Here is a 44,017-nt window from a genome sequence, read left to right on the forward strand (position 1 = left end):
GTAGAGATTATTGAGTTAGATAGCCACCCATTCTTTATTGGGGTACAATACCACCCTGAATATAAGAGTACGGTTGCTAACCCGCACCCTCTTTTTGTAAGTTTTGTTAAAGCAGCTGTAATTAAAAAAAGCAAATAAGATCTTCGGAACATCCGGAGTATAAAGTGAAATAATTTTTAATAATGGAAGAAAAAAAGTTAGACTTAAAAACAATTGTAGGCTTCGGTTTGGTTGCACTGCTAATGTTATGGATGATTTATAACAATAGTGCCGAGAGCGAAAAAGAGCGTCTTGAAAAAGCTAAGACCGAGCAGGTTGAAAAAGCTAAAGCGCAGCAAAAAGCAGCTGAACAAAAAACAGCTTCCATTATTAATGATTCTACAGCAACAGATTCTGTTAAGATCGCAAAGCTTAACGGTTCGTTAGGTGCATTTGCTTACAGTGCTTCACTGCCATCGGCAAAGAACAATGTGACAGAACTTAAAAGTAAACTGCTTACCTTAAAAATTGCCAACAGAGGGGGTTATATTCAGGAAGCTAAGCTTAACGAATTTTCAAGGTTATTTAAAGATAGTAACCTGCCTGTTGAACTTATCAAGAACAACAACGCAAGCTTAAACCTTCAGTTCAAGACCCAGGATAACCGTATCCTTAATACCAAAGAGCTTTATTTTGAGCCTGTAGTATCTAAAGAGGGAGAGAACGAAGTGCTTACGATGCGTCTTAAATCAGGTGCAAACCAGTTTTTAGAGTACCGCTATGTACTTAAGCCTAATGATTATATGCTTGATTTCTCTATCCGCTCACAAGGTTTAGCCCAGGTGGTTGACACTTCTAAGCCAATGGATTTAGAATGGATGATGAAAACATACAGGAACGAAAAAAGCGTTACGTATGAAAACAGGTATACAAAAGTGGTTTATGAGCATGAAGGCGGAAAAGACGGAAGCCTAAGCGAAGGTTCTAAACTTGACTCTGAAAAAGCAGAAGATGTTAGCTATATTGCTTTCAAGCAGCATTTCTTTACGTCTATCCTTCTAACGGATACTCCGTTTAAAACAGCCGACCTTACATCTGAAAATCTTGTAAAAGAAGAAAAGACAGATACAATATTCACTAAAAAGTTCCTGGCAAAAATGCCGCTTGAATTTAAAGGCGGCGAGTTGAGCTATAACATGAATATGTATTACGGCCCGTCTGACTACAAAACGCTTAACAATTATAAAGGCAAAAACCTTGATGAGGTAATGCCGTTAGGCTGGGGTATATTTGGGTGGATAAACAGGTATATATTCATTCCCGTATATGGTTTCCTTAGCGGATTCCTACCTCACGGTTTAGCTATTATTTTCTTTACGATACTTATCCGTTTGGTAATGTCTCCGGTAACGTACAAATCGTACCTTTCTCAGGCTAAGATGAAAGTACTTCGCCCTGAAATTACAGAGCTTAACGAGAAGTATAAAAAAGACCCAATGAAAAAACAGCAGGAAACCATGAAGCTGTATAACAGTGCGGGGGTTAACCCTATGGCGGGATGTCTCCCGGCACTGATGCAGATTCCGGTGTTCTATGCCCTCTTTCAGTTCTTCCCGTCGTATTTTGACCTTAGGCAGAAGAGTTTCCTTTGGGCAACCGACCTTTCTTCGTATGACTCGGTATACCATTTGCCATTCTACGTTCCGTTCTATGGCGACCACGTGAGTTTATTTCCAATCCTTGCATCGGTAGCGATTTTCTTTTACATGAAGATGACAACAGGCGACCAAAGCATGGCAGCACCTCCGCAGGAAGGCATGCCGGATATGAGCAAGCTAATGAAGATCATGATCTACATCTCTCCGCTAATGATGCTTGTGTTCTTTAACAACTATGCATCCGGATTGAGTTTATATTATTTTGTATCTAACCTTATTACAATAGGTATCATGCTTGTAATTAAAAACTACATCGTGAACGACGATAAGATTCATGCTAAGATCCAGGAGAACAAAACCAAGCCTAAAACCCAGGGACGTTTTCAGCGTAAAATGCAGGAAATGATGGAGCAGGCTCAGGAGCAGCAGAAAAACAAAAAATAAAAATACTGAAAAGCATTCGCCACAGCGGATGCTTTTTTAAATTATGGCCTGCTTTTAGATATACTAAAAAAGAATTATTTTCGATTTATATAAAAACCATAACCGCTTTATGAAAAACAGTTTAATAGCATTTGTATCGCTTTTTCTTTTAACTACAGTAGCCTTTGCTCAGAACATAAACAAAATGGATGCCGCGGGAAAACGCCACGGTGCCTGGAAAGGCACGTATGAAAAATCTAAAAGGCCGCGCTATGAGGGTACTTTTGACCACGGTAAAGAGACCGGAACGTTTAAGTTTTTTGAGGATGATAAAAATTCTACCCTTGGCGCTACCCGTATTTTTGCAGCCGATGGCTCATGCATAACTACTTTTATTGATGCTAAAGGCAAAAAGATAAGTGAGGGTAAAGAAGTAAATAAACTGAAGGAAGGGGAATGGAAGTTTTATGCCGAAGGTACAGAGAAGCTGCTTTCTACCGAACCGTATACCGGCGGAAAGATAAATGGGGTTAAGAAAGTATATTTTCCTGCAGGTAACCTTGCTGAAGAAGCTGTGTATGTAAATGGGATTAAAGAGGGTACATACAAACAATATAATGAAAAAGGTACTATACTTGAAGAGTCTACCTATAAGAACGACATACTTGATGGTCCTGTAACTTTTAGGAATGCTCATGGAGAAGTGGTTAGTAAAGGACAGTTTGTAGCCAATAAAAAAGCGGGCAAGTGGCAGTTTTTTGAAAAAGGCAAGATGGTGAAGGAAGAAGATATGACCAACAAAAAAGTACAGTTGGCACGCAAAGAGCGCAAGAATTAATTTTTATCGTACTTTTACAGTAAATTTTTAAGAAAGGATTTATAATGAAACGTGTAGTTGTAGGGCTTTCCGGTGGTGTAGATTCCAGCGTTGCAGCGTACCTGCTTCAGGAGCAGGGGTATGAGGTCATTGGCCTGTTTATGAAGAACTGGCACGATGAAGAGGTTACGATATCTAACGAATGCCCGTGGCTTGAAGACAGCAATGATGCATTGCTGGTAGCTGAAAAATTAGGCATACCGTTCCAGACGGTAGACCTTAGCGAACAATATAAGGAGCGTATAGTAAACTATATGTTTAATGAATATGAAAAGGGCAGGACGCCAAACCCTGACGTGCTTTGCAATCGTGAGATAAAGTTTGATGTCTTTATGAAGATAGCCCTTAGCCTGGGTGCTGATTATGTGGCTACAGGCCACTATTGCCGTAAAGGTATCATTGAACAGGACGGTAAGGAAACCTATCAGCTTCTTGCAGGGGTAGACGGCAATAAAGACCAGTCTTACTTTTTATGCCAGCTTTCCCAGGAGCAGTTGGCAAAATCACTTTTTCCTATTGGGGAGCTGACCAAACCACAGGTACGTGAGATTGCTGCCAAAATGGAACTTGTTACTGCAGAGAAGAAAGATTCTCAGGGGCTTTGCTTTATAGGTAAAGTGCGCCTGCCTGAATTCCTTCAACAGCAGCTTCAGCCAAAAGAAGGCCTTATTTATGAAGTAAATGCAGATGTGCCTACCTATAGTGAAGCAGCACCGCAATTCAGCTCGGTAAAAGAGCAGTTGGCGTATGAAGCTAAAAATATTGATTACAAACCTGAAATGGCTAAGGTAGTCGGTAAGCACCAGGGAGCGCATTATTTTACTATCGGCCAGCGAAAAGGACTCAATGTAGGCGGAACCAAAGAAGGGCTTTTTATTATCGCTACCAATGTAGAGACCAATTCAATCTACACAGGTCAGGGGCAAAACCACCCGGGACTTTTCCGTAAGGCATTGTTCATACAGGAGATTGAGATCCACTGGGTACGCAAAGACCTGGAGCTTAATGATGGTGAAACTATGGATGTCATGGTACGTATACGCTACCGTCAGCCATTGCAGAAAGCCACATTACACAAGTTTGATAACGGTATGTACATTTCGTTTGAAGAACCGCAATCGGCAATTACCGAAGGGCAATTTGCTGCATGGCATATAGGTGATGAGCTTATAGGTTCTGGAGTGATATCATAAGTTTTCTGTCATTCTACTAAGGAAGAATCTGATATTTAATATATTTAATACCCTATACTGAAAAGTGTAGGGTATTTTTATTTAACCACCAAGAACACTATGAAATTACACAAGTTTCACAAAGCTTTGTGCTGACTTCTTTGGGAGCTTGTGGTTAAAAGAATGTAAAATGTTATTTTTGTACAATGCTTTACAACCTCCATACCCACAAATCTTCGGATGATGCCAATGTCTTTGATATCGTAAACCGTTATCCCTACGAAGAAATAGATGTGCCGTTTTTTTCTACGGGAATCCATCCGTGGCATATTGATGAGGAGAAACTGGAAGAGCATCTCAGAATCATCGAAAGCCGGCTTTCCATGCCCAACTGCCTTGCCATTGGCGAATGCGGACTCGACAAACGCATTGAAAAGCCATTAGATTTACAGATAGATGTGTTTGAAAAGCACCTTATTTTAGCAAAGAAATACCAAAAACCCGTAATTTTGCACCTTGTTGCTGCGTTTCAGGAACTGATTGAAGTATATAACCGTACTCAACCAGGTGTACCGATGATTGTCCACGGATTTTCAAAAAATATCCAGGTGGCACAACAATTGCTAAGTAATGGATTCTATTTGTCTTTTGGTAAATACCTGTTGCGCAACCCCGAATTGTCAGGCGTGTTTGCTCAGATTCCAAATGACAGGTTTTTTATGGAGACTGACAGCATTGAAGAAGGGATTGCCGAAGTGTATGCAAAAGCGGCAGCGGCACGAAATATTGAAATTGAAGAGTTAAAAAATATTGTAAGCACTAATTTTAAAACCGTTTTTAAGAATGGCTGATTGGAGAGAGAGGGCAGAGCTCTTATTTAAGAAGGAAGGATTGGAAAGATTAAAAAACGCGCATGTAATGGTAGTTGGCCTTGGTGGCGTTGGCTCATTTGCAGCCGAATTCCTTGCAAGGGCAGGGGTAGGAGCCATGACCATTGTTGACGGGGATATCGTGGACATTACCAACATTAACCGACAGTTACCGGCACTGCATAGTACAATTGGGCAGCCAAAGGTTACTATAGTTGGCGACAGGCTTATGGACATCAACCCAGAACTGAAACTTATCAGGATAAAGGAATTTCTTTCTCCTGAACGTGCTTACGAATTGGTTACCCCTGAGTATGACTATGTGCTTGACTGCATAGACAGCATTACGCCTAAGTTAAACCTGCTTATTTCCGCGAGGCGACAAAAGGTAAAGATTATAAGTAACATGGGCGCAGGGGGCAAATATGAAGCTTCTAAAATCAAGGTAACGGATATTAGTAAGACAGAGTACTGTCCGCTTGCTAAAACGGTAAGGAAACGCCTCAAGAAGGAAGGAATTACAAAAGGCGTAAAAGTGGTTTTCTCTACAGAATACCCTGACCAGAGCAGCCTTAAAATGACCGATGGTACAAACTTCAAGAAATCATTCTTCGGTACAAATAGCTGGATGCCCGCTTTGTTTGGGCTTCACTCTGCCGAGACTGTCGTAAAATATCTGATTAAAGAGAAAGAATAAAAAAATCCCCATTTGGGGATTTTTTTATGTCAATATATGTGTTTATTAAATTTTATGGAGTTGTAGCAGGCTGTGTAGCAGGTTTATTTACCGGTGTAGCAGCGGCAGGTTTCGGTGTGGCTGGTTTAGGCATTACAGTACCTGTCGCCGGTTTTGCAGTAGCTGATCCGGCAGGTTTTATACCCAAAGTTGTGGCAGGCTTCGCTACACTTGTCGTTGGCTTTGCTGTACCTGTTGCAGTAGTTCCTGCTGGTTTTGTTCCGGTAGCCGGTACTGGCGTAGTGCGAACTCCCGATGTCGCAGGGGTTTGTACTGCAGGCTTAACAGGCAGTGCCGGAGTAGTACTCGTCTCGCTATTTATAGGAGTTATGGTAGGCTGGCCTATAGGAGTATAAATATCCGTGACCCATTCAGACGGGCGTTTTGTTTTTTGTACACCTTTTGTATACAGCTCCACATATTGGCCTGTCGTATTTTCCTGAAGTCCTCGTGCAATAATGTACTGTTCGGCCTTATCCCACGCTTTGCGTAAATGCGAATAGTCGCCCTTAAGTGTTGTCTTAAGCGCGGTAAACGATTCTGTTTTGCCTCCTTCATACTCACTGCCTGGAGATGTAAACATTTCGTCCCTTATTGGCATACAAACGACATAAGATGCTTTATCGTTAGCTTTGTCTACCGATCTGTATAATATGAAAGGAGATCCCTGCTTAACGATCTTGTTTTTTTTCATGAAGCCTAAAAGCTTTGGAAATATCTCTGCCGATTTTTTATTAATATCCTCAATTTTAGACGTTACTGCCTGCCCGAGATAGAATGTACCCGATTTTACCACAAGCCCGTCTTCTTTTACCTTAATATCAAAAATGGCAAGTTCTTTAACAAGGTAGTTGTTAAGGTTGTCAAGTCCAGTCGCAAGCTTGCTTTTTAGGTCGGTGTTCATGTTCTCACCGTTAAGTAGCGCATAAGCTTTTTCTTTAAAGCTTAAATTGCCTGTCATCCTTACGGTAACCTTTGTGCTCTTCAAAGTATCTTTAAAAGACCAGGTAACCTCTGAATTTACGTTATCAATATCCGCTTTCTGAAAGATTGAGTCGTTCTCTACAACTTTTGTAGTCTGAACCGTGTTACTATCCGTACCTTTTTTCCAAGACATCTTTGCGCCTTGTCCTGATGAATTTTCAGAATAAGAAAATACCCCGGCAGTCGTGCTGTCAGCAAGGACACCTACATATTCCCAGTTCCTGAATTCGTTTATATAGTTGTACAACACCATTTTAGGTGCCTTGATTACGCGTTCGCTCTTTATGTCATACTTCCCTTCCTGGGTGGCTATAAATACAGTTACTGCGACAACTGTAAGCAGTAGGAGAAGGAATACATATTTTACAATTTTCATAAATTGAAAATTTTTGGTTCGATTGTAAAATTAGGATAAATTCTTATAACAAACCAAATATCTTTTTAAGTAAAAATATTTAAGTTTAATTGCAAAAAAAGCCCCTTACGAGGGGCTTTTTTATGTTAATTTTCGCAGTCTTCAAAATCTTTTGGGAATGCCGAAAGGCTTAGCTTATCGACCAGCAGGAAAATATCTCCTGATTTGGTATAGACATCTATCACATCGCTAATCTGTCTTGCATTCATAGTTTTGCGGTGCGTTGTCGTATTATATTGTTCCAGTTTATCGGTAACATGGTAGTTAAACGATACCAGCTGGGGGTAGTCATTCCTAAACTGTATCTTCCAGTGAAACTGCTCGCCGTTCTTTGGTTCGCTTTTCATCCTGAATGAAATTTTAGAATAGCAGCTTGTTTTCTGCCAGTCTTCCCATTCCCTATTTTGCTGTGCATAAAGAATCATCGAAGCAAATAAAAACAATACTGGTAACAGCTTTTTCATAACTATAAGTTTTATGGTTTGTCAGCGCCTTCAGTTGCGCCGCCTTGTACCGGTGTATTAGTAGCTGCAGGTGTTCCGGGGAAAACCTGAGTGCGCCCCAGGTCAAAGTAACTTACGATCTGCAATCCTTTTTTAAATGGTATGGTAATCTTGTCTGTATCGGTAATGCCTTGCGGTCCGTATTTTTTTATGACATACTCATTCTGGCCTTCAACAAGCGGAACCCTTATATAACTGATCGTGGAAGGCAGCGACTGCCAGTTACGGGTGTCAGCTTTCTCTGTTACGGCACCGGCAACATCGCCGGCAAGCCTGAATGCATCTTTGCCATCGTCACCTAAAAGGCTTTTGCCTAACGCAGCCAGACCTTCGCTCGCTGCTTTTTTTGCGGCAAAACGTGTTACCAATTCTACAATTTCGCGAAGCATCCTGTCCTTAAGGCATTGTTTTGCGATAGAATTAAAATCCTGCCCAACTTCCAATGGATATTCTGCACCGTTATTGGAAAGCACCGCCTTATTATAAAAACTCTGCCGTACCCTGTATTTAGGTATCGCAATGGCATTTACCGTTCCGGCGTTAAAGGCAAGCGGAACGGGTAATATTATATCCTGTGTAACACCATCTTCCGTATATGATGTGTAAAACCAATGATTGGCCGCCGAGAACGTAAGTACAATCTGGTCTTTAGCAGGCGCAAGGCCGTTTTCCCAGAAAATGATTGCTTCGCCTGCAGGCACAGGAGGTGTAGGCTGAACAGTTACTCCGTCTTTACCTATCTTTTTAGGAAGGTAATCAGGCATATTGTATTTTTTGATGTAAGTATTGTACTCATTCTCAAACCCCATAAGCTTAGCCGTCCTGATAAGGTCTTTCTTCAGCTGATCCGGCATTGGTACTCCAAAAAAACTGCCATCGCTACTGTCGTAAATTTCAGCAGCATTCCTGTAGGCAATAAAAGCATTGTTGATGTCTCCGGTACTTTCGTAAATTAATCCCTGCAATATTTGCGAGAAAGCATCACGATTATACTTGTTTTTATTTTCAGAGTATTTTTCGTTGAGCTGCAACAGTTTAATATCAATCCTTTTGGCTTCAACAAGGGCTTCATTCGGCAGGCCAAGCTCAAAATAATTTAGAGCCATATAATAATGAATGGTTACTTTTTCAAAATCTTCGCCTTTGTAAGGCAGTGCCATTGGGTTGGTAAGCTTACCTGCTATGGCCTGTCCTGCATTGGTTCGTATCTTGTCATCAATCATTATGTAAGCCTTCTCAAACAGTATGTTGCTAGCCCTGAAATTGCCTCTAAGATGCTCAATCTTACCTTTTTCCATAAGGTATAAAAGCCTGTTCCTGTCTTTGTTCAGAAATTTGTTCTTATCTATGCCTTCAATAGCTTTATCGAAATTGCCATTGTAAAGATCGGGCTCAATTGTGGTTTTTGTATTGTACGTGCCACAGGAATACAGCCCGGCCAGTAAAAGCATAGCCGCAGTTTTAGAAATAGCCGAAACAGTATTTTTAAATACCATAGGTGTATGCCCTCAGATTACTTGATGTATTTTTTGATCTTTTTGTCGCCTATCCATACTTTTTCGTTAGTCTGGATGTTTGTAAGCTCAAGGTCTATCTGGTAGTATACTGTTTTATCTTTTTTGGCAGAGTCCACTATAGAATTGATCGTACCCTGAAGCATAAAGTCTGCGCCATTCTCAAGTCCGAATTTTTTCATGGTAGACTGCGAAGCAAAATTTTGCTGATCGGCTCTTTCTGCCCTGATCTCTTCACGTTTACTGCCTGCCTGAACAAGTTTCATCCTTCCTGAATTAATTATTGCTTTCTCAATGTCTTTAGAGAAAGTCTCAGCCTCAATATGCTCGTGAGATTTGTTTGTTATAAGGCCTACGATGATAACCGGTTTTTTACCTGTATTTTCAGATGCATATGTGCTGTACCATGAATGGTCCATAAGCTGTGCAGTAATATCTTCTGCCGTAATTCTTGAATCGGTTTCATTCCAGCGTCCGCTAAGGTCTGTTACGCTTGTTTCGCTTACACGTGTTACTTTAGGGCTTCCGCAGTTTGCTAAAGAAAGTCCCATTACCGCTGCTAAGATAAATTTGTAGGTATTTGTTCTCATGTCCTGTTTATTGATTTAGTTTCAAATTTATTAAAAAAAAGGTTGTTAAAATTTTTTTAAACAAAGAATATGCCAACATATTACTGTTTGTACGAATACATAAAAAAAACACTCCTGGATAAGAGTGTTTGCTGATTAATTTCTGACTGATGAATGAATGGCTTTTTCCTTACTAATTGTTTTTGGTAAAAAAATTAAAGGTGTAACGATCTAAAACAAATTATAGTCTCCTCTTAAAAGACGCCTTTGTTTTGCAAAAGCTGTTTTTCTGCGTCGGAAAATCCTGCTTAGAAACGTTTTGCGTACTAATGTTGTAATTTTTACTGAAGTGTTCATGGTTAATGCGGTTAGCATTTATGTTAGTTTGCTACAAAGTACTGTTATTTTCAAAAGCAAAAAAATACCCATAAGTGGGTATTTTTAACAATTTATGTATCCTGATTTTTAAAAATCATATTTCTTTTCCATTGAGTAGCGCAACAGTTCACTTTTGCCCTGGAGGCTAAGTTTTTTTAAAATATTTTTTCTGTGCGTGTCAACAGTTGTTTTGCCAATGAAGAGTATTTCAGATATTTCCTGCGATGTTTTTCCTTCACCTATAAGCTTTACAATTTCAAGTTCACGCTTGCTCAGAGGCACGTTGTTTTCGGCTTTAGTATTGTTTTTTAGTTGGGAGTCAAAATAAGTTTCACCTGTCATGACTGCCCTTATGGCAGCAAGCACGATTTTTAATGAAGAGTTTTTCATGATGTAGCCAGACGCACCCGCATCCTGCATCTGCTGGATGGCTTCTCCCTGTTCAAACATGCTAAAAGCGATTACCTTACAGTCAGGAAACTCTTTTTTAAGTTCTCTCGTTGCGGTAATGCCGTCCATCTTCGGCATGCGGATATCTGTAAGCACAACATCAGGTTTTTTTAGTCTTACAACTTCCAATAGTCTTTCGCCATCGTTAGCTTCGCCAACAACTTTTATGTCGTCCTCATATTCGAGGAATATTTTAATCCCGTCTATGAGCGACTGGTGATCTTCTGCTATAACTACGTTAATCATTCTTTACAGGTATGTCTATTATTATCGTTGTTCCTTTACCGGGTGTAGAGTCAATTTCAAGTGTTCCTCCCAGTTGGACTATTTTTTTCTTAATATTCTGAAGCCCCATTCCATCTGCATTTTCGGCATCTAATTTTGAGCTGTCAAACCCAACCCCGTTGTCTTCAATCATGATGTTTATATTGTCTTCATGATCGGTAAGGTGTATGGTTGCTTCGGTGGCCTGAGAGTGCTTTATTATGTTGGTTGCCATTTCCTGCACTGCCCTAAAGATAGCAATTTCGAGAGTGTTTTCCAATCGTTCATTAAACCCAAAAGGCACAACTTGTATCTGTAACTTGTTCGGGATTGATATTTTTTCTGCTAATTTTTGGATTGCCGGTATAAGCCCTTCGCTTGCCAGCACGCCTGCATTTTTTGCGTGAGCAATACCACGCACTTTTTGGTAGGCTTCTTCAATAAGTTCGTCTGTACGATCGTATAGTTTGTTTTCCTCATCCCTAAGCTCCATTTTTCTAAGCTTAAGGTTTTCGAAATTAAATTTAAGAGTGGCAAGCATGCTCCCCAGATTATCGTGAAGGTCGTTTGCCAGGCGCTGACGCTCTTTTTCCTGGCCTTCCAGCATCATATCAATACTGTTAAGCTCATATTCTTTTAATGTTTTTTCGTACTTCTGCTGTTCTATAAGCTTTTCCTGAAGCGATATTTTTTCTCTTCTCCTTGCATTTTTTATCATAAGTAAAGCTATGGCTACAATAGCAAGCAGTACAAGGATAATACCGTAAATTAAGATACGGCTGGTTTTTACTTTTCCCTGAAGAATAGTGTTTTCAAGTTCTTTCTCTTTAGTCCTGTATTTTGTCTCAATTTTATCAATGGCTATGGCCTGATCTTTAACGCTAAGGCTGTCGGTTATTTTTTTGTTGATCTTAAGATACTTGTAAGCATTAGGATAATCGGCAAGGGCATCATAATTTAAGTACAGGAATTCAGAAATATCCTGTCGTGTTGTACCTTTATATCCACTAAAAGGAAGATCATCGGCAAGTTTGAGGTATTCTATAGCTTTTTTATGATCATGCAAATAATAATACGCACCGGCCTGATTGATGTAGTTATTGCATAATTCATCTACAGTACCGTATTCTTTGATTGCTTCAAGTTCTTTTCTGTAATAATAAAGGGCCGAATCCGGTTTGTGGATTTTTTCGTTATAGATAACACCAAGATAAGAGTTTAACTGTACTGCCAGTTTGGTGTTATGTATCTTTAGTAGAATAGCAATTGCCTGCCTGATGTTTTTAAGGCTTTCTCTTGGACGGTCATTGTCATATGCAATCTCTGCTTTAAGCATAAGGCTTCTGGCTATCCTTGTAGAATCTCCCGTTTTGTGAGCATAAGCAATATATTCATCAAAATATTTCTTATACGATTTGCTGTAATTTTCCCTTGAAACAATTAGATTATAAATATTAAGATTAATATCCATTGCCCTATCTGTACTGTCAATTGCCAAGAACATCTTTTTTGACAATAAATAGTTGTTATACGCCTCAGTATAAATATCTTTACTACATAACAGTTCCGCTTTTAAATAAATATATAATGCCTTATCCGTTTTAGACAACGATGCTTCGTCAATTTTTTTGAACTGCGATTCAGCTATCTCATATTGATTTTTCTTTATAATATGTTCAATATCCAGCATATATTCATATCTGGATTGAGAATAAACAGAAACTGCCAATAATTGTATCAGCAGGCATAATAAAAGTTTCGGATAAGGCTTTATCATTAGTTAGGCTTTGTGAAAACGGCTTACACCTGTTTTTTTTGGAGTAGTACCTGATATTATATTAAGGTTTTCCTGAAAGTTTCCTACAGTAATAACACGTGTAACCAATTCTTTTACCATTTCAAACAACGCTTCGGCATAGCTTTGGATTTCGGCAGGATCAGCTGTGAAATTATACAGGCTTATCACAATTGCATCATCTTTTGTTACGCAATCAAATGCCGAATATCCGGGCATACTGCTAAGCTGCGTTAAATTGCTTAGTGCACAATCATACGAATGCTCGCCCAGTGACGCCGGTGTTTCATAAGATGTGTTAATATTTTGAACGTTGACAAAGATAGCGTTATACTGCGTACCCTTGTCATTTTGCGAAATGTCAAATGCTTTAAAGGCATAAGGATTATCAGTTGGCTCTTCGCGAAGATAAATTTTCAGGCTTATTTCCTGATTATCAAAATAACTGTTTGTTGAATTTACAGTGTATACAGCACCTGTAATTTCCGGATTCTCATTCTCCATTTTGTGTGTGTGTAAAATTTTATTGGTAGTATTATCTGCAAATATCTTAAAGTATACTTAAAAAAAAATCCCCATCAATGGGGATTTTGTATAAAAAAGTAACTAAATTTTCCTACGATTATTCCTTTAGGAATATTTTTACGATAAACAGTGCGCCGATGAACGCCAGAAAACACAATAATATTTTATAACTGCCTCTGTAATATTTCTTGTGTAGTAAAAGATCCTTGCGATACACATAGATCATAGCAATGATAAAAACTACTATAAAAAATAACGCGAAGTACATCTGGCCTGTCGTAAACATGTTGAAATCTTTTTTGCAAATGTACAATAGTATGCCTTTATTTTTAGCTATTTTTAGTGCACAAATTTTATAAAAATGAAGAAACAGTTAGACTCTGTAAAAGAATTTCACACTTCTTTTGGGGTAGGGGTAAGCGAGCTGCCTAAGGCATCGCTGGGCGAAGCCGTTAATATGCTGCGATATAACCTTATGAAAGAAGAAAATGAGGAATACCTTGAAGCCGTACAAAACGATGACCTTGTAGAAATTGCCGATGCACTTGGCGATATGCTGTACATTTTATGCGGCACGATAATAAGCCACGGGCTGCAGTATAAAATTGAAGAAGTATTTGACGAGATCCAGCGCAGCAACATGAGTAAACTGGGAGCCGATGGAAAACCCTTATACCGCGAAGACGGCAAAGTGATGAAAGGGCCAAATTACTTTAAACCAAATTTTGAGGAAATACTGAAGTAGTTTACGTAATTCTATAAATTAAAAAGTGGCCAGTATACAGCTAAACCGTTTACTAACCACTTGCTATATTAATCGCTTGGCAGACTGAGTACTAAATACTGACTACTAAACCTTTACCGTCCACCCAAAGGTGTCTTCGGCTAGTTTGTATTGTATGTTATTCAGTTTATCCTTTAGTTCTAAAGCTATGCTGTTTTCCTGTTTAGGGAGTTCATAGTATTTATCCTGGTAGCTAAAGCCAATAATAGGATTAACAACTGCGGCTGTTCCTGCCCCAAAAATTTCTTTAAGCGAACCATCATTTGCGGCTTCAATAAGTTCTGACACAAGTACCGATCGTACTTCTACCTTAACGTTTTCGCGTGCAGCAAGTTCAATAAGGCTTTTGCGGGTAACTCCGTCAAGAATCCTCTCACTTGTAGGTGCAGTATATAAGGTGTCATTTATCCTGAAGAATACATTCATTGTGCCCGCTTCTTCAAGTTTTGTATGAGTAGCATCGTCTGTCCAGATAACCTGTTGGAAACCTGCTTCATTAGCCAGTTTTGTTGGGTAAAACTGTCCGGAATAGTTTCCTGCAGCTTTTGCAGCGCCTATACCTCCATTTGCAGCACGGCTGTAATGTTCAGCAATGATAACTTTTACTTCGCCTGAATAATATGATTTAGCAGGAGAAAGTATGATCATAAAGCGGTATTGTGTAGATGGAGCAGCAATGACTCCAGACCCTATAGCAATCATGAAAGGGCGGATGTAAAGAGAATTGCCTTTTCCTTTTTTAACCCATTCTTTCTCTATCTCAAGTATTTTTTTAAGTCCGCCAATGAAAACCTCTTCGGGAACTTCGGGCATAGCAAGCCTTATCGCCGATTTGTTAAAACGGTCAAAATTCTGATCAGGCCTAAAAAGCCATACATCATCATTTTCATCTTTGTAAGCCTTCATGCCCTCAAAAATAGCCTGTCCGTAGTGGAATACTTTAGCAGAAGGGTCTATCAAAAATGGCTCATAGGGTTTAATTACGGGTGTTTCCCACGCTCCATTCCTGAAGTCGCAAATAAGCATGTGGTCTGTAAAGGTGTTGCCAAATGGCAGGTTTTCAAAATCTACAGTGCTTATTTTAGAATTTTCAGCCTTGTTGATGATAATATCGTTAGTAGCGTTATTACTCATTAAATTTTGTTTTCGTGTTTAATATGTGTAGTCGTGTTATTGCAAACTTACTAAAAAATGTGCTGTTAATCCTCTTTTAGAATAATTTTGAACGGCTATAAATTAAATCGCTGAAAGAAAGTGCAATAAAAACGCGAAATAAATCTCAAGAACTTGCGGGCTCGAAGTTTCTGCATAAATTTGTCACATAAAACCAAATTTTCGTTAAATAATGAGAAAATCAATTGTAATGGCTGCTGTCGTGATATTGCTAGCGGCATGCCAAGAAAATAAAGAATCAGAAGTTACTACTGAAGAAACGACTGTAACAGAAACTCCTGCTGATACAAGTGCAATTGTAGCCGATACCGTAGCTGTGACTGAAACAGTTAAGGAAGCTGAAGCTCCACAAGTAATAAAAACCAAAGAGAAAGCTTTTGATGTCGTAGAAGCTGCGCCTGTTAAAGATGTAAAAGTAGACTATGCTTCTTTTGGCGATAAGATACTTGCCGATAAGGCTATCTCTAAAGAAGAGATGATGAAAAAATACAAGTCGCTTAAAATAGGAGATACGCTTAATGTAAAATTCAAGTCTAAGGTAAATGCCGTATGCCAGAAAAAAGGATGCTGGATGGCATTGCAGCTGCCCGGAGGTAAAGAGTCTTTCGTGAAGTTTAAAGATTATGCCTTTTTTGTACCACTTAATGCTGCCGACCAGGAAGCTATAATCAGCGGAAAGGCTTTTGTGAGCGAAACATCAGTTGCGCAGCTAAGGCATTATGCTAAAGACGGCGGAAAATCTGAAGCTGATATCGCAAAAATAACCGAGCCTGAATTTGAGTATAAATTCATGGCCGATGGCGTTTTAATCAGCAAATAATGAAGCATTACTTAGTTATGTTCCTTGCTGCTGCCTTTATGGCTGCAGGCTGCAAAAAAGAAACGGAAGCCGTAAAGGCACTACCGGTACAAAAAGCGCCTGCAAAAAAGGAGTTTAAAATGTATAAGATGTCTGAAATGGCTGCCCTTATGGAGCAGATGTATGTAGACAACATGAGGTTAAAGGAACGTATTGCAACCGGAGATACTATAGGTAACTTTCCGCAGCATTTTTTAAAGATCCATGCTTCGGCAATGACCGATGAAAGTGAGAATGATGCTTTTTTTAAAGTGCAGGCTGCAAAGTTTCTAAAAGCTCAGGAGCTTATTTATAAAGATTCGCTTAATGCCAAAAAACATTTTAATGATGCTGTTTCTACATGTGTAAAATGCCACGAGCAAAAATGTGAGGGGCCTATACCACGTATCAAAAAACTTTATATCAAATAATTGAAAAGAGAAATTATAACCACAGGCGACGGATCGGTAACTATTTACCTTCCCGAAATGAAAGAGAGCTATCACTCTAAGTTTGGCGCCATACGTGAAGCATATCATGTATTTATACAAAGTGGGCTGGCCTTAACAAAAGGACAGCCCATTGCTGTTTTGGAGATAGGTTTTGGTACCGGGCTTAACGCTTTTATAACATATCTTGAAACTGTGAAAACGGGGCAGCAAATACATTATACCGGGGTGGAGGCTTATCCGGTGGTTAGTGAGGAAAGCCTGCAGCTAAACTATGTTACAGAGTTAAATGCTGAAAAGCAAAAAGAAGATTTTGAAAAGATGCATATTTCAGATTGGGGGGAGCCGGTTGTATTATCTCCTGACTTCACATTGACTAAAAGGCAGCAGTTTTTTCAGGATATAGATGATAATGAGGTTTTTGACCTGATCTATTTTGATGCTTTTGGCTACCACTACCAACCGGAATTATGGACTGTCGACATCTTTAAACGTATGTACGCTTCATTGAAAAAAGAAGGTATTCTTGTAACGTATGCATGCAGAACAGTTATCAAAAAAGCCATGATTGAAGCAGGTTTTACAGTAGAAAAAATTGCGGGGCCACCCGGAAAGCGAGAAATGCTAAGGGCTTTCAAGTCTTAATGATTTGTTAATAAATTATTGTATTTAATAGAAATCGTTGTTAATTTTCAAAACTATTTCGATTTCGCAATATATTTTTGTTACATTTACATATTCGTTCTTATCACCGGTAACTTAAAAAATACAACTTGCTATATCATGACCAGACCTATGTTTAGCTACACAAAAACGATTTTGGAAAGCGTTAGTTTTGACCCGAAACTATTTTGTAAGGAAGTGGAAAAAGCAATTAAAATACTTTTACCTTATGAAATTGAACAACTTATAGAATGGCTTAATAACTTTACAGTTGAAAAACCAGAATTAAAAGCCTGCCTTATGTATGTTGAGCAATAAAAAATAAATGGAGCCTTAGGGCTCCATTCTTATTTTAACTAGTTTGTCTTTTTATGCAGCGGACTCGTTATCTCTACATTCTGGAATGCGATGGCTCCTTTAACCACTCCTGATATGGTACTCCTCAATGCTTCTATAATATGCAGCTTCAGTTCTTTTTTAGAATAGATAAGGCTTACTTCGCGAGACGGTTTCGGTTCTTTAAACTGACGAAGTTTTTCTTTATGCTTGCTGTCCATGTCGAGAGTATGCAGATAGGGCAGCAGGGTCATACCCAAGCCTTCATCAGCTAATCGTACCATGGTTTCAAAACTTCCGCTTTCTATCTGGAAATGATTTTCTGTAATCAGCGATGTCGCTTTGCAGATGTTTAGCACATTGTTTCTGAAACAGTGGCCGTCCTGTAATAGCAACAAATTGTTCAGGTTAGCTTCAAGGTCTTCAACTTCAAATTCTTTCTTTTGAAAGGCAGGATTGCTCTCCGGTACATAGGCAACAAAAGGCTCGTAATATAAAACGATCTCCTTGATGGTTTCTTCGTTAAGCGGCGTAGCGGCAATAGCGGCATCCAGTTGGCCGTTCTTAATCATTTTGATGATCTCTTCTGTTGGGCGCTCTTCTATGATAAGGTTTACTTTAGGGTATTTGTTTATAAAGTTGGCTATAAACATTGGTAACAAAGTTGGCATTACGGTAGGTATAATGCCCACTTTAAAATCGCCGCCTATATATCCTTTCTGCTGGTCTACGATATCTTTAATACGACCCGACTCATTTACTATGTTTTTTGCCTGCTGAACTATCTGCTGGCCTACATCAGTAAGCTGAATCGGCTTTTTGCTTCGGTCAAATATTTGTATATCCAGTTCTTCTTCAAGCTTTTGGATCTGCATACTAAGCGTAGGCTGGGTAACAAAACATTTTTCGGCAGCAAGCGTAAAGTTTTTGTGTTCGGCAACGGCAAGTACATAGTGGAGTTGGGTAATAGTCATTATATAGATTTTTATGATAAAATTATAAAAACTATTGATATTTCCTATATCATAAATTATTAATTTTATTTAAATTTATGCTATAAAACTTACATCGACAAAAACAAAATAATATATCATGAAAACGAAAAAAGAAACAGAAGCCACGAATATACTGGGATTGCCGGTAAAAGAAACAGAAGTAATTGCAGCAGAACTTAATATACTGTTATCTAATTTCCAGGTGTATTACCAAAACTTAAGAGGTATACACTGGAACATCCGAGGAAAGCGATTTTTTGACCTTCATGTAAAGTTTGAAGAATTATACAACGACGCACAACTTAAGATAGACCTTATTGCAGAGCGTGTGCTTACCCTTGGCGGAACACCACTACATACTTTTGAAGACTATATTAAAAACAACAGGCTCGAAGTAGGTAAGAACGTATCTAAAGATACAGATGCAGTACACCTTATTATTGCCTCAATTGCCGATCTTCTTAAAATAGAAAGGGTAATACTTGATGAGACCGATAAGATAAGCGACGAAGGAACGAATTCTATGATGAGCGACTTTATAAAAGAACAGGAAAAAACCATGTGGATGATGAAAGCATGGAGTGAAGAAGAAATTTAACTGTTAGCTGTTTTAAGTGCAGATTTTGCATATATTTATATGTATATTTGCTGCATTATGAAAATTATTGTAAACATAGTATTAGTGCTATTCCTGACATTTTTAGCAGCTCCTACTATTGTGAGCCTGCTTCAGGAAGATACTGATATGTCTATGGCTTACAGGTTTACAGAAGAAGAAATACAAAAAAATATAAATGAGGTAAAGGCAGGTCCCACATACACGGAATTGCGTTTACCTTTTTTTATTCCGTTAAAGAAAACTTCTGCTGTTATCTCTTTTGATGATGCCAAGCATAACAATGTTTCGGGGGAGATACACTCACCACCACCGAATATAGTATAAATCAACTTGTCGCCCTTTTGGCAGCTGAGCAGGTGCATTGTGCACCTGACAGCATAATTGTATTTATATTTTTTTTCGGTTATGACAAAAAAGACAACTCTTTTTGGCAGCCTTAAGACCGATTTTCCATCTGGTCTTGTGGTATTTTTAGTAGCGTTACCATTGTGCCTTGGTATCGCGCTGGCTTCTAATGCACCTCCGTTATCCGGTGTCATATCGGGTATAATAGGTGGTATTGTAGTAGGCTTTCTCAGCAAATCGCATATCAGCGTTTCGGGTCCTGCTGCAGGTCTTACGGCAATTGTGCTTACTGTAATTGCAACGTTGGGCTCTTTTGAAGCCTTTCTGCTTAGTGTGTTCCTAGCAGGTGTTTTCCAGTTAATTCTTGGATTCATTAGGGCAGGAAGCATCTCAAATTACTTTCCGTCTAATGTTATTGAGGGTATGCTCGCGGGTATTGGTATCATTATTATCCTTAAGCAGCTGCCGCATGCTGTAGGCTTTGACGCCGACTTTGAAGGCGATGAGTCTTTTGTTGAGGCTGCCGGTGGTAATACATTCTCCTCAGTATTAGGAGCGCTAAACTATTTTCATTTAGGGGCTATATTCATAACGGTAGCGTCTATCACTATACTAATACTTTGGGATAAGGTTCCTGCATTAAAGAAACTGAAATTAGTGCCGGGTGCGCTGGTAGCGGTAATAGTTAGCATTATCCTGAATGAAATTTTTATAAGGACCGACAGCAGGCTGGAAATTGTGCAGACCCACTTAGTAAAGCTGCCTGTGCCGCAATCTTTTCAAGAATTTAAAGGTATTTTTGTTACTCCTGATTTTTCTGTGATCCGCAATGTAGAAGTATGGATTACTGCAGCTACCATTACGGTAGTAGCTTCTATAGAAACACTCCTATGCATTGAGGCTTCAGACAGGATGGACGTGCAAAAACGCTATACTGATACCAATAACGAGCTTAAAGCGCAGGGTATAGGCAACATGATCAGTTCGCTGCTGGGCGGCCTGCCAATGACATCTGTAGTGGTGCGCTCTTCGGCTAATGCCAATGCAGGTGCAAAGACTAAAGCATCTACAATACTGCACGGTGTACTGCTGCTTATATGTGTGCTTACCATTCCGGCACTGCTCAATAAGATTCCGTTGGCAACACTAGCTGCGGTACTTATACTTGTGGGTTATAAGCTGGCTAAACCTGCAACAGTTATGCACTTTTGGCATAAAGGCAAATACCAGTTCATACCATTTATTGCTACTTTATTGGCCGTAGTGTTTACGGACTTGCTTAAAGGCGTAGCACTAGGTATGATAATAAGCGTAATATTCATTTTGCGAGGTAATCTTAAAAGGGCATATAATTTCAGGAAAGAAGAATATGCCGAAGGCGATATAATCCATATTGACCTGGCGCAGGAAGTATCTTTTCTTAATAAAGCGGCCATAAAAACTACTTTAAACAGTATACCCGAAAACTCAAAAGTGGTTATAGATGCGTCTGACACGGTTTATATTGCCCATGATGTGCTTGATCTTATAGAAGAGTTCAGGGATGTTAAGGCAAAAGAAATGAATATAAAAGTAAAACTAAGGGGGTTCAAAGAAGCGTACGAACTTGAGAATTCCGCTTTAGGAAAGCAAAATGTGTTTGTAGAACACAAGGAAAGAAAGAATAAAATTGATAAAGAAAATACCTCTGCAGATGCAGATACCTTATAAGATATACTATGGGAGATATACACGACCACGTACATACAAGTGCTGAAGAATTTTATAAAAAGATAATTGATAATAATAAAGTATGGTCTGAAACTAAATTGAATACAGACCCTGAATACTTTGCAAAACTGGCGAAAGGGCAGTCGCCGCCATTATTATGGATAGGATGTTCAGACAGCCGCGTCCCTGCTAACGAAGTTATTGGTGCGCAGCCGGGTGAAGTGTTTGTACACAGAAACATTGCCAATATGGTTATCCATTCAGACATGAACATGCTTAGTGTTCTTGATTATGCGGTAAATGTGCTAAAGGTACAGCATGTTATAGTTTGTGGACATTATGGTTGTGGTGGTGTAAAGGCAGCAATGGGTAACCATTCAATAGGGCTGATTGATAACTGGATAAGGCACATTAAGGATGTTTACAGGCATCACCACACCTACCTGAATTCTATACTGGATGAGACTGACAGGTTTAATGCTTTTGTAGAGCTTAACGTCAAAGAACAGGTAAGCGACCTGGCTAAGACCTCTATTGTTCAGAATGCATGGAAAAACGGTCAGGAGCTATGCCTGCACGGTTGGGTTTACGGACTTGATAGCGGTATCGTAAAAGACCTTGGGGTTAATTTTTGCGATAATGGCGATCTGGACAAAGTACACCAGCTTCAATTTTAATACTCTTTATTTAATTTTTGATAAGAGAACCGCTTCCCGTAAAGGAGCGGTTTTTTATTAGTCAAATATGCTCAGGAACACGAATAATGCGCCTAAGATCATCCATACTATAAAAGGTTTCTTTTCAGGCTTACTCATTGTCAAGGTTTTCATTAAAAACCGTTGGCAGCAATTGAGGGATAAATTTAATTAGAAGCGGAAGCAATAAACTGCCGCCCGGCAATAAGAAAATAGTAAGCGAAGGAACCGTTTTGCAAATCTCAAGCAATTGCTTTTTAATTTTTTTCTTTTCTTTTTCGTCAAGGCTGCGGTGGGTAGAATGCGTAAGCAGCAGCATTAGTTCGCCGTTGTTAGACAACTCTTTTATTAACCTGTTCTTGTTTCGGTTAATGAGCAGCATAACGTTTTGCGAGGCATGGTCGTAAAAATGCTTTACAGGATTGCTATATCTGAAAAAGGGCAGCCCTTTGCGGTTCAGCTTAATAAAAACGTCAAACGAAGCGATACTTTCGGCAGCAATGTCATCATGCATCTGCATCTGTTCTGACAGTTTATAGAGAAATTCAATTTCGGTTTTCTGGGCTTTGCCATCGCTCCAAATCGCCATTCCGGCCATATCCAGAAGATAATTCTTTTCGGGTTTCGAAGCGAAGTAGTCAAGCTCCAGCTTCTCCAGGCTATCGGTATCTATTTTTGAGAATTTTGTATAGCGTACAGATGATTCAAACAGCTTGATGAGCAGTTCATCGTATGTAGATCTTTCTTCTTTCGTTTTTAACGCCAGCGACACGATACTCATTACCGTTTCCTCAAGCTTCTTAAGATACTTTTGAGGAATGTCTTCATTAATAAGATATTGGCGATACGCCAAAACATCCATAAACAATAAGGCATTAGTAAGTATGTGCGAAAAGCTTCGGCTTAAGATATTATCGTTCGTTTGGATTCGCTCATCTAATATTTCTTCCAGCTGATGGCTTTTTGATGATGCAGGCAGTACTTTCTTAAAGAAGTCGAAACCTTCGGGTGTCATTTCTTTATAGAAAGTGATTAGGCTGTCTATAAAAACCTGATGTTCATCTGTTTTGTTTACCAGCCTGTAAACGTCATAAAGGGTATTCAGCAGGGCGACTTTTGTAATTTCTTCAGTGGTCCATCCTTTGGTTTCCTTTGCATCTATATTGCTAAAAGACACCACATGGCCATATATAAACCCGCTATCCCTAACCGATCTGTAAAAATCGTGGGAGTTGGCATAAACAGGAAGCTTGTTTTTTAGTTGGGCAAAAAACTTAGCGATCCAGCCGCTTGCTGATGGGTTTATCATTTGTGGAAATTATACTGCAAAACTATGCTTTTTTAAGCATCCGGCAACAGTTAAATAAAACCTATAATTCATTTCGTTTTTAAAGGAAGATAATTGTTGTTTTAATATTTTGCTAACACTGTATTGTGATATCGCTAACAGGAGCGCGCTATTTTATGTGTTAATTTCGTAAAGAACAAATTATAACATCAAAAACTTACCCTATTATGAAAAGGACATCACTATTTAGTAAAGCGCTTCTTGGAGCAGCTGTAGTAACATTATCTTTCGGAATGCAGTCTTGTAAGCAGGAGCCAAAACAGGAGGATCCTAAAGAAGTTGCCGAAGATGAAAACGAAGCAAAATTTGACAATGTAGATGAGGATAAAGAAAAAGACTCTGATTACCTTGTTGCTGCTGCTGAAGTAGATATGAAAGAAATTGAACTTGGTAAACTGGCTCAGACAAAAAGTACTAATGCAGATGTAAAAGCACTTGGTAAAATGATGGTGGATGCCCACACAAAATCACTTGCTGACCTTAAAGCTGCAGCTGCTAAGAAAAACGTTAGCCTGCCTGCTTCGTTAACTGAAAAAGGACAGGATGCATTTAAAGAACTTAATGACAAAACAGGTCATGATTTTGATAAGGCATATACTGATAAAATGGTAGAAGGCCACGAGAAAATGATCGAAAAAATGCAGAAAGCTTCTGAAAAAGCTGAAGATGCTGACGTAAGAATGTGGGCTGCTAATATGCTTCCTGAGCTAAACAAACATCTTGAGCATGCTAAGATGGCTAAAGAAAAAGTAGATGCTATAAAAGCATAACAAACTAAAAAATTGCTATGAGAAATTTATTATATATAGTTGCCGTTATACTGGTTGTCATTTGGGCGCTGGGTAGTTTTGCCTATCACGTGGGCAGTGCATTTATTCACTTGTTACTTGTTGTGGCCATAGTGATGATAGCACTGAATTTACTAAGGCGAAAAAATCCGCCCCTGGACTAATATCCAATTAGGCAATTATGATAAAACCCCGCAATGTAATATATTGCGGGGTTTTAGTTTTTTAATATCGGTATTGAAATGTTATAGCAAATATTAATAGTCGGATTGGACTAAGGGAAGGTGCTTCGTTATTCTCAATGACTGAAACATAAATGATTTTTAATTTACTAAAAAAATAAACCCTGCCGTAAAGCAGGGTTCGAAACAAACTAAAAACTGAAATTATTAATAAGCGTAGTGTCCTTCGCTTACGATTTTAGCTGCAATGGTTTCTCTCAAAGCCACTACATTAGGCATATTATTGTATTTTGTATAACGCTTAAGTCCCATAAGCATCATGCGCTGCTCGTCACCTTCAGAGAAAGAAGCGATACCCTCCTTACCTTTACTATTTACAATGTCTACTGCTTTATATAAGTAAAGCTGCGCCATTGCGATTTGTTCTTTCACGCTGTCAGCACCTTTTTTCTTAGCCAGTTTTTCGGTACGTAACAGTACCGATTCTGCCATATAGATCTCGATAAGGATATCAGACGCCGCCATTAGCAATTGTTGGTGCTCATCAAGCGCAGGGCCATATTTTTGTACTGCCGAACCTGCAACCATAAGGAACGCTTTTTTCAGCTTGGCCACCATTTCTTTTTCTTCTGCAAAAAGTTCAGAGTAGTCAGGAGTGTCAAAAGACGGAATACCCATAAGCTCTTCGGCAACTTTCATTGCAGGGCCTAAAAGGTCAACGTGTCCTTTCATAGCTTTCTTAACAAGCATACCTACTGATAGCATACGGTTGATCTCGTTCGTACCTTCATAGATGCGCGCAATCCTTGCATCCCTCCAGGCACTTTCCATAGGAGTATCTTCAGAGAAGCCCATACCGCCAAAGATCTGGATACCCTCGTCTGCACAATTCTGCACATCTTCAGATACTGCTACTTTGAGGATAGAACATTCAATAGCAAACTCCTCAACACCTTTAAGCTCTGCATCCTGATGCGACTCCCCATTGGCAACACGCGCATGGATGCGGTCTTCAATATTTTTAGCAGCCCTGTACGATGCGCTTTCGCCTGCATAACAGTTGGTAGCCATCTCTGCAAGTTTAGCACGTATAGCGCCAAAATTAGCAATAGGGGTATTAAACTGAACACGCTCGTTAGCATATTTGGCAGCAGCCGATGTTACCCTTCTCTGGGCATCAAGGCAGGCAGCAGCCAGTTTAATACGGCCTACGTTAAGCGCATTCATAGCGATCTTAAAGCCATTGCCTCTTTCTGAAAGCATATTTTCTACCGGTACTTTAGTATCGTTAAAAAATACCTGGCGTGTAGAAGACGCTCGTATACCTAGTTTATGTTCTTCTTCACCAAGAGAGATTCCGTTAGACGGGTCATTCTCTACGATGAAACCTGTAATGTTTTTATCATCACCAATTCTTGCGAATACAATAAACACGCTGCAAAAGCCCGCATTAGATATCCACATTTTCTGGCCTGTAATCTTGTAATGTGTATCGTCTTCAGAAAGTACCGCCTTGGTTTTTCCTGAGTTTGCATCAGATCCTGCGCCCGGCTCAGTAAGGCAATACGCGCCAAACCATTCACCCGAAGCAAGCTTAGGTACATATTTAAGTTTTTGTTCTTCAGTTCCGTACAAAGTAATAGGCATTGTACCAATACCTGTATGCGCACCAAAAGCAGTTGAAAATGAACCTGTTGCCCCTGAAATATAATCGCAAACCAACATGGTAGAAACGAAGCCCATACCAAGACCGCCATATTCTTCAGGAACCGCTACGCCCAGAAAACCAAGGTTTCCCGCTTTGCGCATGGTTTCTTCGGTAAGTGCATAGTCTTTTTTCTCAAAACGTTCTTTATTAGGCCATATTTCACGGTCAACAAATTCTTTAACCGCGTCACGCATCATTATCTGTTCTTCCGAAAAATCTTCAGGCGTGAAAATGTCCTCGCTTTTAGTTTCAGTAACTAAAAACTGACCTCCACGTGCTAAATTTGCTATTTCTGCCATAATCAGCCCCTAACCCCCAAAGGGGGAACTCCTGTAGGGGTAACAGGGTTTTAGTTATTATTAGTTGTCGTATGCATATTTTGTAATTCCCCCTTTGGGGGTTAGGGGGCTAAAGTATTTCGTAAACCCCGGCAGCACCCTGTCCGGTTCCTACGCACATGGTGACCACACCATATTTGCCTTCATTGCCACGGCGTTTCATTTCGTCGAATAACTGAACTGATAGCTTAGCACCGGTACAACCCAGTGGGTGGCCTAATGCGATTGCACCTCCGTTTACGTTTACGATATCAGGGTTAATGCCCAGCTCACGAACCACAGCAAGTGACTGCGATGCAAACGCTTCATTAAGTTCGAATAGTTCAATATCGTTTAACTGAAGCCCTGCCATTTTAAGTGCTTTCGGGATGGCTTTTACCGGACCGATACCCATAATCCTTGGCTCGACACCTGCAGCTGCATAGCTTACCATACGGGCGATAGGTTCAAGCTTAAGTTCCTGCACCATTTTTTCCGACATTATCATTACAAAGGCAGCGCCATCGCTCATTTGCGATGAGGTACCTGCTGTAACGCTGCCATCGGCAGCAAATACAGGTTTAAGCTTGCCTAAAGCTTCTAAAGAAGTATCTGCCCTTGGGCCTTCATCTTTAGTTACCGTATATGTTTTGGTCGCTTTTTTACCATTTTCGTCTACATACACCTGCTCAACAGTGATAGGCACTATCTGGCGGTCAAATTTGCCTTCAGCCTGGGCTTTAAGCGCTTTTTGGTGTGAGTTATATCCAAATAAGTCCTGGTCCTCACGCGATACATTAAACTGTTTTGCAACAGCTTCTGCCGTAAGGCCCATTCCCCAGTAATAATCTTCGTGGCCTTCTTTGGCCGCTCTGTAATCCGGTACCGGTTTGTAACCACCCATTGGAATATAGCTCATGCTTTCAGCACCTCCGGCAATAATACACTCGGCCATGCCTGATTGTATTTTTGCAGTCGCCATAGCAATAGTTTCTAACCCCGATGCGCAGTAACGGTTTACGGTAACTCCGGGAACATCATCAACTTTAAGTCCCATAAGAGAGATAAGTCGTGCAAAGTTTAATCCCTGCTCAGCTTCCGGCATGGCGTTACCTACCATTACGTCGTCAATTCTTGTTTTGTCGAAATCAGGCAGTTCATTCATAATGAACTGTATGGTTTCAGCGGCCAGTTCGTCAGGCCTTTTAAAGCGAAACACACCTTTAGGCGCTTTGCCTACGGCTGTTCTGTATGCTTTTACTATATATGCTGTTTTCATATTGGCCCCCTAGCCCCCAAAGGGGGAACTCCTATTAGGGGTAAATAGGATTTATATTATTATATGCAAAAAGTTCAAGAACGGAATCTACTTCCTCTAATTCCCCATTTGGGGTTAGGAGGCTTTAATTTCTTAGCGGCTTCCCTTTAGTTAGCATAAACTGAATTCTCTCAAGAGTCTTTCTTTCACCTGTAAGCGATAAAAAAGCTTCCCTTTCAAGGTCAAGAAGATACTGCTCAGTAACCAGTGTAGGTTCAGAAAGGTCGCCACCGGCCATAACATAAGCCAGTTTGTTAGCAATTTTCTTGTCGTGCTCAGAAATGTAGTGTCCGGCTTCCATACTGTCAGTCCCTACTAAGAACATACCCAGTGCCTGTTTGCCCAGTACTTTTACATCTTTACGGAGTACCGGTTGCGTATAGCCTGCTTCGGCAAGTAACTTAGCGTGTTTTTTAGCTTCGGCAATCTGCCTGTCTTTATTTACCACTATAACATCTTTTCCTTTCTGAAGGATGCCAAGGTCGTACGCCTCGTAGGCAGAAGTTGAAACTTTGGCCGTACCAATGGTCAGGAAATACTCCTGCAGCACGTTTAGCTCAACGTCATTTTTACGGAAGGTATCAGATGCCCTTAAAGCCATCTCTTTAGATCCTCCACCACCGGGGATAACCCCAACGCCAAATTCTACAAGCCCGATGTATGTTTCTGCGGCAGCAACAACCTTATCGGCGTGCATGCTCATTTCGCATCCACCACCAAGGGTCATACCGTGCGGTGCAACTACTACAGGAATAGAAGAATAACGAACGCGCATCATTGTATCCTGGAACATTTTGATAGCCATATTAAGCTCATCATATTCCTGTTCAACTGCCATCATGAATATCATCCCGATGTTTGCACCTACAGAGAAGTTGGCTGCCTGATTGCCTATAACGAGTCCGTCATATTCTTTTTCGGCAAGGTCTATGGCTTTGTTAATGCCCTGAAGCACACCGCCGCCTATAGTATTCATTTTTGAGCGGAACTCCAGGTTGATGATACCATCGCCCAGATCCTGGATGATTGCATCGCTGTTGCTCCATATTTTTTTCGTTTCACGGATGTTATCCAGGATAATGAATGCATCCTGCCCCGGAATTTTGATCTGCGATTTTGATTTAAGGTCGTAGTAGTATTTAACACCCTCTTTAAGGGAGTAAAAGCTTTTGCTTCCGCTGGAAAGCATTTCGCTAACCCACGGTGCAACAGTAAGGCCTTCGGCCTGTATAAGCTCAAGCCCTTTTTCTACGCCTACAGCATTCCAAATTTCAAACGGGCCATTCTCCCAGCCAAAACCGGCTTTCATGGCATCGTCTATTTTATAAAGGTCGTCTGTAATTTCAGGAACGCGGTTAGAGACATAAGAGAACATACCTGCAAAGTTCTTGCGATAAAATTCTCCTGCTTTATCAGTACCTTTAATAAGCACTTTAAAGCGATCTATAGGGTTTTCTATCGTTTTGGTAAGTTCCAGTGTAGCGAATGATGCCTTTTTACCCGGACGGTATTCTAAGGTATCAAGGTCAAGGGTAAGAATGTCTTTGTCTACTTTTTTGTAGAATCCCTGTCCAGATTTACTGCCAAGCCATTTGTTGGTCATCATTGTATCGATAAAGCCGGGAAGCTTGAACAGTTCGTGTACTTCGTCGTTAGGGCAGTTCTCATAAATACCGTTGGCAACGTGTACAAGGGTATCAAGGCCAACAACATCTACGGTACGGAAGGTAGCCGACTTAGGGCGGCCAATAACCGGACCTGTAAGTTTATCTACTTCTTCTACCGTAAGGCCCATTTCCTTCACCTGGTGGAAAAGGCTCATGATTCCGTAAATACCTATACGGTTGCCTATAAAGGCAGGAGTATCTTTTGCAACAACAGTTGTTTTGCCTAAAAATTTCTCCCCGTAGTTATTTAGGAAGTCCAATACTTCAGTAGAAGTTTGCGGACCTGGTATAATTTCAAAAAGTTTTAAGTAGCGTGGCGGGTTAAAGAAGTGAGTACCACAAAAGTGTTTCTGGAAATCTTCGCTGCGGCCTTCGCTCATAAAGTTGATAGGAATACCCGAAGTGTTTGATGTGATAAGCGTTCCGGGTTTACGGTATTTTTCTACCTGTTCAAAAACTTTCTGCTTAATGTCAAGCCTTTCTACAACAACTTCGATAATCCAGTCTACGTCGGCAATTTTTGCCATATCGTCTTCGGTATTACCTGTTTTAATCCTTTCGGCAAACTTTTGGTGGTAAATAGGAGAGGGTTTGGATTTGAGGGAGTTAGCAAGGTGTTCGTTAACTATCCTGTTCCTTACAGCTTTGTTGTCCAGCGTAAGTCCTTTTTTTTGTTCAGCTTCGGTAAGTTCTCTTGGTGGGATGTCCAGCAAAAGCACTTCAACACCTATATTTGCAAAATGGCAGGCAATTGCCGATCCCATGATGCCGGAGCCTATTACGGCAGCCTTCTTAATAGTGCGTTTCATTTATTTTGTTCTTTTTTAGTTTGGCGGATGCCCTGGCTAAATCGTCAAAACCTCCGCATTTGTTTGTTATTCAGTTGGTTCGTTACTATCGTTGTTAAATATCAGCTTTTCAGATATCAGCTCATTTATTATATCGGCTACTTCCATAAAGCTCTCCAGTTTTTCCTGAGAAACATGCTGGCGTACCACTTCATTAAACTTAAGCACCCTGTCGCGCGACAGCTCTCTTTTCTCTTTGCCCAGCTTGGTAAGGTGTATCAATACGCCACGGCCGTCAACCGGGTTTTTCTTTCTTACTATTAGTCCTTTTTCTTCCATCGACTTCAATGTCCTAGTAAGGCTTGTAGGCTCCATGCCCATTTGCGGCCCAAGTGCTGTAGATGGTATTCCATTATCTTTATCAATGGACAGTAAAGCAAATCCTACCGACATGCTGGCACCGTACTTTGAGGCTTCTTCGTTATACATTCTTGAAACTGCCTGCCATGTAGCCCTCAGCGCGTAGTCTATTGTTTTCTCTTTCATAGGATATTGTTTTTCAAATATACAAAATGTTTATTATGCACGCATATTAAATTCGTAAAAAATTACCGTTAATTAAAAACCTCAGTGTTTTTAATGTGTATATAGTAAATATAATAAAATATTTTGAAGAATATGGCAACAAAAACTCCCGCCGAAGCAGGAGTTGAGGTTATTTTGTTGCATATTTAACAGTTAGGTAATCATTCTGTCTCTTTAGGAGAAATGTACCGGGTAGGGACGTGGTTTGTGAGGCATACCTTATTTTCAGAAACGTAATTTTCTCTTTCTGAAATGTACATGATGCCAACTGCCTTTTATCACTTAGGATATTATCTCTTACGCGATTTTGCCTTACCGTTCTCATCCAGAAAGCCGTACATGCCATATCTGCCATTGCTGCCCGGCACCTGGGCAAAAGCTCTGTAAAAAATATAAGGCTGGCTTCTGTCAAGGTCAGGAAAATTGTCTTGAATGTATACTTTTACATTTACATATTCTGTAGTAAGGTCAGGTACATTGTCCATAGGAATCCAGCTGCCATAATGTACTGCTGTGTATAAGCCTTTTTTATAGTAAGCCATATCAAAAGCAAGTAGCTGAGATGCAGGATTCGTGTCTTGTATATTAACGGGGAATTTTCCGTGGCGGGATTCCAATTGTTTAAACAGTTTATTTCGGTAATCCTTTTTTTCAGATTCTCCGTCGAAAACAAAGTCTTTTCCGCCGTTAATAATTAAGTTGAGCGCGCCATTAGCAAATACAAATGCATCAACAGTAAATCCCTTAGCTTCTTTTTCTTTTGCTAATTCATACATATCGTCAGCGCTATATCCAAAGAAAGAATAGCGTACAGGCACTACCTTATCTATCTTCCATTTTTTTCCGGTAAGGCCATACACTACAGCCAGCAGATAGTGCTGCTGTTCATTAGCATGTACTTTCAGGATTGAAACATAAGACTCTTTTTGTGTATTGGCAAAATGCAGCGTATAGCCATTTTTATCAGAATGCAGTTCATGATTTTTAATACCGTCCTGAGTGACATGAAACTCGTCCATAACTACTACCTCAGACTGTATCTTTGGACTCCAGTATATGTCTTTTAAGGGTTTTGTTTTCTTGCTGAGATGTGCGTAAAAATCCTCTGAACCTAAAACATAATAGGTACTATTCTCGTTTGTTCGTACCGCCATGGCAATACTGTCACTTTTTACCTGAAACGATTTTCGCAAAGCAGACTCTATTTCATTATTTGTCAGCACATCAGTAGAGCTGCAGTTAACAAATAGTGGCGCAGTAAAAAGCAGCATTAAAATTTTTTTCATGTTTGTTTGAGTTGGCGGGTACAAAAGTATATTTTTCCAGAATATAAATTTGTAGTATTTTCAGGATGATATTTATCTTAAGAAGTACCTTAAAGATTTACAAATACCGATTGATATCGATAACAAACTCACTTAATGTAACTACACACCCAATCCTGCTGTCTACAGGGAATACATTAATACCGTAATTGTTCTGCCTTACGATCGGTATAAGAATATCCTGCAAGGCATCAATGTCTAATTTAAACGGAATACAGTCTGCCCAGTCAGGAGTAAGGTTGCTTTCTATATGGGCTTCATCACACCATAATGAGATAACGGTAGTGTTGTTCACTTCAAATAAAGCAAATACGCCATCGGGATCAATTAATGTCCAAAGTTCCTGATTGTCGGCAATCTTGTTTATAAAATAGTCGTACCTGTCTTTAGGAGAAAGTTCTGATATTGTATCGTAATTATCGGTAGTCATAAGGCATTTAATGGTAGCGCGAAGATACTAAAATCAAAAACCGTATGTAATTGAATATTCGCGGTGCTGCCGGTTACTAAAAAAAATAATCAAAGAGAATAATAGTCAAAGCAGGAGTTATAATTCCAATATACAGAAACAACGATTTGACGCTGAACTTGTCTTTGTACCAAAAGAAAAGGGAAGCTAGCGGAATGCCTGCGAGCATTAAAAGCATTGGTATGCTCAGTAACTCAAAGAGGGCACCTGTTACGGGATAAGTGTAAACATCAAACGTATTAACCGTTATCCAAAATGATATTACTATGATAAATAATGCAATAAGCAGTAATGGTTTTGATATTGAAGAAGATTTCATTATTCCGGAAGTTTATTGATAAAGGTAAAGAAATTCTGTTAGTTTTTCAGTTTTGCCTTGAGTACTCTTGCGGCTTGGGTATAGCCACCATCCGAACCATCTACAAAGTGTATGTGGTCGTCTTCAAGATTTCGTACATAACACGACATTACCGATGCACTGCTAATGTGCAGGCCATATACTATATCCCCGTTATTTTCCATTTCATCTAATAGTTTTTGCATTTTTGCCCTTTGTGCCGCTGTTCCCGTAATTACGGTGTTTATCTTTCCGTCTATTACCAGCGTGTCAGACATTTCTACGATGCTTTTCAGGTAGCTTTTGCCTTTATTGGTACTAAAGTACAGATACCATGAAAAGGTTACCAGCCAGTTTTTAATCAGCTCCGGCCATTTTATGCGCCCCAGTTGTACGCGCATTTCCAAACCCAGCCTCCTGAAGGTTGTCTTTAGTTTGAGCCTCGCAATAGATATTGGCTGGCGTGCCTCTTGTGTACCATAAAGTTCGTCCAGTTTTTGGAGTATCTTCTTAAAGGCTTCAGCTTGCTTATTTACATCTCTGGCGATAACGAGCAACGTCACAATTTCCTGCTTGTTTTGCGGGGGCGGTATAGTATCCCAACGGCACTGCATACCGGTAAGGTCTAATTCTTCAACCTGTGGCTCGTGGTCTGTAACCAAGTAGTCTTCGCCTTTAATTATCTTTTCGGCATAATCCAGTCCACCGCCTAACACAATCGGGATGGAAAAATGTTCAGAACTGCTGAATTTAGCAATTCTTATTTCGTGTCCGTTGGAATAAATGTCAGCAACAGTTACAGAACCTGTGCGCAGGTTGAGGTTAAAGTTGGCAAGTGTATTCGCCCTGTAAGAGACCAGCGCCTGCATGACTTTGTCAATAAGAGAAGTGGGGACTATAAACGTGGCGCCATCACCGCCAAAGAAAAACGGAACGGTAACATTCATGCTAAAAGCAATATTAAGCACCGTAACGATACTGCCGGCCGCGATGAGGTTAACGTCCTGATGGCTTCCGCTCAGTACTGCCTGAGTTGAGCCTTTAATATCGGTAATGATAACATGCCAGTCTTCAGGGATGGCAGCAAACAATTGTGTACCTGACAGCAGTTCACACAGGGGAATCCTGTTGACTTCAAGTTCAGAATAAAATTGATCGTTGCTATCGTTGCTCATTACACTACTAAAAAAACTCTCCGCCGTGGCGGAGAGTCATTTCTTATTTTTCTTTATCGGTTGCGCCGTCCCTGTATATCTTGTCATACAGTTTCTGGTACTTTTCTTTAATCGCTTTACGTTTTAGTTTAAGAGTAGGGGTCATTTCGCCGCCGTCTACACTCCAAATGTCAGGGGTAATCTCAAATTTCTTTACCTGTTCCCAGTGGCCGAATTTTTTGTTGATTTCTTCAACTTCTTCCTGAACCCTGTCGTGTACCTCTTTGCTGTCGGCAATATCTTCGTTACTGCTCAGGCTAAGGCCTTTACGTGATGCCCATTGTTTTACAAACTCAAAGTCGGGCTGAATAAAGGCTGCAGGCATTTTCTCGCCATCGCCAATAACCATGATCTGCTCAATAAAGCGCGACTGTTTCATGGCATTCTCTATAAGCTGCGGAGCAATATATTTACCGCCAGATGTCTTGAACATTTCTTTTTTCCTGTCGGTAATTTTCAGGAAGCCTTCATCGTCAATAAGGCCTATGTCTCCAGTATGAAAATAGCCATCAGTGATAACCTCGGCAGTTTTTTCAGGATCGTTAAGGTAGCCCATCATTACGTTAGGACCTTTGCAAAGGATTTCGCCGTCTTCAGCAATCTTTACTTCGACACCTTTTAACGGTTTGCCAACGGTGCCAATCTTAAAGCCCCTGTTGCGTTCGTCATTCACAGCGATAACAGGTGACGTTTCGGTAAGTCCGTAACCTTCCATAACAGGAATTCCTGCTGCTGCAAATACCCTGGCAAGCCTTGGCTGTATAGCCGCGCTACCGGAAACCATAAGTCCAAGGTTACCGCCAAGCCCTGCCTTCCATTTAGAGAAGATAAGCTTGCGGGCAAGCCAAAGCTTAAAGCCATACCACGGACCGTTAGCACCATTAGGCTCATATTCATGGCCTACATCTACCGCCCAAAAGAAGAGTTTTCGTTTTATGCCTGTAAGGTCGGCACCTTTAGCAATTATCTTGTCATATACCTTCTCAAGAAGGCGAGGAACCGCAGTAATAACAAACGGTTTGGTTTCTTTTATGTTGTCACTTACTTTTTCTATAGATTCTGCAAAATACGTAGATACACCATAGTACTGGTATAAATATAATATCATCCTTTCATAGATGTGGCATATCGGTAAAAAGCTCAGCGCTTTACTGTTTCCGGCCTCAAACGGAACCCTGTCGCCGCTCATTAACACGTCAGAAACAATGTTTTTATGCGAAAGCATAACGCCTTTTGGCCTTCCTGTTGTACCCGATGTGTAAATAACAGTTGCGAGTTCGTCTTCTGTAATTGCATTTTTAAGCGCATCAACGTCGCTTTGGTTAGACGTGTCTTTACCAAGCTCCAATATCTCACTCCAGTTCTTGCAGCCGCTCACTTCGTTAAACGAATATATTTCCTTGAGTTTAGGAACTTTTGCCCTTACCGATTCTATTTTTTTATATAATTCCTCATCAGACACTATACAATATAGTGCTTCAGAATGATTTAGTATGTATTCAAAATCTTCTTCGCTTATGGTAGGATATACCGGTACGTTTTGTGCGCCGGTCTGTAATATGCCAATATCGCATACATGCCACTCGGTCCTGTTGTTAGACGATATAACGGCAATCCTGTCATTTTTCTTGACACCAAGGCGAAGCAGCCCACGCGAAAAAGCGTTAGACTTATCAATATATTCCTGAGTTGAGGTTTTTACCCACTCGTTTCCATATTTAGTAACCAGTGCATCAGGCAGGTTGTATTTTTCCAGCTGATGGTAAGGAAAATCAAACAGGCGTGTTATAGTTGTCATAGTTATTTGTAGTGTTTGTTCCTGCAAATTATGAAAAAAATATATATGTATGCCTAAAGTTATAAATTATTAAAAAATAAATTACTAAAATTATAATTCTGTTATCACGGAGTTTATTATAGGTTTTTGGGTATCTTATTCCTTTCATCTTAAAAAGGCTTTTAGATGGATTTTTGACCTAATCAAATTTCAATGAATTGAAAAATGCCTTCAATCAGAAGACATTTGGAATATTTATTATTTTGATTTGTTTTGACCCGGGGCATATTTTTTTGCACTCTTGTCGCCATTCATTTTTTTAGCCTGTCCAGGAGGAATTGGCTTAGATTTTACCGGGGTACCTGTTCTTACAGAAGTGCTGCAACTTGTTGCTGTCAGGGTAAGCCCAATCAGTAAGAGCAAACAAAGTGTTGTTTTTAGTTTCATGTTATGTCGTTTATGTTAACACGAAGTTACATGAAATTAGTTTACAATTGTAAAAAGCCGCTTAAAAGCGGCTTTCATCTTTATAATAAAAAATATCTATATCCTGAAGATTCCTCCAAAAGCGATAACCCTTTGTAAAAATCCAAAACGATGATCTGCCCTGTCAGGCCCCTTGTGTGTTGTGCGAACGTCATACATATCTATATATCCGCCTTTAATCTCTCCCGTAACAAAAAAGTACTTGAGAAAGGTGAGGTTGATACCCGCTTTTGCAGATACACCAAAACCTGCAACGTGAAATTCGTCGTTACGCTTCATGCCAAGTACTTTTGCATTAGTTCTTGGATAAAGAATCCCGGCACCTACGCCTTCGGTAATATTAACCTGAAAGATGTCGGTATTGGCTATGCAGAAAAGTTTAGAGATATCGTCTACACGATTAAATTCGGTGTTCAGGTAATTGAGTCCGTCGGTATGCTCAAAATCAAGAAAATCCTCGGTAAGCACTGTAGGCGTTCCCTTATATGTTCCGTTGTACACATAACCGGGATGACCTTCAGGCAGGTTGATCGTACCGTCAATATTGGCAGTCTGTCCTGTTCTCATTACATATTTCATGTGGTCGAAACCTAATGAAATATTGTAATGGTCTGAAATAAAATAGCCAATCCTGAAATTGGTCTGTGGAATCGTCAATCTTGAAGGGTTGATGTAATCTATGTTCCAGCCTTTGGGCTTATCGTCGGCTTTGGCATTTTGGACTGTAAAATCGTAGCCCTCTCCTTTAAAATGAATATCAGATCTGGTGTAAGATTCTCGGTTGCCTCCCCAATAGAAGTAGAATTTTCCTTTGTTGTGTGCGGTGTATTTTTCAGGTTCTGTTGCCACTCCCTGGGCAATGGTGTACTGTGAAAAAATACAAAAAGATAGTACAACCAGTAGTAATGGTTGTTTCACGGTAATAGGTAAAGAATTAAATTATTTATTCGGTTATTGCTAAGCAACGGACAGCTGACTTGAGGTAATTGTGTGGGAGCAAATTAAGTCAAAGGGAGTTGGAGCCGTATTTTTAGCATTGCAAAAATACCGATAAATCTTAATAGAGGTGGGTTTGATATAAGGGGTTATAGTTGCTATATTTTTTATAGGGTCTAAGAAATAAAGTCTGACCTCTGCGTTTTTGGCAATCGGGATTAGCTCGCTGAGATACCCCATAAATTCAAATGTGGTTTTTAAATCTCAATAGTGTAGGAGGCGAAAAAATACCTTAGGCTTTTCACCAGCATAGTTTTGAAAATAATGTTTTACTTTTACTATTTAATACCTAAAATATGTCAATCAGATACTTTAAAATCACTTTGTTTACAGCATTTTTTGCCTGCTCCTTTATGTCCTTTGCCCAAACCCAACGAAACTGGAACAGTAAGAAATGTGCTGTTGTACTTACTTATGACGATGCCCTAAATATACATCTCGATAAGGTCGTCCCGATGCTTGACAAGTATAACTTTAAAGGAACTTTTTACCTTATAGGCGCTTCGCCTAACGTTGGTAACAGAATTGAGGAATGGCGCAAAGCGGCAAAAAAAGGCCACGAACTGGGCAATCATACCCTGAACCATCCATGCGATGCAACCCTGCCGGACAGGGGATGGGTGGGTGCTGAAACCGACCTTTCTAAATATACCGTGGCGCGTGCCGTTAATGAAATCAGGGCAACTAATGCTTTGCTAAAAGCGATTGATGGCAAATCCGAGCGAACATTTGCTTATCCTTGCGGCGATACGAAAATAGGTAATGAGTTTTTTTACACTCAGGTAAAAAATGAATTCGTGGGAGCAAGGAATGGAGAACCTGCTTATCCGTCAATCAAAGAAGTTAATCTTGATAATATTACCGGCTTCGTTGAGATAAACAGTACGGCCGAACAAATGATCGCAAAAGTGGAGAAGGCAGAGGAAAAAGGTTCGTTTGTAGTTTTTATTTTTCACGGGGTTGGAGGGGAACATTCGCTCAATATCGAACTTGAAGAGCACAGGAAATTGCTGGACTACCTTAAGAAAAACGAAAAAGATATTTGGGTTGCCCCGATGGTAGATGTGGCTAAGTTTATCAGGGCGAAACAATAGTTTCAAAGTTTAAGATGGTAGCGTATTCTCACGTTAGCCCTTTGTGTAATTTGAGGGAATTCTTATATTTACCAACCAATTTAAACCAACTACCATGAAACCATGTACCCGATGCAGTAACACCCTTACTGCCGATGCGACCTACTGCCATGTTTGCAATAGCGAACAAACCGAAGTTAAAGGATTTGACGATTTTGATGCGTCGCCACCAGCAAACTCCACTTTTCTTAAAGTATTGTGTATCCTGACAATAGCGGGAGCAGGTATCAGCCTTATCAGCGTGGTTTTTAATTTGGTTAAAAAACCAGATCATACCTTAGGTATAATTGTTCCGGCATATACTTACGTTATAGGGGTAGTTGTAGCCTTAGGAAAAATAACGGGTGCATCACTAATGCTTAAGAAAAAGCTTAACGGGCTGTATATCTACACTGTAGCAGCTGTTATAAGCTTAGGGTCGGCAATTTATTCAACGTTTACCGTTTCAGACCAACTTGGAAGCTTATCAAACACTATGGCTTCTTCTATCGTGATAGTAAGTGCAGTCGTAAGCATGTTTTTTATCCTAACCTTCATAGTTATGTTTTGGCTGCCAATAAATAAAAAGCATTTATCGTAATGAAAAGATGACATAAATGATAAACGCCTCACAGTGATGTGGGGCGTTCCTGTTCAGCCCCGGGTTCGATTCCCGGCGATTCTAAAATGCTATTACTTTTGTTTTATATAATGTTTTACTTTACCTGCACGGATTGAAAATAGCGCTGTAAGGGTTTAGGATAAATGTTTTTATCGATATGCTAAAAATGTGATAAGCAATAAATATATACAGCAATTAAAATAATGTATGTGGCAATACGCATAGCAAATCTATATGTTTTAAATAACCGGTAAGCACTATTAAATGTATACCACCGAAGAGGGCATAAGCACCTAACCAGTATATTTTTTCGCTTTTGTATGCCATATCACCAACTGTGCCAGATCCGTAAATACTGAATTGTATAAATACAGTGACTAAAACCAGTAAATATGGCACTGCTATATTGAGGATAATGATTAGTATTTGTTTTGCTGTTTTCAGTTGTAATGTATTAAACAGAATATTTTTATAAAATATCCCCTGTATCTTTAATCTCTCTTTTTACCGCATCAATTTTATTATTGAGAATATTTACTACTGTAGAAAAAACGATTGTAAAAAACACTAATATTGAAACATCGTTCCTATTGCTGTCATTTGTCGCCTTAGTAAACAGGGTATAGCCTATAAATGCAGCTGCAATTATTACTACAAATTTTATTGATATTAATTTTTTTAAAGTCATGTTTAAAATTTGATGTAAATATATAAAAACGCCCCACATTGCTGCAGGGCGTTAGCTTTATAGTGTCGTAATTTTCAAATCATCAAATTACCATATCAACAAATTATCGTTGCTCAATCCACTTGCGTGCATTAACAAACGCTTCGTGCCATGGCGAAACCTCGTCAGTGCGGCCTTCAGGGTAGTAGGCCCAGTTCCACTGGAACATAGAGCGCTCAATGTGCGGCATCATAACCAGGTGGCGGCCATTATCGCTTGCCATCATTGCAATGTCAAAGTGAGAACCGTTAGGGTTTGCAGGATATCCTTCGTAACCATATTTAGCCACTACGTTGTAACGGTCTTCGCTGTATGGCAGGTTAAATTTACCTTCGCCGTGAGAGATCCATACACCCAGTGTGCTGCCGGCTAACGTAGAAAGCATCACCGAATTGTTCTCCTGTACCTTTACAGAAGTGAATCCGCTTTCGTGTTTGTGGCTGTCGTTATGAAGCATCTTAGGTTTTTCTTCGTGGTCAGGGTTTATAAGCTCAAGCTCTACAAACAGCTGGCATCCGTTACAGATACCTACAGATAGAGTATCTTCCCTTTTAAAGAAATTGTCAAGCGCAGCTTTAGCCTTTTCGTTATAAAGGAAAGCACCAGCCCAGCCTTTAGCCGAACCGAGAACATCTGAGTTAGAAAAACCACCTACAGCGCCTATGAACTGAATATCTTCAAGTGTTTCACGGCCTGAGATAAGGTCTGTCATGTGTACGTCTTTTACATCAAAACCGGCAAGGTACATAGCGTTTGCCATTTCACGTTCAGAGTTAGAACCCTTCTCACGGATAATAGCAGCCTTTGGCCTTGGTTTAGATGCATCAATAGCCACTTTCTTACCGTCAAAATGAGCAGGGAAAGTATACTGAAGCGGTTGGTTCTTGTAGTTGTCAAAACGCTCCTGTGCTTTTTGTTTGCCACTTTGTTTCTGATCTAAAAGGAAAGAAGTCTTAAACCAGGTATCCCTTGTTTCGGCAACATCAAAAGTAAGGTTGGCATCACCGTTTTTGATAGTAATGGTTCCACCTTCTTTTGGCTGACCTATTTTTGTGAACGCTACATTATTCTTAGTAAGTTCTGCTTCTACAGAATCATCTGCCTGTATAACGATAGCAATGTTTTCAGCGAATAAAGTTTTAACCGTATCTGCCTCGTTAAGGCCTGTAAGGTCATATTCAGCGCCAAGGTTAACCTGAGGGAAACTCATTTCAAGCAGGGTAGTAATAAGTCCGCCGCTGCCTATGTCATGGCCTGCAGCAATTTTACCCGCTTTGATAAGATCCTGGATAACGTTGAATGTATTTTTAAAAGAAGCTGCATCTTTAATAGTAGGTACATCATTACCTACTTTGTTCAGCACCTGTGCAAAAGACGATCCGCCAAGTTTGTACGCATCGCCCGAAAGATTGATGTGGTAAATGTTGCCGCCATTCTTTTTAAGTACAGGCTCAACAACTTTAGAGATGTCGTTACAGTTACCTGCAGCCGATATAATTACAGTACCCGGAGCGATTACATTTGCATCAGGGTATTTTTGTTTCATAGATAATGAATCTTTACCGGTTGGGATGTTAATGCCTAGTTCGATAGCAAATTCAGAACAAGCCTCAACAGCTTCGTAAAGCCTTGCGTCTTCACCTTCGTTTTTACAAGCCCACATCCAGTTAGCCGAAAGCGAAACACTTTTAAGTCCGTCTTTCATTGGCGCCCAGATGATGTTGCTCAACGACTCTGCAATGGCAGTACGGCTTCCCGCAGCAGGATCTACAAGTGCAGCGACAGGCGAGTGGCCTATAGTTGTTGCGATACCCTCTTTACCTGCATAGTCAAGTGCCATAACACCTACGTTGTTTAGCGGAAGCTGGATAGGTCCGGCAGTTTGCTGTTTAGCTACTTTACCACCTACACAACGGTCAACCTTATTGGTTAACCAGTCTTTACAGGCAACAGCTTCAAGCTGCAGTACCTGGTTTAAGTATGTGTGTATCTTATCCTGAGAATAGTCAGGGTTAGCATAGTTTACAGCAACGCTTTTATCTGCCATGATGGTTTTTGGCGAAGAGCCAAACATATCTTCAAGGGCAAAATCCATTGGTTTGGCACCTGTAGTAGCCGACTCAAATGTAAACCTGTGGTCACCTGTAACATCGCCTACTTCATACATTGGCGAACGCTCACGATCTGCAATGCGCTGAAGTGTATCGATGTCTTTTTGGCCAATCACAAGTCCCATACGCTCCTGCGACTCGTTGCCTATTATTTCTTTAGCCGAAAGGGTAGGGTCACCCACCGGCAGTTTGTCAAGGTCTATTTTTCCCCCTGTTTCCTCCACAAGTTCAGAAAGGCAGTTTAAGTGGCCTCCTGCACCGTGATCGTGAATAGAAACGATTGGGTTGTTTTCGCTTTCTACCAGTCCGCGAACGGCATTAGCAGCACGTTTTTGCATCTCAGGGTTAGAACGCTGAATAGCATTAAGCTCAATACCTGAACTGAAAGCACCTGTATCGGCAGATGATACTGCTGCACCACCCATACCAATACGGTAGTTTTCACCACCAAGTATAACTACTTTATCGCCAACCTGTGGTTTTAGTTTTTTAGCCTGGCTTTCTTTACCATAACCGATACCACCTGCAAGCATGATAACTTTATCGAAACCAAGTTTTCGGGCATCTTCTTCGTGCTCAAAAGTAAGTACCGAACCCGTAATAAGCGGCTGCCCGAATTTGTTACCAAAGTCAGACGCACCGTTAGATGCTTTTATAAGGATGTCCATTGGGGTTTGGTAAAGCCATTTACGCTCATCCATACCTGCTTCCCAAGGGCGGTTTTCTTCAAGTCTTGAGTACGATGTCATATAGACAGCTGTACCTGCTAATGGAAGCGAACCCTGTCCGCCTGCAAGCCTGTCACGAATCTCACCGCCACTACCTGTTGCAGCGCCATTAAAAGGCTCTACCGTAGTAGGGAAGTTGTGTGTTTCAGCTTTTATAGAGATAACCGAATCAAATTCTGTTACCTGATAGTAATCAGGCTTATCGGCTGTTTTAGGAGCAAACTGCTGTACGCGAGGGCCTTTTACAAAAGCTACGTTGTCTTTGTAAGCCGATACGATATCGTTAGGGTTTTCCTGCGATGTCTTTTTGATAAGTTTAAATAGAGAAGAAGGTTTTTCTTCGCCATCTATAACAAATGTACCGTTGAATATTTTATGACGGCAGTGCTCAGAGTTTACCTGAGAGAAACCGAATACTTCAGAGTCGGTCAATTTCCTGCCTAGTTTCGTGGCAAGGTTCTCAAGGTATTCTACCTCGTCGCTGCTAAGCGCCAGGCCTTCTTTCTCGTTAAAGGCAGCAATATCGCTAACTTCAAGGATAGGTTCAGGCTGTATGTTTATAGTGTAGATTTCCTGGTTAAGCCCGTTGTATTTCTGCGAAAGCATAGGATCAAAATCCGTTGCCTCTTCGGTAGATTTTACAAACTCCTCAATCCTGATGATACCGCTGATGCCCATGTTCTGGGTAATCTCTACAGCATTGGTACTCCAGGGAGTGATCATGGTAGCGCGTGGCCCAACAAAAAAATCCGTCAGGGCGGATTTTTCTATCTTATGTGCGTTACCAAAAAGCCAGTTAAGTTTTGAAATGTCTTCTGCTGATAGCTCGTTTTGCGATTGTACTGCAAAAACCGTATTCGTCTGGTTTCCGAAGAAATGAATCATTACAATTGTAGTTACGTGTTGAGTGTGCAAAATTAATCTAATTTTCTAAGAAACACAAACTTTACATACGGTATAATGTGATGTAAAAAATGGTGAAAGGGATGCTGGAAATTATAGTCAGAATTATATTTGGTTACTTGCAATTGGTTGTGCTTCTATAAATAATGTGCAATCGTTTTTAAATTCATAACAACGGTCATATAATATTGCCGCTCCTCCATTTTTTACAACTTCTTTTACCATTGCGTATATCTTTTGCCCTCCAGCCGGGTCAACGCCTACAAGATCAAAAACTATATTGGTTGTCCATGATAATGTTGAATATATAGAAATCATTCGCAGAGGAGTACGGGGTATTTTAATTAGTTTGGTTTTAGGCGTAAGCCAATCAAAGTCGTTATATACTTTATTAAAAACCGAGTTTTTCTGGTTAGCATTTTTTCTGAACCATTTTCCAACTGTGGTTGGAAACAAGGTCTCTAAGAAAGAATGAAGCTTTAAAAAATGACCGGCATATTTTAAAGGAATGTCGACAACTGCAACTTCGGTATTTCCTATATTAGTGAGAATAGAATTCAGTTCCCTTGTCATATCAAATAAATCCTGTCCCTCAGGAAGTTTAATGACGACAAGCTCACCCTCAGATAGCGTGAATGAAGGAACTATAAAATTACCAATTTGCTGTTCTTTGAATTGTATTAGCATGCGACAGATTTTAATCAAATATATTAATGACTAGTCCTAAAATAGGTTGACTATTTTTGATTATACAAATTTGGTAAAAGTTCAGGCATTTTCAAGATGTCTGA

The 44,017-nt window shown here is 40.0% G+C and carries 42 protein-coding genes (1 of these 42 running past the window's edge); 19 read left to right on the forward strand and 23 right to left on the reverse strand.

Annotated features, from left to right (window positions below; translation table 11 throughout):
• From R1T16_RS16830 to R1T16_RS16855, 6 genes are all read left to right on the forward strand, one after another.
• Positions 1-138: the 3' portion of a CTP synthase gene (locus tag R1T16_RS16830; protein WP_317502300.1), read on the forward strand. 1,479 nt of this gene lie to the left of the window's left edge; the window shows 138 of its 1,617 coding nt (coding positions 1,480-1,617); its start codon lies beyond the left edge, outside the window; it ends in the stop codon at positions 136-138.
• Between the two features lie 44 nt (positions 139-182).
• On the forward strand, positions 183-2,081 hold the full coding sequence (yidC, locus tag R1T16_RS16835; protein ID WP_317502301.1) for a membrane protein insertase YidC: 1,899 nt from the start codon (positions 183-185) through the stop codon (positions 2,079-2,081).
• Positions 2,082-2,190: 109 nt separating this feature from the next.
• Complete coding sequence (locus tag R1T16_RS16840) at positions 2,191-2,898, forward strand: hypothetical protein (protein ID WP_317502302.1); 708 nt, start codon at positions 2,191-2,193, stop codon at positions 2,896-2,898.
• Between the two features lie 44 nt (positions 2,899-2,942).
• Positions 2,943-4,130: a tRNA 2-thiouridine(34) synthase MnmA gene (gene mnmA, locus R1T16_RS16845; RefSeq protein ID WP_317502303.1), complete on the forward strand. Its 1,188-nt coding sequence runs from the start codon at positions 2,943-2,945 to the stop codon at positions 4,128-4,130.
• A 185-nt stretch (positions 4,131-4,315) separates the two neighbouring features.
• Positions 4,316-4,960 (forward strand): TatD family hydrolase, encoded by a 645-nt coding sequence (locus R1T16_RS16850; RefSeq protein WP_317502304.1) that lies wholly within the window; start codon positions 4,316-4,318, stop codon positions 4,958-4,960.
• Positions 4,953-5,675 carry a tRNA threonylcarbamoyladenosine dehydratase gene (locus tag R1T16_RS16855; protein ID WP_317502305.1) on the forward strand — a complete coding sequence of 241 codons (723 nt, stop codon included), beginning with the start codon at positions 4,953-4,955 and terminating at the stop codon, positions 5,673-5,675. Before R1T16_RS16850 ends, R1T16_RS16855 begins: the two co-directional genes overlap by 8 nt.
• 52 nt (positions 5,676-5,727) lie before the next feature.
• Here the strand turns inward: R1T16_RS16855 and R1T16_RS16860 are convergent, their stop codons facing one another.
• From R1T16_RS16860 to R1T16_RS16890, 7 genes are all read right to left on the reverse strand, one after another.
• Positions 5,728-7,074 (reverse strand): hypothetical protein, encoded by a 1,347-nt coding sequence (locus tag R1T16_RS16860; RefSeq protein ID WP_317502306.1) that lies wholly within the window; start codon positions 7,072-7,074, stop codon positions 5,728-5,730.
• Positions 7,075-7,199: 125 nt separating this feature from the next.
• Complete coding sequence (locus R1T16_RS16865) at positions 7,200-7,577, reverse strand: hypothetical protein (protein ID WP_317502307.1); 378 nt, start codon at positions 7,575-7,577, stop codon at positions 7,200-7,202.
• Positions 7,578-7,588: 11 nt separating this feature from the next.
• Complete coding sequence (locus R1T16_RS16870; protein ID WP_317502308.1) at positions 7,589-9,112, reverse strand: hypothetical protein; 1,524 nt, start codon at positions 9,110-9,112, stop codon at positions 7,589-7,591.
• A 17-nt stretch (positions 9,113-9,129) separates the two neighbouring features.
• A complete protein-coding gene (locus R1T16_RS16875; RefSeq protein WP_317502309.1) occupies positions 9,130-9,720 on the reverse strand; it encodes a penicillin-binding protein activator LpoB in 591 nt (196 codons plus the stop codon).
• Between the two features lie 444 nt (positions 9,721-10,164).
• On the reverse strand, positions 10,165-10,773 hold the full coding sequence (locus R1T16_RS16880; RefSeq protein WP_317502310.1) for a response regulator transcription factor: 609 nt from the start codon (positions 10,771-10,773) through the stop codon (positions 10,165-10,167).
• Positions 10,766-12,568, reverse strand: coding sequence for a sensor histidine kinase (locus tag R1T16_RS16885; protein WP_317502311.1), 1,803 nt, complete (start codon positions 12,566-12,568; stop codon positions 10,766-10,768). Before R1T16_RS16885 ends, R1T16_RS16880 begins: the two co-directional genes overlap by 8 nt.
• 3 nt (positions 12,569-12,571) lie before the next feature.
• A complete protein-coding gene (locus R1T16_RS16890; protein ID WP_317502312.1) occupies positions 12,572-13,090 on the reverse strand; it encodes a hypothetical protein in 519 nt (172 codons plus the stop codon).
• Between the two features lie 382 nt (positions 13,091-13,472).
• On the opposite strand from R1T16_RS16890, the gene R1T16_RS16895 reads away from it, so the two are divergent.
• On the forward strand, positions 13,473-13,856 hold the full coding sequence (locus R1T16_RS16895; protein WP_317502313.1) for a nucleoside triphosphate pyrophosphohydrolase family protein: 384 nt from the start codon (positions 13,473-13,475) through the stop codon (positions 13,854-13,856).
• Between the two features lie 105 nt (positions 13,857-13,961).
• On the opposite strand, the gene R1T16_RS16900 is transcribed toward R1T16_RS16895, so the two are convergent.
• The gene (locus R1T16_RS16900; protein ID WP_317502314.1) at positions 13,962-15,029 is read right to left on the reverse strand and encodes a branched-chain amino acid aminotransferase; all 1,068 of its coding nucleotides are present in this window, start codon (positions 15,027-15,029) and stop codon (positions 13,962-13,964) included.
• Positions 15,030-15,240: 211 nt separating this feature from the next.
• Between R1T16_RS16900 and R1T16_RS16905 the strand changes: the two genes are divergently transcribed.
• From R1T16_RS16905 to R1T16_RS16920, 4 genes are all read left to right on the forward strand, one after another.
• Positions 15,241-15,888, forward strand: coding sequence for a DUF4920 domain-containing protein (locus tag R1T16_RS16905; protein WP_317502315.1), 648 nt, complete (start codon positions 15,241-15,243; stop codon positions 15,886-15,888).
• A complete protein-coding gene (locus tag R1T16_RS16910; RefSeq protein WP_317502316.1) occupies positions 15,888-16,337 on the forward strand; it encodes a hypothetical protein in 450 nt (149 codons plus the stop codon). Before R1T16_RS16905 ends, R1T16_RS16910 begins: the two co-directional genes overlap by 1 nt.
• Positions 16,338-17,000 carry a tRNA (5-methylaminomethyl-2-thiouridine)(34)-methyltransferase MnmD gene (gene mnmD, locus R1T16_RS16915; protein WP_317502317.1) on the forward strand — a complete coding sequence of 221 codons (663 nt, stop codon included), beginning with the start codon at positions 16,338-16,340 and terminating at the stop codon, positions 16,998-17,000.
• 138 nt (positions 17,001-17,138) lie between these two features.
• Positions 17,139-17,336: a hypothetical protein gene (locus tag R1T16_RS16920; RefSeq protein ID WP_317502318.1), complete on the forward strand. Its 198-nt coding sequence runs from the start codon at positions 17,139-17,141 to the stop codon at positions 17,334-17,336.
• A 38-nt stretch (positions 17,337-17,374) separates the two neighbouring features.
• Here the strand turns inward: R1T16_RS16920 and R1T16_RS16925 are convergent, their stop codons facing one another.
• Positions 17,375-18,328: a LysR substrate-binding domain-containing protein gene (locus R1T16_RS16925; protein ID WP_317502319.1), complete on the reverse strand. Its 954-nt coding sequence runs from the start codon at positions 18,326-18,328 to the stop codon at positions 17,375-17,377.
• Positions 18,329-18,446: 118 nt separating this feature from the next.
• On the opposite strand from R1T16_RS16925, the gene R1T16_RS16930 reads away from it, so the two are divergent.
• From R1T16_RS16930 to can, 4 genes are all read left to right on the forward strand, one after another.
• The gene (locus tag R1T16_RS16930) at positions 18,447-18,947 is read left to right on the forward strand and encodes a DNA starvation/stationary phase protection protein (protein ID WP_317502320.1); all 501 of its coding nucleotides are present in this window, start codon (positions 18,447-18,449) and stop codon (positions 18,945-18,947) included.
• Between the two features lie 57 nt (positions 18,948-19,004).
• Positions 19,005-19,292, forward strand: a complete 288-nt coding sequence (locus tag R1T16_RS16935; protein WP_317502321.1) for a hypothetical protein — start codon at positions 19,005-19,007, stop codon at positions 19,290-19,292.
• A gap of 81 nt (positions 19,293-19,373) precedes the next feature.
• A complete protein-coding gene (locus tag R1T16_RS16940; protein ID WP_317502322.1) occupies positions 19,374-21,023 on the forward strand; it encodes a SulP family inorganic anion transporter in 1,650 nt (549 codons plus the stop codon).
• A gap of 8 nt (positions 21,024-21,031) precedes the next feature.
• On the forward strand, positions 21,032-21,700 hold the full coding sequence (gene can, locus R1T16_RS16945) for a carbonate dehydratase (RefSeq protein WP_317502323.1): 669 nt from the start codon (positions 21,032-21,034) through the stop codon (positions 21,698-21,700).
• Between the two features lie 130 nt (positions 21,701-21,830).
• Here the strand turns inward: can and R1T16_RS16950 are convergent, their stop codons facing one another.
• Positions 21,831-23,027, reverse strand: coding sequence for an LETM1-related biofilm-associated protein (locus tag R1T16_RS16950; protein WP_317502324.1), 1,197 nt, complete (start codon positions 23,025-23,027; stop codon positions 21,831-21,833).
• A gap of 206 nt (positions 23,028-23,233) precedes the next feature.
• Between R1T16_RS16950 and R1T16_RS16955 the strand changes: the two genes are divergently transcribed.
• Positions 23,234-23,836, forward strand: coding sequence for a DUF4142 domain-containing protein (locus R1T16_RS16955; RefSeq protein WP_317502325.1), 603 nt, complete (start codon positions 23,234-23,236; stop codon positions 23,834-23,836).
• A 17-nt stretch (positions 23,837-23,853) separates the two neighbouring features.
• Complete coding sequence (locus R1T16_RS16960; protein ID WP_317502326.1) at positions 23,854-24,018, forward strand: lmo0937 family membrane protein; 165 nt, start codon at positions 23,854-23,856, stop codon at positions 24,016-24,018.
• A 225-nt stretch (positions 24,019-24,243) separates the two neighbouring features.
• Here the strand turns inward: R1T16_RS16960 and R1T16_RS16965 are convergent, their stop codons facing one another.
• The 10 genes from R1T16_RS16965 to R1T16_RS17010 form a co-directional block, all read right to left on the reverse strand.
• Entirely contained in the window at positions 24,244-26,043 is a 1,800-nt protein-coding gene (locus R1T16_RS16965; RefSeq protein ID WP_317502327.1) for an acyl-CoA dehydrogenase family protein, read from the reverse strand.
• Between the two features lie 109 nt (positions 26,044-26,152).
• On the reverse strand, positions 26,153-27,340 hold the full coding sequence (locus R1T16_RS16970) for an acetyl-CoA C-acyltransferase (protein ID WP_317502328.1): 1,188 nt from the start codon (positions 27,338-27,340) through the stop codon (positions 26,153-26,155).
• A 124-nt stretch (positions 27,341-27,464) separates the two neighbouring features.
• Entirely contained in the window at positions 27,465-29,855 is a 2,391-nt protein-coding gene (locus tag R1T16_RS16975) for a 3-hydroxyacyl-CoA dehydrogenase/enoyl-CoA hydratase family protein (protein ID WP_317502329.1), read from the reverse strand.
• 66 nt (positions 29,856-29,921) lie between these two features.
• Positions 29,922-30,380: a MarR family winged helix-turn-helix transcriptional regulator gene (locus R1T16_RS16980; protein WP_317502330.1), complete on the reverse strand. Its 459-nt coding sequence runs from the start codon at positions 30,378-30,380 to the stop codon at positions 29,922-29,924.
• A gap of 329 nt (positions 30,381-30,709) precedes the next feature.
• Positions 30,710-31,705, reverse strand: a complete 996-nt coding sequence (locus tag R1T16_RS16985) for a hypothetical protein (protein WP_317502331.1) — start codon at positions 31,703-31,705, stop codon at positions 30,710-30,712.
• Positions 31,706-31,802: 97 nt separating this feature from the next.
• Positions 31,803-32,174, reverse strand: coding sequence for a DUF2750 domain-containing protein (locus R1T16_RS16990; protein WP_317502332.1), 372 nt, complete (start codon positions 32,172-32,174; stop codon positions 31,803-31,805).
• A 396-nt stretch (positions 32,175-32,570) separates the two neighbouring features.
• Positions 32,571-33,725 carry a DUF3095 domain-containing protein gene (locus R1T16_RS16995; protein WP_317502333.1) on the reverse strand — a complete coding sequence of 385 codons (1,155 nt, stop codon included), beginning with the start codon at positions 33,723-33,725 and terminating at the stop codon, positions 32,571-32,573.
• A 43-nt stretch (positions 33,726-33,768) separates the two neighbouring features.
• Positions 33,769-35,562, reverse strand: coding sequence for an AMP-dependent synthetase/ligase (locus tag R1T16_RS17000; RefSeq protein WP_317502334.1), 1,794 nt, complete (start codon positions 35,560-35,562; stop codon positions 33,769-33,771).
• A gap of 237 nt (positions 35,563-35,799) precedes the next feature.
• The gene (locus R1T16_RS17005) at positions 35,800-35,988 is read right to left on the reverse strand and encodes a hypothetical protein (RefSeq protein ID WP_317502335.1); all 189 of its coding nucleotides are present in this window, start codon (positions 35,986-35,988) and stop codon (positions 35,800-35,802) included.
• A 96-nt stretch (positions 35,989-36,084) separates the two neighbouring features.
• On the reverse strand, positions 36,085-36,945 hold the full coding sequence (locus R1T16_RS17010) for a hypothetical protein (protein ID WP_411162039.1): 861 nt from the start codon (positions 36,943-36,945) through the stop codon (positions 36,085-36,087).
• 374 nt (positions 36,946-37,319) lie between these two features.
• Here R1T16_RS17010 and R1T16_RS17015 point away from each other — a divergent pair, with 374 nt between their 5' ends.
• Both R1T16_RS17015 and R1T16_RS17020 read left to right on the forward strand, forming a co-directional pair.
• Positions 37,320-38,117 (forward strand): polysaccharide deacetylase family protein, encoded by a 798-nt coding sequence (locus tag R1T16_RS17015; RefSeq protein WP_317502336.1) that lies wholly within the window; start codon positions 37,320-37,322, stop codon positions 38,115-38,117.
• Positions 38,118-38,211: 94 nt separating this feature from the next.
• Positions 38,212-38,736, forward strand: coding sequence for a hypothetical protein (locus R1T16_RS17020; protein ID WP_317502337.1), 525 nt, complete (start codon positions 38,212-38,214; stop codon positions 38,734-38,736).
• Between the two features lie 490 nt (positions 38,737-39,226).
• Here the strand turns inward: R1T16_RS17020 and R1T16_RS17025 are convergent, their stop codons facing one another.
• From R1T16_RS17025 to R1T16_RS17035, 3 genes are all read right to left on the reverse strand, one after another.
• A complete protein-coding gene (locus tag R1T16_RS17025) occupies positions 39,227-39,445 on the reverse strand; it encodes a hypothetical protein (RefSeq protein ID WP_317502338.1) in 219 nt (72 codons plus the stop codon).
• A gap of 103 nt (positions 39,446-39,548) precedes the next feature.
• Positions 39,549-43,208 (reverse strand): phosphoribosylformylglycinamidine synthase, encoded by a 3,660-nt coding sequence (gene purL / locus R1T16_RS17030; RefSeq protein WP_317502339.1) that lies wholly within the window; start codon positions 43,206-43,208, stop codon positions 39,549-39,551.
• A gap of 123 nt (positions 43,209-43,331) precedes the next feature.
• Positions 43,332-43,913 carry a hypothetical protein gene (locus R1T16_RS17035; RefSeq protein WP_317502340.1) on the reverse strand — a complete coding sequence of 194 codons (582 nt, stop codon included), beginning with the start codon at positions 43,911-43,913 and terminating at the stop codon, positions 43,332-43,334.
• Between the last annotated feature and the right edge of the window lie 104 nt (positions 43,914-44,017).

This window comes from Flavobacterium sp. DG1-102-2, assembly GCF_033042555.1.
Lineage (GTDB): Bacteria > Bacteroidota > Bacteroidia > Flavobacteriales > Flavobacteriaceae > Flavobacterium.

Excerpts from the sequence above, each read along its gene's own strand:
- R1T16_RS16965 (WP_317502327.1), bottom strand. The coding sequence starts at position 26,043 with ATGGCAGAAATAGCAAATTTAGCACGTGGAGGTCAGTTTTTAGTTACT.
- R1T16_RS16905 (WP_317502315.1), top strand. The coding sequence starts at position 15,241 with ATGAGAAAATCAATTGTAATGGCTGCTGTCGTGATATTGCTAGCGGCA.
- R1T16_RS16850 (WP_317502304.1), top strand. The coding sequence starts at position 4,316 with ATGCTTTACAACCTCCATACCCACAAATCTTCGGATGATGCCAATGTC.
- R1T16_RS16855 (WP_317502305.1), top strand. The coding sequence starts at position 4,953 with ATGGCTGATTGGAGAGAGAGGGCAGAGCTCTTATTTAAGAAGGAAGGA.
- R1T16_RS16880 (WP_317502310.1), bottom strand. The coding sequence starts at position 10,773 with ATGATTAACGTAGTTATAGCAGAAGATCACCAGTCGCTCATAGACGGG.
- R1T16_RS16875 (WP_317502309.1), bottom strand. The coding sequence starts at position 9,720 with ATGAGAACAAATACCTACAAATTTATCTTAGCAGCGGTAATGGGACTT.
- R1T16_RS17015 (WP_317502336.1), top strand. The coding sequence starts at position 37,320 with ATGTCAATCAGATACTTTAAAATCACTTTGTTTACAGCATTTTTTGCC.
- can (WP_317502323.1), top strand. The coding sequence starts at position 21,032 with ATGGGAGATATACACGACCACGTACATACAAGTGCTGAAGAATTTTAT.
- R1T16_RS16975 (WP_317502329.1), bottom strand. The coding sequence starts at position 29,855 with ATGAAACGCACTATTAAGAAGGCTGCCGTAATAGGCTCCGGCATCATG.
- R1T16_RS17005 (WP_317502335.1), bottom strand. The coding sequence starts at position 35,988 with ATGAAACTAAAAACAACACTTTGTTTGCTCTTACTGATTGGGCTTACC.
- R1T16_RS16985 (WP_317502331.1), bottom strand. The coding sequence starts at position 31,705 with ATGAAAAAAATTTTAATGCTGCTTTTTACTGCGCCACTATTTGTTAAC.
- R1T16_RS16960 (WP_317502326.1), top strand. The coding sequence starts at position 23,854 with ATGAGAAATTTATTATATATAGTTGCCGTTATACTGGTTGTCATTTGG.
- R1T16_RS17000 (WP_317502334.1), bottom strand. The coding sequence starts at position 35,562 with ATGACAACTATAACACGCCTGTTTGATTTTCCTTACCATCAGCTGGAA.
- R1T16_RS17020 (WP_317502337.1), top strand. The coding sequence starts at position 38,212 with ATGAAACCATGTACCCGATGCAGTAACACCCTTACTGCCGATGCGACC.
- mnmA (WP_317502303.1), top strand. The coding sequence starts at position 2,943 with ATGAAACGTGTAGTTGTAGGGCTTTCCGGTGGTGTAGATTCCAGCGTT.
- R1T16_RS16840 (WP_317502302.1), top strand. The coding sequence starts at position 2,191 with ATGAAAAACAGTTTAATAGCATTTGTATCGCTTTTTCTTTTAACTACA.
- R1T16_RS16895 (WP_317502313.1), top strand. The coding sequence starts at position 13,473 with ATGAAGAAACAGTTAGACTCTGTAAAAGAATTTCACACTTCTTTTGGG.
- R1T16_RS16870 (WP_317502308.1), bottom strand. The coding sequence starts at position 9,112 with ATGGTATTTAAAAATACTGTTTCGGCTATTTCTAAAACTGCGGCTATG.
- R1T16_RS16920 (WP_317502318.1), top strand. The coding sequence starts at position 17,139 with ATGACCAGACCTATGTTTAGCTACACAAAAACGATTTTGGAAAGCGTT.
- R1T16_RS16885 (WP_317502311.1), bottom strand. The coding sequence starts at position 12,568 with ATGATAAAGCCTTATCCGAAACTTTTATTATGCCTGCTGATACAATTA.
- R1T16_RS17035 (WP_317502340.1), bottom strand. The coding sequence starts at position 43,913 with ATGCTAATACAATTCAAAGAACAGCAAATTGGTAATTTTATAGTTCCT.
- purL (WP_317502339.1), bottom strand. The coding sequence starts at position 43,208 with ATGATTCATTTCTTCGGAAACCAGACGAATACGGTTTTTGCAGTACAA.
- R1T16_RS16910 (WP_317502316.1), top strand. The coding sequence starts at position 15,888 with ATGAAGCATTACTTAGTTATGTTCCTTGCTGCTGCCTTTATGGCTGCA.
- R1T16_RS16930 (WP_317502320.1), top strand. The coding sequence starts at position 18,447 with ATGAAAACGAAAAAAGAAACAGAAGCCACGAATATACTGGGATTGCCG.
- R1T16_RS16900 (WP_317502314.1), bottom strand. The coding sequence starts at position 15,029 with ATGAGTAATAACGCTACTAACGATATTATCATCAACAAGGCTGAAAAT.
- R1T16_RS16925 (WP_317502319.1), bottom strand. The coding sequence starts at position 18,328 with ATGACTATTACCCAACTCCACTATGTACTTGCCGTTGCCGAACACAAA.
- R1T16_RS16940 (WP_317502322.1), top strand. The coding sequence starts at position 19,374 with ATGACAAAAAAGACAACTCTTTTTGGCAGCCTTAAGACCGATTTTCCA.
- yidC (WP_317502301.1), top strand. The coding sequence starts at position 183 with ATGGAAGAAAAAAAGTTAGACTTAAAAACAATTGTAGGCTTCGGTTTG.
- R1T16_RS16990 (WP_317502332.1), bottom strand. The coding sequence starts at position 32,174 with ATGACTACCGATAATTACGATACAATATCAGAACTTTCTCCTAAAGAC.
- R1T16_RS16890 (WP_317502312.1), bottom strand. The coding sequence starts at position 13,090 with ATGGAGAATGAGAATCCGGAAATTACAGGTGCTGTATACACTGTAAAT.
- R1T16_RS16935 (WP_317502321.1), top strand. The coding sequence starts at position 19,005 with ATGAAAATTATTGTAAACATAGTATTAGTGCTATTCCTGACATTTTTA.
- R1T16_RS16980 (WP_317502330.1), bottom strand. The coding sequence starts at position 30,380 with ATGAAAGAGAAAACAATAGACTACGCGCTGAGGGCTACATGGCAGGCA.
- R1T16_RS16955 (WP_317502325.1), top strand. The coding sequence starts at position 23,234 with ATGAAAAGGACATCACTATTTAGTAAAGCGCTTCTTGGAGCAGCTGTA.
- R1T16_RS16865 (WP_317502307.1), bottom strand. The coding sequence starts at position 7,577 with ATGAAAAAGCTGTTACCAGTATTGTTTTTATTTGCTTCGATGATTCTT.
- R1T16_RS16860 (WP_317502306.1), bottom strand. The coding sequence starts at position 7,074 with ATGAAAATTGTAAAATATGTATTCCTTCTCCTACTGCTTACAGTTGTC.
- R1T16_RS16995 (WP_317502333.1), bottom strand. The coding sequence starts at position 33,725 with ATGAGCAACGATAGCAACGATCAATTTTATTCTGAACTTGAAGTCAAC.
- R1T16_RS17025 (WP_317502338.1), bottom strand. The coding sequence starts at position 39,445 with ATGACTTTAAAAAAATTAATATCAATAAAATTTGTAGTAATAATTGCA.
- R1T16_RS16970 (WP_317502328.1), bottom strand. The coding sequence starts at position 27,340 with ATGAAAACAGCATATATAGTAAAAGCATACAGAACAGCCGTAGGCAAA.
- R1T16_RS16950 (WP_317502324.1), bottom strand. The coding sequence starts at position 23,027 with ATGATAAACCCATCAGCAAGCGGCTGGATCGCTAAGTTTTTTGCCCAA.